The sequence below is a fragment of the Mycolicibacter heraklionensis genome, assembly GCF_019645815.1.
In the GTDB taxonomy this organism is placed as follows: Bacteria; Actinomycetota; Actinomycetes; order Mycobacteriales; family Mycobacteriaceae; genus Mycobacterium; species Mycobacterium heraklionense.
This window is the reverse complement of record NZ_CP080997.1, coordinates 286,715-344,385: the sequence shown is the minus strand read 5'-3', so window position 1 is coordinate 344,385 and position 57,671 is coordinate 286,715. Positions and strand designations below refer to the sequence as shown.

Here is a 57,671-nt window from a genome sequence, read left to right as displayed (position 1 = left end):
GCGGTGCCGTGCAGGATCCGGCGGCCTTCGAAATGCCGATGCCAGGCATGCACCAGAGTCCAGGCGTCCATCGTCAGGGATCCACCGGAGTGGATGCCGATCAGCAACGAGGGTTCGTCGGGAATGCGGTGCCAGCCGTCGATCTCCAGCCGGAAGTAGTGGTCGCACAGGAAGTTGAAGACGGGGTTCTGCACGTAGCGCATGAATCGCTCGTTGGGACCGTCCGACGTGGTCGCAGCGGCAAGGCGCTGCGCGACAAGTTGCTGCAGCCGGCCCCGCGGCTCCGCGCCCTTGCCGGCCTTGGTGCCCTTGCCGGGTGTCGTCGTTGTGGTCTTTGTGGTCGTTGTCATCCTGGTTTCCTCAATCACTCGCTGGCATACGGTTAAGCGTCTGTCGGATCTGCGCGGTGGGCTACGGAGTCACCTCCGATATCGGGCGCTTCGGCTTGGGGGTTACGACGACTGCATTCGTCTAGCTGGAGCGCCCACCAGACCCCGAACAGCACTTCGGCGTCCCGCAGGCTGGACCCGGTCAGTTCCTCGAACCGGGCCAGGCGGTAGCGCACCGTGTTCTGGTGGACGAACAGCCGGGTCGCGGTGCGCTCCACGTGCATGCCACTGGTCAGAAATGCCCGCAACGTCGCGATCAGCTCACGAGCCGAACCCCCGTCGGCGAGCGGGTCGAGGTAGCGCCTCCGCAGCGCGTCACCGACGTCGGCGTCCGCCGCCACCGCAGCGCGCAGGCCGATCGCGTCGATGTCGTAACAGCCGCGGAGGCCGCAGGCCTGGATCGCGGTCAGGGCCCGGGTCGCCAACCGATAGGACGCGGCCAGGCGCCCCACGGGCTTCGGCGGGCCCACACCGACCACGGCAGCGAGATCACGTGGCGGCGGCTCCCGCAAGAAGCCCACCACGCATCCGTCGGCGACGGCACTGAGCCCGGGTCGGTCGGCGCCATGAAAACCCAACAGCCACTCGAGCTTGCGCTGCGGCGACTCCTCACTCAGCAACGCACGGACCGCGACGAACTCCCCGTCCGGATCCAGTCGGTACGCCCGCGCCTGAATGGCGAGTTCGTCAGCGGGGATGGTCCCGGACAACGCACCGCGAACGAACCGGGCGCGTTGTTCCTCTTCGGCGAAACCCAGGGCAAGCTCTGCGCTGCGATGCGCCCCGACGGCGGCGGCCATCGCAACGTCGGACCACCCGAGGGCCGACTGCACGAACTCCAGCACTGCGGCGTCCTCGATGCCCAGTCGCGCACTCACTCCCCGGGAGTACCCCACAATGACCTCGATACCGACGTGCCATGCGCGCAGCATTTCGTCGACGGGGACCCCCTGTTGCGCGCGCGTTTCACCGATGGCGGCCAGCTCGGCGAGTTCGTAGTCACCGCCGACTGCACCATTGCTTCGAGCGGACGCCAAGACCCGTCTCAGGACCCGTTCCAGCTGGAACCCGATCTCTTCCTCAAGCGTCCCGCTGTTCAAAACGCGGTAGGTGGGTATCTGCGCCTCAATCGCCTCCCGGACGCTCCCGGCGATCTCAGACAGCTGGCCGAGCAGCGCGTCGACGAGCAGCTCTCGACCTTCCGCGACGGCCACACCGGGCGGGACGGGAGATCCTGCCGCGACGCGATACATCACGCGGCGCTTTCTGCCCGCACCATCGCGATGGCGGCAACGAACATGTTCTTTCTCATTTCCAGAGTGGTGTTCAATCAATTTCACGAATCGGCTCCGGCCCCCGAATTCGCATCAGCGAATTGCGCCTCGCCCATCTGCCCCAAAAAGTACGCAGCCCAACTCGACTGGACGACGTCGTCAACAGACGAACTTCGACCGGATCGTCGTCTCCCGGGAACAAACCGGCTACCGGTCGGAATCGCTGTGCAAACCTGCGAATCGGCACGCCGGACCCGCGGGAAGCAACTACCGTCGGGCCATGGGGGAAAGGGGCCCCGACCGTGCGGTCGTTGCCAAGACTGCGGCAACGATCGTGAGCCGCCTCTACGACAAGCTCGATCGCATCACCTGCGACATTCAGCAGCTGGTGGTGGCCGAGATGTCCGAGCTCGGCGGCGACGCGCAGCTGCTGCAGCTATTGCGCGACACCGCGGCCAGCAGTGTCGAATCGTTCTTCTCGTCGATCCGTCATGGCATCCCGGTGAAGAACCTCGAGCCGCCGACTCCGGCTCTGGAATATGCTCGGCGCCTGGCGCAACGAGACATCTCGGTGAACGCCTTGACGCGCGCCTACCGGCTGGGACACCGGGCGACACTGCGAATGGTGATCAACGAGATACGCGCCGCCAATCGGGATCCGGAACTGAGCCTGGCCGTCTACGACCTGATGGAAGACGTGTCGTTCGAATACATCGACCAGATCTCACAGCAGGTGGTCATCAGCTATCAGGACGAACGTGACCGGTGGGTGGCCAACCGGAACAACCTGCGCGCCCTGCAGGTTCGCGAGCTGCTCGCCGGCGGCGACGTCGACGTCGACGCCATGACGCACGCCCTGCGCTATCCGCTGCGACGCCACCATCTGGCGGTGGTCGTCTGGTACCCGGAGTCCGTCGAGGGTGTCGATCCGCTGTCCACGGAGCGGTTCGTGCAGAAACTCGCAGAAGCGGTCGGCGCCGCCAACAATCCGTTGTTCGTGCCGGTCGACCGGGTGACCGGCTTCGGCTGGATTCCGCTGTCGGTCAAGAGCACGCCGACTGCGCCGGCACGGCTGCGCGCCGCCGTGGAGAAGACGCGCGACGGGCCGTGTGTCACGGCGGGCAGCCCGCTGCCGGACGTCGAGGGCTTCCGCCGGTCACATCAGCAGGCGTGGGACGCGCGAACCGTGGTGAGCGCCGCCGGTGGGCCATCCCGGAGGGTCACCGTCGCCGGCGACACCGGCCTGGCGGTGGCGGCCCTGGTGGGCGGCAACGTCGACGCCGTGGCCGCCTACGTGCACGAGGCCCTCGGTCCGCTGGCCAGCGCCACCGACGGCGACGAGCGGTTGCGTGAGACGCTGCGGGTGTTCCTGAGCACCGGCTCCAGTTACACCGCCGCCGCGGAGGAACTGCACCTGCACCACAACTCCGTGAAGTATCGCGTGCAGCGCGCGGTCGAACGCCGGGGGCGACCGATCGCCGGCGACCGACTCGAGGTCGAAGTGGCGTTACTGCTGTGCGACTGGTTGGGCGGCGCTGCGCTCAGGTGAACGCAGACGATTTCGCCGGACGCCCGGATGCCAACGGCGTTAGCATTCACAGATGGTTCAGCGAAAATTCCTGGAGTGGCCGGTAATCCGGCAACTGCGCACCGGCGACGTGTTCGGCCGCGGCCCGTCCGTCACCTCCGAACACACCCGCAGTATCGCACCGCGAACCGCTACCGCCGACCGGATGGTCCAGAGCGTCTGCCCGTACTGCGCGGTCGGCTGCGGCCAGCGCGTCTACGTCAAGGACGAGAAGGTCGTGCAGATCGAGGGCGATCCGGATTCGCCGATCTCGCGCGGGCGGCTGTGTCCGAAGGGGTCGGCGAGCGAACAGTTGGTCAACTCGCCCGGCCGGCAGGTCACCGTGCTCTACCGGGCGCCCCGCGCCACGGATTGGCAGCCGCTGGAACTGGACACCGCCATTGACATGGTGGCCGAACGTTTCATCGCCTCGCGGCGCAACGCCTGGCAGGACCACGACGCCGAGGGCCGGCCGTTGCGGCGGACCATGGGCATCGCCTCGCTGGGCGGCGCGACACTGGACAACGAAGAGAACTACGTCATCAAGAAGCTCTTCACCGCCGCGGGCGTCATACAGGTCGATAACCAAGCTCGTATTTGACACTCCGCCACGGTTCCCGGTCTGGGAGCCTCCTTCGGTCGCGGTGGAGCGACGCAAACCCTGCAAGACATGGCGAATGCCGACTGCATCGTCATCCAGGGCTCGAACATGGCCGAATGCCACCCGGTGGGTTTCCAGTGGGTGGAGGAGGCCAAAGCCCGCGGCGCGGTGGTGATCCACGTCGACCCGCGGTTCACCCGCACGTCAGCGGTGTGCGACAAGCACATTCCGATCCGCGCCGGCTCCGACGTGGTGCTGTTGGGTGCGCTGATCAACCACGTGCTCACCCACGACCTGTGGTTCCGTGAATACGTGCTCGCCTACACCAATGCCGCGACGCTGGTCAGTGAGGACTTCCGCGACACCGAGGACTTGGGTGGGTTGTTCTCCGGCTTCGATCCGCAGACCAGGCAGTACGACCCGTCGAGTTGGACATACGAACGCGACGAGGCGGGTGCGCCCAGCACTGACGAGACGCTGCAGCACCCGCGCACGGTTTTCCAGATCCTCAAGCGGCACTATGCGCGCTATACCCCGGAGATGGTCCACGACGTCTGCGGTATCGACCCTGCGATGTTCGACTACCTGGCGCGCGCGGTCACGGCCAACTCGGGGCGCGAGCGCACCACGTGTTTCGCCTATGCGGTGGGCTGGACGCAGCACACCCTGGGGGCGCAGTACATCCGCACCGCGGCCATCCTGCAACTGCTGCTGGGCAACGTGGGCCGGCCGGGCGGCGGGATCATGGCATTGCGCGGGCATGCCAGCATTCAGGGCTCCACGGATATCCCGACGCTCTACGACATGCTGCCCGGCTATCTGCCGATGCCGAAGGCCGGGCGCGACGACACCCTGCGGCAGTACCTGGACCGCGTCGGGTCGAAGAGCCAGAAAGGCTTTTGGGCCAACGCCGATGCGTATCTGGTCAGCCTGCTCAAGGCGTGGTGGGGGGACGCCGCGACGGCCGACAACGATTGGGCTTATCACTACCTGCCCCGGCTGACCGGGCCACACGGCACCTATCAGGCCGTGACGGGAATGCTCAACGACGAAGTGGAGGGCTACTTCCTGCTCGGCCAGAACCCGGCGGTCGGCTCGGCCAACGGCCGTCAGCAACGGTTGGGCATGTCGCACCTGAAGTGGCTGGTGGTGCGGGACCTGAACCTGATCGAGTCGGCCACCTGGTGGAAGGACGGCCCGGAGATCGCCTCCGGGGAGCTGTGCACGCAAGACAACGAGACCGAGGTGTTCTTCCTGCCGGCGGCCAGCCATGTCGAGAAGGCCGGGACGTTCACCCAGACGCAGCGACTGCTGCAATGGCGCCATCAGGCCGTCGCCCCACCGGGCGACTGCATCAGCGAACTCGAGTTCTTCATCAAGCTGGGCAACCGAATTCGGGCTCGCCTCGCCGGTTCCACTGACCCGCGCGACCGGCCGCTGTTGGATCTGGTCTGGGACTACCCGGTCGATGAGCACGGTGACCCCGACCCGGAGTTCGTGCTGGCCGAGATCAACGGGCACCAGTTGGCCGGTCCCGACGCCGATCGGTGCGTCTCGGGCTTCACCGAGCTGCGCGCCGATGGGTCCACGGCCGCCGGTTGCTGGATCTACGCCGGGGTATATGGCGGTGGGATCAACCAGGCCGCCCGCCGGGTGCCTCGCGGCGGGCCGAGCCCCAACCAATCCGAATGGGGCTGGGCCTGGCCGGCCGATCGGCGGATCCTCTACAACCGGGCCTCGGCCGACCCGGACGGTGTGCCGTGGAGCGAACGCAAGCGCTACGTCTGGTGGGACGAGCAGCTGCGCCGATGGGTGGGCAATGACGTGCCCGACTTCGTGATCGACCGCGCGCCGAACGCCCGACCGGATCCGGCGTTGGGCGGGCCGGACGCGTTGGCCGGCGACGACCCGTTCGTCATGCAACCCGACGGCAAGGGCTGGCTGTTCGCACCCAAGGGCGTGGTGGACGGGCCGTTGCCCACCCACTACGAACCGCAGGAGTCGCCGATCGCCAATGCGGTCTATCGCCAACAGCGCAACCCCGCCCGAATCACGTTCCCCCGCAAAGACAATTTGACGGCCCCCAGCGCCGGGGAGCCGGGCGCCGATGTCTACCCCTACGTGTTCACCACCTACCGGCTGACCGAACACCACACCGCCGGCGGCATGAGCCGCTGGCTGCCGTACCTGGCTGAGCTGCAGCCGGAGATGTTCTGCGAAGTCTCCCCGGCGCTGGCCGCCGAGCGGGGGCTGGAGAACTTCGGCTGGGCCACCATCATTTCCCCGCGGGCGGCGATCGAGGCTCGGGTGCTGGTGACCGACCGGATGACGCCACTGATGGTGGGCGGCCACACCGTGCACCAGATCGGGTTGCCGTACCACTGGGGAGTCGGCGGCGACGCGGTGGTCAGCGGGGATGCGGCCAACGATCTGCTCGGGGTGACCCTGGACCCCAACGTGCAGATCCAGGAATCCAAAGCGGGTTCGTGCGATATCCGGCCGGGCCGGCGGCCACACGGCGAGGAGCTGCTGCGCCTGATCGCCGAGTATCAAAGTCGTTCCGGCGCAACGCCGGAGACCGGCAATGCCGACATCGATCTGGAAAGGCGGGACTGATGGGCCAACTGTCCGGGCCGACCGACCCCGCCGCCGACGCCAGGTGGTCGCCACAACACCCCCGCAAGGGGTTCTTCACTGACACGTCGATCTGCATCGGTTGCAAAGCCTGCGAGGTGGCGTGCAAGGAGTGGAACCACAACCCGCAGGACGGCCCGCTGGAGTTACTCGGGTCCTCCTACGACAACACCGGCGCACTGGGCGCCAGCACGTGGCGGCATGTGGCGTTCATCGAGCAGGGCCGTGACCGCATCGAGGAGGCCCGCGAATCCGGCCGACAACTGGTCAGCCTGGGCATGCCGAAGATGCCCGATGACACCGCGGAGGTCGCGCCACCCGACACCGACCAGTTCCGCTGGCTGATGTCCTCGGACGTCTGCAAGCACTGCACGCATGCCGGATGTCTGGACGTATGCCCGACGGGTTCGCTGTTTCGCACCGAGTTCGGCACGGTGGTGGTGCAGGCAGACGTCTGCAACGGCTGCGGAAACTGTGTGCCGGCGTGCCCGTTCGGGGTGATCGAGCGTCGCACCGACGGCACGGCGGCACCCAAGACCGGCCGCGGCCCCGAACCGGTGCCCAACACCGGAGTCGCCCAGAAGTGCACGCTGTGCTACGACCGGCTGGTCGACGGCCAACCGCCGGCGTGCGCGCAGACCTGCCCGACGCAGTCGATCCGGTTCGGTGACCACGACGACCTGGTGCAGCGGGCCCGGCAGCGGGTGGCCCAGCTGCATGCCCAGGGCCGCACCGAGGCGCGGCTCTACGGCGCCAACGAGCATGACGGTGTCGGTGGCACCGGCTCGGTCTTCCTGTTGCTCGACGAGCCGGAGGTGTACGGACTGCCGCCCGACCCGCGGGTGGGCACCGCCGACCTGCCGACGATGTTCAAGCGGTCGGCGCTGGCCGCAGCCGGGATGCTTGCCGCCGCGGCGGTCGCCTTCCTGGGGGGACGCTCATGAGCATGGTGTCCGATGGTCCTCGCCGCGGGGGCGGCAAGCGCCGGCGCCGCGGCGGTGGCGACGGTGGCCGTGAGATGCCGATGGTCCCCGACGTGCAGTTCAGCTCCTACTACGGCCGTCCGGTGGTCAAGCCCGCACCGTGGAAGCACGAGATCGCCGCGTACCTGTTCCTGGGCGGTGTGGCGGGGGGATCCGGCCTGCTGGCCGCCGGTGCCCAGCTGACCGGCCGGAAAGTGTTGCGACGCAACTCCCGGCTGGCGGCGCTGGGGGCAATCGTGTTGAGCGCCGCGGCCCTGATCAGCGACCTCGGCCGCCCGGAACGCTTCGTCAACATGCTGCGCACCATCAAACTGACGTCACCGATGAGCCTGGGCTCGTGGATCCTGTCGGCGTTTGGTGCGGGCACGTCGGTGGCGGCGGCCGCCGAGCTGGATCGGTTGTCGGGCCAGCGGCTACCGCTGGGCCCGCTGCGTGGCGTGCTGCGCGCTGTGGAGGGCCCGGCCGGCTTGGAGGCCGCGGTGTTCGCGGCGCCGCTGGCCGTCTACACCGCGGTGTTGCTGGGCGACACCGCCACCCCGACCTGGCACGGTGCGCACCGCGACTTGCCGTTCGTGTTCGTCAGCTCGGCGAGCCTGGCCTCCGGCGGCTTGGCCATGCTGACCACGCCGGTGCGTGAGGCCGGGCCGGCCCGACGACTGGCCGTGCTCGGGGTGCTCGGCGATGTCGTCGCCACCCGGGCCATGGAGCATCGGATGGACCCGGTCGCCGCCGAACCGCTGCATGAGGGCCGCGCCGGGGCGATGCTGCGGTGGAGTGAACGGCTGGCGATCGCCGGAGGTATCGGGACGCTGCTGGGCGGGCGGCACCGCGGCGTGGCGGCGCTGTCGGGGCTGGCGCTGCTGGGCGCCTCGGCGCTGACCCGCTTCGGGGTGTTCGAGGCCGGGATCGAATCGGCGAAGGATCCGCGCTACACCATTGAGCCGCAGAAGCGCCGGCTGGCGGCCCGGCAGGCGGCGGGCATGACCGGGGATTCCATCACGACGGCCGGGTAGCTCAGAGGGTTATCGCACCGCGATTCCGCTGCCCGCCACCGTGTGCCCGATCACCGGATGCCCGGGCAGTTCGCCGACGACCAGCAGACCCCCGGACGTCTGGGCGTCGGCCAGCAGCAGCAAGTCGTCTTCGCCGACCCCGGGCCCGGGCCGCAGGTGCGGGCGCACCCAGTCCAGGTTGCGGTGCGTGCCGCCGGAGACGTAGCCGTCACGCAGTGCTTCGGGTGCTCCCTCGATGATCGGCACCGCGGACCGGTCGAGCACCGCACCCACCCCCGAGGCGCGGCACATCTTGTACAGATGGCCGAGCAGCCCGAAACCGGTGACGTCGGTGGCCGCCCGCACGCCCAGCGACAACGCGGCTTCGGCGGCGTCGCGGTTGAGCTCGACCATGGTCGCGATCGCCTGCTCGAACACCTCGCCGGTGCGCTTGTGCCGGTTGTTGAGCAGCCCCACCCCCAGCGGTTTGGTCAAGGTCAGCGGTAGGCCGGGTCGCGCGGCGTCGTTGCGCAGCAACCGGTTCGGGTCGGCTGTCCCGGTGACCGCCATGCCGTACTTGGGCTCCGGATCGTCGATGGAATGGCCGCCGATCACCGGGCAGCCTGCCTGCTCGGCCACCGCCAGACCGCCGCGCAGCACCTCAGTCATCAACTCCAGGGGCAGCGTTTCCCGCGGCCAGCCGACCAGGTTGATCGCGACCACCGGGCGCCCGCCCATCGCATAGATGTCCGAGAGCGCGTTGGCGGCCGCGATCCGGCCCCAGTCGTAGGCGTCGTCGACGACGGGGGTGAAAAAGTCCGCGGTGGACAGCACGGCGAGGTCATCGCGCACCAGCACGGCCGCAGCGTCGTCGCCGTCGTCGAGGCCCACCAGGACGTCCTTGCCGGACTGCCCGGTGAGCCCGCGCACCGCGTCTTCCAGCTCGCCGGGGGGAATCTTGCACGCGCAGCCGCCGCCGTGGGCGTAGCCGGTCAATCGCACGCCGGTCATGCGTCGATGGTGAGGTGGTCGCCGGCCGCGCGGGAGATGCAGATCAGCATGTCGCCGTGGGCACGTTCGGTAGCGGTCAGGGTCTGATCTCGGTGGTCTACCTCCCCGTCGAGCACCCGCACCCGGCAGGTGCCGCAGAACCCCTGCTTACACGAGTAAGGGGTGGCGGGGTTGACCTGCAAAATCGCAGCCAACGCCGTCTGATCGGCACCGACGGGGACGGTGGTGCCGCTTTTGGCCAGGGTCACGGAGAACGGCTTGCCGTCCAGAACCGGTGGGGCAGAGAACCGTTCGTAGTGCAGCTCCACATCGGTGCGGCCGATCAGCCCCTCACGGAGCACCTCGAGCATTGCCGGTGGCCCACACGCGTACAGCGCTGTCGGCACCGGCACGTCGCCGATCAGATCGGCGGCCGTCGGCAGCCCGTGCGTGTCGTCGGTACGGACGGCCACCTTGTCGCCGAACTGCTCCACCTCGGCGATGAACGGGATGGTGTCGACCGAGCGGCCGGTGTAGACCATCGACCAGTCCAGGCCCAGGCGCTCGGCGGCGCGCATCATCGGCAGAATGGGGGTGATCCCGATACCGCCGGCGACGAACCGGAGACGCTGCGCCCGCGACCCGAAGCCGGGAACGGCCATCGGCATGCCGTTGCGCGGACCCTTGATCATGACCGTGCTGCCCGGCTGCAACGTGTCGTGCACCTCGATCGACCCACCGCCGCCGTCGGGGATGCGGCGCACCGCGATGCGGTAACTGTCGGAGTCGGCGGGGTCCCCACACAGCGAATATTCGCGCATTCGCCCCGAGGGCAGCAGCAGGTCCAGATGCGCGCCGGGTGTCCAGCGGGTCAGCGGCTTGTCGTCGGTGGCGACCAGGGTCAGCGCCACCACGTCCTTGTCATGCGCGACGATCTCACGCGCGGCCACCCGCAACTCGCGGGTGCGCTCCGGCTCGGCCAGCTTCCAGCGCCGCATCAACACGCTGAACGTCGGGAACGCGATCTTGGCCAGCAGATTCGAGAACCGCAACAGCGGGTCGTGGCGCCACCGCCCGTACAACTGCGGCGGAATCTCGTCCGGAATTTCGCCCAGCGGCCGGAATCGCGATCCCGCCGAATCGTGTCCCGACGTCAACGCCGCGCCCTCCGCGCCGCCGGCGAGGTCGCCAGGTAGGCCACGGCCTGCGCGGTGGAGCCGATGGACGCGGGGTCGAATGACGGTTTGAAGTAGACGACGGTGTATTTGAGCACCTGGCGCAGCTGGGGCAGGATGTTGCGCCGCGACCCGCGCAGGTACTGGCGCCACAGCCAGAAATAGGAATGGCTGATGGTGTCGTCGGAGCGGCACATGAAGCCGATCGCCCGGTGAATCATCAACACCAGATAGACCAGCGCGACCATCATGGCCCGGCAGCGGTTCAGGTAGCCGGGGTGAAAGTAGTTCGCCACATCGTGTGCCACGCAGCGATGTTCGATCTCCTCGGCGCCGTGCCAGCGACAGATGTCGGCCATCGTCGGGTCGACGTCATAGTCGTCCCACGAGCAGTTCAGCACGAAGTCACCCAGGATCGCGGTGTAGTGCTCGACCGCCGCGATCAGCCACAGCCGCTGCACCATGTCGTTGTAACGGGTGCGGGCGAACCGCTGGGTGCGCGGCGCCAGCAGCCGGCGAAACAGGTACTCGAACTGCCGCAGTATGGGCGCGGTGTCGACACCGCGCGCTTCCAGGAACTGGGTTACCGCCTTGTCGTGCGACTCGGCGTGCATGGCCTCTTGGCCGATGAAGCCGCGCATGGCCCGCGCCAGATCCTCGTCTTTGACGTAGGGCAGCGCCTCGTTGAAGACCTCGCAGAACCACCGCTCGCCCTCGGGCAGGATCAGGTGCAGAATGCTCACCACGTCGGAGGCCACCGGCTCGCCCCGGATCCAGTGCAGCGGGGTCTGTGACCAGTCGAACTCGACGTTGCGGGCGTGGATCTCGACGCCGGCCGGTTCGTAGATATGCCCGCCCACGGCCGGCTTGGTTTGGCTCGTCATGGTCGTGGCCTCCTTCGGGGCCATGCTACCCACGATCTCGGCGCGTTTTTCACCGCTGACCGGTCCGTTCTCCCGCCACAATCGACTGAAGGTTTAGGTTGATCAGCGGAGGCGTCTGAGTCCTGGTGGGCTCCCCGGTCTTCAAAACCGGTGAGGCCGAGTAGCTCGGCCTGGCGGGTTCGATTCCCGTCCGCCTCCGCCAGCCGGGTATCGGAGGAGGAGCTGTGACCGACGCCGATCCGCGCCGCGCCATTCCGCGCACCGATGCACTGTTGATGCTGCCTCCGGTCCGCGCGGCCCGAGCACGGCTGGGCGAGCATGTGGTCCGCGGATTGGTGCGTGACGCCCAGGATCGGGCGCGGCGCGGCGACCTGGCACCCGAACAGGTCGAAAGCGCTGTTCTGGAAGGTCTTTCGAGGCATAACGGGACGGCGTTGCGGCCGGTGCTCAACGCCACCGGGGTGGTGGTGCACACCAATCTGGGTCGAGCACCGCTGTCCACGGCGGCGGTCGAGGCGCTGGTGGCGGCCAGCGGCTACGTTGATGTGGAGCTGGACCTGGCCAGCGGCGCCCGCTCCAAACGTGGCGTCGCGGCGCGTGCCGCCCTGCTGGCGGCCTGCCCGGTCGCCGAGGACGCGCTGGTGGTCAACAACGGTGCCGCGGCTCTGGTGCTGGCCACCACCGCGCTGGCCACCGGCCGGGAGGTGGTGGTCAGCCGGGGCGAGCTGATCGAGATCGGGGCCGGTTTTCGCCTACCGGACCTGATCGCCTCCACCGGGGCGAGGCTGCGGGAGGTCGGCACCACCAACCGCACCCACCTGCGCGATTACGCCGACGCCATCGGCCCCCAGACGGGATGCATCCTCAAGGTGCATCCCAGCAATTTCGCCGTCCACGGTTTCACCGCGTCGGTGGGGTTGTCGCAATTGCGGCCACTGGCAACCGAACACGACGTGGCCTTGGTGGCCGATCTGGGCAGCGGACTGTTGGCGCCCGATCCGCTGCTGCCCGACGAGCCGGATGCGGCCACCACGCTGGCCGCCGGCGCCGACATCGTGACGGCCAGCGGCGACAAACTGCTCGGCGGGCCGCAGGCCGGGGTGGTGTTGGGCCGGGCCGGGGTCATCGCGCGGCTGGCTCGGCACCCGTTGGCTCGCGCGGTGCGCGCCGACAAGCTCACCCTCGCCGCCCTGGAGGCCACCGTGTCCGGCGCCGCCGCACCGGTGACCCGAGCGCTGCACGCCGACCCAGACCAGTTGCGTTCCCGCGCCGAGCGGCTGGCTGCCGCGGTCGGTGCCACCGTCGTCGCCCACGACGGCCGCGTCGGCGGCGGCGGCGCTCCGGGAGTCCCGCTGTCGGGCTGGGCGGTTCGGCTGCCCGAGGCGGCCGCCGCCCCACTGCGCACCGGCGATCCCGCCGTGCTGCCCCGGGTACACGACGGCGCCTGCCTGATCGATCTGCGCTGCGTGCCGGAAGCCGACGACTCACGGCTGCTGGCCGCGGTGCGGGCCGCGCTCGACCGGATCGGGTGAGCGTGTTTGTCCATGTTTGTTATAGCCACCGCCGGCCACGTCGACCACGGCAAATCCACCCTGGTGCGGGCACTCACCGGAATGGAACCCGACCGCTGGGCGGAGGAGCGCCGGCGCGGGCTCACCATCGACCTGGGCTTCGCCTGGACCGCGCTGCCGTCGGGCCGGCGGGTGGCCTTCGTCGATGTCCCGGGCCACGAACGGTTCCTGCCCAACACGCTGGCCGGCCTGGGACCGGCCTCGGTGGTGTGCTTCGTAGTCGCCGCCGACGAGGGCTGGCGGGCGCAGTCGGATGATCATCGCGATGCCATTGCGGCCCTGGGTATCTCGCAGGGGCTGGTGGTGCTCACCCGCGTCGACCGGGCCACCGGTCAACGTGTCGCCGACGTGTCGGAACAGGTCCGAACCGAACTGGCCCAGACGGGTCTGCGTGACGCCCCGATCGTGGCCGTGTCGGCGGTGGACGGCACCGGGCTGGACACGCTGCGTACTGCGCTCGACGACCTGCTGGCCGAACTTCCAGCCCCTGCGAACACCGGTCGTGTGCGGCTGTGGGTCGACCGGTCCTTCACCATCACCGGCGCCGGGACGGTGGTGACCGGCACCCTGACCGCGGGCACCCTGACCGCCGGCGATCACCTGCAGTTGCTGGATCGCGGCCAGTCGCGGGCGGTGGTCATCCGGGGGCTGCAGAGCTGCGGCGAGCAGCACACGGCACTGCGCCCCACGGTGCGGGTAGCGGTCAATCTGCGCGGGGTGCCCACCGGCGAGGTGCGCCGTGGCGACGCCCTGGTGAGCTCTGACGAGTGGCTGGCCACCACGGTGGCCGATGTTCGGCACAGCGCCGGTTACCCGCTGGCCGAGGCACCCGAGCGGCTCGTGGTGCACCTGGGCACGGCTGCGGTCCCCGCCCGGTTGCGGCGTCTCGGCGCCGAACACGCCCGAATCACTCTGGAATACCCTCTGCCGCTGACATTTTCGGATCACCTGATCTTGCGCGACCCCGGGGCCCGCCGCGTGCTGGGCGGGGTGGTGGTGCTTGACGCCGATCCGCCTGCCCTCCGCCGGCGCGGTGACGCGGCGCGCCGCGCCGACGAGCTGGCCGCCACCGACCCGACCGACCAGGCCCGCCGGGTCCTCGCCGAGGTGGCTCGCCGCGGCGCGGTGTCGCAGCGCCGGCTGCAGCTACTTGGGTACGAGCTCTCCCCGGTGCCAGCGGAGGTGACGGTGATTCAGGGCTGGTGGGTGCACGCGGCGACGTATCAGGCTTGGCAGGACCGACTGCAGAGCGCGGTGCGTGAGCAACGGGAACGCGATCCGCTGTCCGCCGGGCTGTCCCGGGGCGCGGCCGCGGATCTGCTCGCGCTACCGGATCCGGCGCTGCTCGACGAGCTGGTGCGCGACGCAGGGTTGGAGCAGCGCGACGGGCTGATTCGGCTGCCGGGGGGCCGTGCCGACCTCGGCCCGGCCGAGGGCGCGATCGCCGAGTTGGAATCCCGGCTGACCACGGCTCCGTTTCACGCCCCGGAGGCCGACGATCTGGCCGCCCTGCACCTGGGGGTCCGGGAGCTGGCGGCAGCCGAACGAGTCGGGCGGCTGTTGCGGCTCACCGAGAATCTGGTGCTGCTCCCGACCGCGCCCGCGTTGGCGATGCGCGAATTGGCATTGCTGGAGCAGCCTTTCACCGCCACCGAAGCCAAGCAGGCGCTGAACACCACTCGGCGGGTGGCGATCCCGCTGCTGGAGTATCTCGATGCCCGCGGCTGGACCCGCCGGATCGACACGGTCCACCGGGAAGTCGTGCGTTGATCCGTCATATGCGGTTTGCTGGCAACATGATCGGTACGTCGGGACTGCGAGCCACCGGGTGGGCGATCCTGCAGACCGCGCTGGCCGCGGGCGCGGCCTGGTACCTGGCTCGCGATGTGCTCGACCATGCTGCCCCTTTCTTCGCGCCGATCGCCGCGTCGGTGTGCATGTGGGCGACCAACGTGGTCCGCGCCCAGCTCGCGATCGAGATGGTGATCGGAGTGGGACTGGGTATCGGTTTGGGCAGCTTGGTAAACATGCTGCTGGGTACCGGACCTATCGCGATGGCCGTAGTCGTCTTGGTCTCGCTGTCTACGGCATTGCTGGTCGGGCGGGGTTTCCTGCAGCACCGTCCGATGTTCGTCAACCAGACGGTCATCTCAGCCATCCTCGTGTTGTCCCTGCCGCACAGCGGTATCGGAACGGAGAGGCTGTTCGACGCGCTGGTCGGCGGCGGGATCGCGGCAATCTTCAGCATCCTGATCTTCCCCAGAAACCCGGTAAATGTCCTGCAGGATGCCCGCGTCGAAGTACTGACAGCGGTGCGCGACGTCCTCGCTCAGACACATTGCCACACCGGTGATTCCGACTGGATGCTGTCAGTCGCGGCTGCACTGCACGACCGGCTCGCGCGCCTGACCGAAGCTCGCGGTACCGCTGAACAATTGGCGCGAATATGCCCGCTTCGCTGGTCACTGCGCGCCGCGACCCGTACCGCCGATCGCCAGGCCGCGCAACTGTCCCTGCTGTCCACTTCGGTCGTCCAACTGGCGCGCACCATTACCGGGACCGCCGAACCGCTCAACGAACCGGTCCAGGAAGCAGTCGGTGAGCTCGCCGCGGCAGCCTCCGCCCTCACCCGTGACGAGACTGCCGCCGCAGCGGCGCATGTGACATCGGCCCGCAGTCACACGGTCGTGGCACAGTCCAGCAATGCGCCGTTGCTGACTGCCGCCATCGACACCTGCATCGACGAACTGGGCCGGGTCATCAGCCTCGCGCCGCAATGACATCCTGTTCGATCTGGTCGCCGATTTCGGGGTCGATCTTGCGCCAGTAGTCGAAGACCCGCGACAGCACAGGCTCTTTCACACCGTCGCAGACGTTCAGGACCACGTTGTGGACCAGGCGTTGCCGTTGCTCGTCGTTCATGACGTCACGCAGCAGGCTGCGGGCCTGGACTACATCGTCGTCCGCGGGGTGCAGGGTGTAGCCCTCGCGGACCATCTCCCCGTCGGCGGCCCAGTGGACTTCGGCTGCTCGCCCCGGATCGGCGACCGACCCACCGACGGTGTTGGGTGTGTACACCGGGTCGGACACATTCTGCACCCGCATCCGGCCGTCCTTGGAGTAGCTGCGCACCGGCACCTTCGGCGCGTTCACCGGGATCTGGTGGTGGTTGATCCCGATGCGGGCGCGGTGGGCGTCGGCATAGGCGAAACTGCGGCCCAACAGCAGTCGGTCCGGGCTCAGCCCGGTTCCCGGCACGATGTTGTGCGGACCGAACGCGGCCTGCTCCACCTCGGTGTGGTGATCGGTGACGTTGCGGTCCAACGTCATCCGACCGACCTCGATCAACGGATAATCGGCATGCGGCCACACCTTGGTCACATCAAACGGGTTGAACCGGTAGGTCTTGGCATCCGCGTACGGCATGATCTGCACCTTGAGCGTCCAACTCGGAAACTCACCGCGGGCGATCGAGTCGAACAGGTCCCGCTGATTGCAGTCCGGGTCGGTGCCGGCCAGCCGGTCGGCCTCCTCCTGGGTCAGACACTCCACGCCCTGGTCGGATTTGAAATGATACTTGACCCAAGCGATCTCGCTGTTGGCATTGACCCAGCTGAACGCGTGCAAACCGTAGCCGTTCATATGCCGATACGTCTTCGGGATGCCCCGGTCCCCCATCACCAGGGTCACCAGATGCGCGGACTCGGGCGACTGGGTGAAAAAATCCCACACCATGTTGTGGTCGTGGCAATCGTTGTCCGCGCGACGTTTGTTCGCGCGAATCAGGTTGGGGAACTTGAGCGGATCCCGGATGAAGAAGATCGGCACATTGTTGCCGACGATGTCGTAGTTGCCTTCCGACGTGTAGAACTTCACCGAGAATCCCCGGGTGTCACGCAGTGTGTCAGCGCTGCCGCGTTCGCTGGCGTTACCGGCCAACCGCACGAACACATCGGTGACCGCGCCGGGTTGGAACACCGCCGCCTTGGTGTAGGCGCTGACATCACCGGTGACCTCGAAACGGCCGAACGCTCCGGCCCCCTTGGCGTGCGGCTGACGCTCGGGAACGCGTTCCCGGTTGAACGCCGCCAACTGCTCGATCAAGTAGGTGTCCTGCAACAGAATCGGGCCGTTCAGGCCCAGCGTCAACGACTGATCATTGGTCGGCGCCGGAGCGCCCCCATCGGTCGTCGTGAAGTTGTCCGTCATGTCCCTATCTCCTTACTGTCGAGGATGGAGCCGCTGTGACCGAGATCGATTCGGCGTGAACTAGCTGGGCACGGGTTACTGCGCGTAGGACTTCGCTCCGGTGCCGGCGAACTTGCCTCCTTCGACGATCAGGTATTCCGAGCGAATCGGCTTGCCGGCAAACCAGTCTTCGAGGATCTCCCGGGTGCCGGCCGCGTAGCGGGCCTGCGCGGACAGGCTGGAGCCGGACATGTGCGGTGTCATGGCCTGGTTGGGCATGCTGCGCCACGGGTGGTCGGCGGGCGGTGGCTGCGGGTACCAGACGTCACCGGCGTAGCCGGCAAGCTGGCCGCTCTTCAATGCCGCCACGATCGCCTTCTGGTCGGTCTCCTCGGCCCGGGCGGTGTTGACGATGTAGGAGCCGCGCCGCATCGAGCCCAACAGCTTCTCGTTGAACATGTGGTGGGTCTGGGCGATCAACGGCGAGTGGATGGAGACCACGTCCACCGACCGGGCCAACGACTCGACATCCGGGTGATAGGTGACGTCGAGCTGCTGCTCCAACTCCGGGGAGAGCCGGTGGACGTCGAAGTAGTGCAGCTTCACGCCGAACGGCTTCATCCTCTCCAGCACCGCCCGCCCGATCCGTCCGGCGGCGATCACCCCGACATCCATACCTTCGATGTCGTAGGAGCGCTGTACGCAGTCGGCGATGTTCCACCCGCCGTCGACGACCACCTGGTGGGACGGAACGAAATTGCGGACCAGCGCCAGGATCTGCATCACCGCGTGCTCGGCCACACTGATGCTGTTGCTCCAGGTTTCCTCGGCAACAGTGACGCCGCGCGCCTGCGCTTCGGCCAGGTCCACGTGGTCCGATCCGATGCCCGCGGTCAGCGCCAACTTCAGCTTGGGCGCCTTGGCGAACCGCTCCTTGGTGATGTAGGCCGGCCAAAACGGCTGGGAGATCACGATGTCGGCGTCCGGCAGCTCGCGCTCGAACTCCGAGCCCGGTCCATCCTTATCGGACGTGACCACCAACTCGTGGCCGTTCTCCTCGAAGAACTTCCGCAGCCCCAATGCCCCCGAGACACAGCCCACCAGATCGCCGGGGGTGAAGTCGATTTTCGACGGGGTCGGCAGTGTCGAGCCGTCCGGATAGCTCTCGATCACCGGGATGCTGTCGCGGGCGTACTTCGGCGGGTATCCGGTCACCGGGTCGGGGTAGAGCACCATCACACACTTCGCCATCGTTCTCTCCTTGAAATCTGGGCTGCAAGGAGCAGCATCTTGCGGTTATCGGCCGGAAATCCAGGGGCGTGTGGCCCGGGATCCCTGTGCCCGCTTCGGTGGCGAATACAAACCCGCTTGTCGAATGGAGTCGGTGAATTCGTCGTTTCCTCGGCACCTTTCAGTCTTCTCGGCAGTTTTTGAGCTGTCCAAGACGCGGTCCCGATGGGCCGATAGGCGACGCCTATCGGCCCGGCCGAGACCGACAGGCGAGCATCACTTGAACAGGTCTTTGTGATCAGCCTTGATCAGGTCCGCGCCCTTCTCACCGACCATGTAGACGGTGTTCTGGATGCGGCAGTCCGGGATGATCGGGAAGACGGACGCATCGATGACACGCAGCTTGTCGACCCCGTGGACCTTCAGCTTCGGGTCGACCACGCCCTGGTCGATGTTCTTGGACAGCCGGTTGGTGCCGCACGGGTGATACGACGTCTGCACGCGGTCTTGAATGGACGCCCTCATCAGCTCATCGGAGTGCAGCGGCATCTCCCACGGGTACTCGCCGACGACGATGTCTTTGAAACCGTCACCCTTGGTGAGGATGTCGTAGGCGAACCTGACGCCCTCGCGCAAACCGATGATGTCGAGCTCGTTGGAGAGGTAGTTCAGCTTGATGTTCGGCTGTTCGAGCGGGTCAACGCTGTTGAGCGTCACGTTGCCGCCGTCATAAGTCGGCCGGACGATATCGACCATGACCGTGATGTGGTCGCCTTCGGACGGGGTCGGGTACTGCCACTGGAACGCACTGCCGAAGGCGGGGACGAAATCGAGTTCGAAGTGCGGTTGCCCTTCCGGCGAGAACGGGTCGAGCCCACCGTTGGCGGCCTTGGCCTCGCGATAGATCGGGTCCTTCTCCAGGTACGAGTCGATCCGCGGGAAGCCGATCATCTCCAGGAAACCCGAGCCCAGCGGCCCGGAGTGGTCCTTCTGGTAGGCGGCGATGGCCGCATCCTTTTTGGGCCCGTCACGCAGCAGAATGCTGTCCAAAGCAAAGCCCTCTTTGATGCGCAGCACGAAGGGGACGCCGGGGTGGTCGAGCAGGTGTTGGCCGACGTGGCGAGAGTCGACGAGCACGTCGATGCCGTGCTTGTGCAACTCGCGGCCGGGACCGATACCGCTGAGCATCAGCAGCTTGGGGCTTTCGAAGACGCCCTGGGAGAGGATGACCTCCCGGTCGGCGTAGTAGCTGCGCTCATTGCCGAGGCCGTCGATGATCGTCACGCCCTTGGCCGTGCGAGTGGCGTAGTCGATGATCAGCCGCTTGGAGCGCACCTCCGACAGAATGGTGATGTTGGGCTTGTCCTTGACGAACAGGTAGCTGCCCGAGCGCACGCCTTTGTAGATGCTGTTGACCGCGTGGGTGAGGCCGTTCATCTCGCCGTCGAAGTAGTTCTCGATGAGAGGCAGGCCCCGTGACGTCCAGGCCTGCGTGATGACGTCGCGGAAGGCCTGCAGTTCAGGGATCAGGTTGTGCGAGATGGGCAGCGGGCCGCCACTGCCGATCTTGTGAAGGTCGGACGAGAATGTCCCGGAGTCGTCGTGGTAGGTGGCGCTCTTGCGGAGGTACGGAACAAGGGGCTCCCAAGTCCATTCCTGGCCACCGTATTCCGCCCACCGGTCATAGGTCGGCTTGCAGCCGGGGACCCAGCTGAAGTAGTTGCCGGCCGAGCTGCCGCCAAGGGCCCGGCCCCGTGTGCAGTTCTTGTCGGTGCGCCGCCAGACACCGCGGTCGACGAACGTGGCCATGTAGTCCCAGTCGGACTCGGTGTGGCGGATGTCCATAGCCAACCCCGGCGTACTGACCATGTCGACGTCCCAGGGGTTACCTACACCGGCCTCGACGATCAGGATCTTGACCTTGGGGTTCTCGGAGAGACGGCCCGCGACGACGTTACCCGCCGTACCGCCGCCGACGATGACAAAATCAAAATGGGCTCCGTCGGGTACGTTGGCCATCTCTTCCTCCTGAGGTATGGAACCATCGCTGTCGTCTTGCAGACTGCCTTCGCCCGCCACCAGGTATCTACGGAGCCGACTCCGAGATTCCCCGGTCGGCTTTGGTGGCGACTCCAAAGGCCGCGCTCGGCACGAACGCCTGCCCGGCAACAGCAACCTTGCTGTGAGGTGAATTAGTCTTTACCCCAAAGCTTTTCATTGAATGTTCGCGCGGTGTCCCGCCGGCACCCGCTGTAGAAGTCCGACGTGTTCCGGACACTCAGCCAACACCGACAGCGTGACGACCTCGCCGACTTGCTCGTCGCTGAACCCGGAATCCTCAGCGAGGCCCTGCATTACACCGACTACTCCATGAAGGTTCGGGTACCTGCCGATAATGGTGCACACAGCCCCGGCGGCGGTGACCGCATAGTCGATCACTCTTTCTTCGCCCACGCCCACCTCGTCGTCACCCACGACCGGATCAGTATCGGCGCCGGTCAGACTGATCCCCAACAGACTGGCGAAGATCACCGTCAGGCCCAAGCAATTTCGTGTCTTCAGATGCCGGATATTCGTGCGATCACCTCGCAAAGACGAGTGCACACCGTCCCGCCAAACATGCAGCGCAGTCCAGCGCGGTTCTCCGGGTAGACCTACTCGGCCCTGCGCTTGACTGTTCCTCAACGGCAATTCCGTAGCTACGGAGATCCGTCCGAGATTTCTGTCCTTACTTTGGCGGCTTCTACATGTGCATCGCGGAAAGTTCGAGCGCCCACCACAACTCGATCAGCACTTCGGTATCCCGCAGGCTAGTTCCGGTGAGCTCCTCGAAACGAGCCAGCCGGTAACGCACGGTGTTCTGATGAACGAATAGCCGCGTCGCGGTGCTCTCCACATGCATCCCGCAGGCCAGATAGGCCCGCAACGTGGCGATCAGATCTTCGCCGTTCCCACCGGCCACCAGCGGCTCCAGGTAGCGGCGCCGCAACAGGTCGCCCATATCGACGTCCACCGCCACCGCGGAGCGCAAGCCCAGGGACTCCAAGTCATAGGCCCCCGTCAGCTTGCAGGCTTGCACAGTGACCAGCGCGCGCGCCGCCAGCCGGTAGGAATCGGCCAGCCGTTCCAGCTTCCGGGGCGGCCCATAGCCGATCTGCCCGTTGACGGCGCGGGGCGGCGGCTCGGTGAGCAGCGCCGCCAGATCGCCGTCGACCACCGCGCACACTCCGCAGCGGTGCGGTGCTGCTCCGTCTATGCCCAGCGCCAGCTCCAGGCCGTGTTGAGAAACGCCGTCACCCAATCGCGCCCGGGCCGCAACAAATTCAGCCGCCGGGTCTAAACCGTACATCTCAGCGCGTACCCGCAGTTCAGTGCTCGGGACGAGGCCCAGCAGGACAGCCCGGACGAACCGGCTACGTTCGGCGTCCAGTGCCTCGACTGCGTCGCGGTCCGCCCGCCGATATCCGGTGACCGTCTCTGACAGTGCGACCGCCGAGGACGCCAGCATCGACTCGGTGAACCGCCAGAGCTCACCATCTTCGGTCTCCCACCGTCCGGAGAGTTGACGCAGGCCGGAGACAAGGGACTCGACGCCCACCTGCCAGGCGCGGATCATGTCGTCGAAAGGAATACCGTTGCGCTGCTGGCGTTCTCCGAATGCAGAAAACGCTGCGAGGTCATCGTCGGACAACGTCGTGGAGCCAGACCCAGCCGAACGCAGTACCCACTCCACCTGAAGCCGAACTCCGGCGTCGAGATCGTCTCGCGCCATCCTGCGGTATATCGGCAGGCGGCTCAGGACGGCACCGCTGATTCGGGCAACCATGTCAGCGTTCTCGTTCAGCAATGAATCGAGAATCTCCATGATCACCCCCTCACGACACCCACCGGCGGTGGACTGGTTTTGAGTCTCAGGGAGTGAGTGGTGAGCTGTCCAAGACGTGATTCCGACCGTGCGATAAGCGCCACCGATCAGGGTGCAGGTGTGGCTCCGAAATCGACTCGCTGCGCAACTTCCAGCAGAGCGCGGGCCACTACCGAGCCGGGCTCGGCCGCACTGGTGACAAGTGCCACCTGAGCACTCAGGTCCGGATCGAGCAGACGCAGTGTCACCGTGCCGGGCAGCGTCACGGCCCGCACCCAGGTCTGCGGAACGATGGTGGCCCATCGACCGGTGGTCACATGGGCAAGCAACGCGACGAAAGAATCGGTCTCCAGCCTGGGGACCAGCGCCAGGTCCCGGCTCGCCAGCGCGTCGTCGATCAACCGCCGGCCGCGCATTCCTTCGGCGAGTAGGCACATCGGTAACTCGGTCACGTCCGACCAGCTGATGGTGTCGGTCTGACCGGTGAGCAGCTCGCTGCCGGCGATCAGTACCTGCTGCTCCTCATACAGCGGGGTGACCGTGAGATCTGCGGTGTCGTCGCGGTCGGGGTAGATGATGCCGGCGTCCAGCTCGAACCGACGCACCCGTTCGGCGATCTCCGCGGTGCGCAGACTGGTCTCCAACTGCACTCGTACCAACGGGTGTGCCGCGGAGAACGGGTCCGACAGCAGTGCGACCGTGCTCGCGGCGGCCGGGATGACCCCGATCCGCAGCTCCCCGGTGAGGCCGGTCTGGAGCGCGGTCACCTCCTGCTTGAGCGCGTCGCGGTCAGCCAGGATGCGCCGCGCCCACAGCACCAGGCGCTCACCCTCGGGGGTAAGGCCTTCGAACTTCTGTCCGCGCCGGACCAACGGAACCTTCAGCTCGTGTTCGAGCTTGCGGATGGCCTCCGACAGGGCGGGTTGAGATACGTAGCAGGCGGCCGCGGCACGCGCGAAATGCCGCTCCCGGGCCAGAGCAACGAAGTACTCGAGCTGACGAAACAGCATGGGCCTATTCGACCACGATCCGTTGCTGTTCGGTGGCGACCCAGCTGGCCAATAGTTTCAGCGCCTGTTCGGCGGGCGAGTGCGGTGCGGCGGTGTAACCGAACAGGGACAACCCGTCGGCGCCGGGCAATTCGAAGGCGTTGTACGTCAGCGTCAGTTCTCCGACCGCGGGATGCCGGAATCGTTTGGCGCCGTGGTGGTGAGCCTTGACATTGTGGGCGGCCCAGCGGGTGCGGAACGGTTCGCTGCGAGTGGCCAGCTCACCGATCAGCGCGACTATCGCCGGGGAGTCCGGTGCGCGGGCGGCTTCGGCTCGCAGCAGGGCCACCACGTCGTCGGCGGCGGCGGACCAGTCCGGGAAGGTCGCGTCGGCCGACGGATCCAAGAAGACGGACCGGGCCAGGTTCGGCGTTGTGCCGGTGCGGCCGAACACCGGCGCGTACAGGGCACGCCCCAGCGCGTTGGCGGCGACCACGTCGAGATGCCCGTTGAGCACCACAGCCGGGGCGCCGACCATGCTGTCCAGCAACTGCTGCACCCCGTCGGGCAAGGCCACGCCGGCCCGGCGCGTCGTCCGCCGCCGCCCAGGCTTGACCGCGCCGGCTCGGGCCAGATCGAACAGATGAGCCGTCTCGGCTTCGGTCAGCTGCAAGGCTCCGGCGACGGCGTCCAGAACCTCATCGGAGACGCCGGCCACGTGTCCCCGTTCGATCTGGGTGTAGTACTCGATGCTGACCCCGGCGAGCTGGGCCACCTCCTCGCGCCGCAACCCGGGGACCCGACGCCGCCGCCCGGGCGGTAACCCGACCTGTTCAGGGGTTATCCGGGCACGCCGGGTCATCAAGAAGCCCTTGATGTCCTGGCCGATGTCCATACCGCAACGGTAGGCAATCGGCGCAGATGTCAGGCAGGAACTGGCAGTACCCCTATAACCAGCACCTGTCGGGCCGGTGCGCAGGCTCGTAGCGTCGAGCTCAGCAATCGTTTCCCATGCGAGGAGGTCAGCGAAGATGCCCAGTCACGATGAGGCCCAGGCCGCGTTCGACGGTTTTGTCGACATGTGGACGAGCGGTAGGACGGGCGGGTTGCGCGCACCCATCCTGCATCACCCGGGTGAGGTCGACCTGAAGTACGAGGACGTGTCATTTCCGTCGTCGGACGGTGTTCGCCTGGAGGGCTGGTTCATCCCCGCCGACTCGAACCGGTTGATCATCCACAACCATTTCCTGCCTGGAAACCGCTCTGGTTACCCGGGACACCTCCCCCAGTTCGGCGGGCTGGGCGGGTTCGAGGTGAACTTCCTGCCGGAGTACAAAGCGCTGCACGACGCCGGCTACAACATCTTGTGCTACGACATGAGCAACCACGGGCTGAGCGGGTCACGCGAGCGCGGTACCGGAATCGGCCTGGTGGAGTACCAGGACGTGATCGGTTCGGTGCGCTACGCCAAGTCCCGCCCGGACACCGCTTCGATGGAGACGTTCCTGCTCAGCGTCTGCCTGGGGGCCGACTCCACCTGCGTGGCGCTGGCCAAGTACCCGGAGGAGTTCGAGCACATCAAGTCACTGATCCTGTTGCAGCCGGTGTCGGCCGACCCGATCGTCGAGAATTTCGTGCAGGGCAACGACATTCCCGACGGTTACCAGCGGTTCGACCAAACGGTGTTCGAGCGGACCGGTTTTCATCTCGCCGAGCAGTCACCGATCGAGTACGCCAAGTCGATTGAGATTCCCACCCTGGTGGTCCAGGTGCACGACGACGTGATGACCCGGCCGCAGGACGTGCAGGCGATCTACGACGCGATACCCGCAGCCGACAAAAAGCTGCACTGGATCGAGGGCACCACCCGGCGCTTCGACGGTTACAACTACTTCGGCGAGCACCCCGAGGTGGCCATCGATTGGTTCGACAATCACCGCAGGTAATTTGCGGGACGACTTCGCCGATACCGCGCCGGGTCTAGGTGTTGGCCGGGACCCGCCGGTCGGCTGCGGTCTTGGGCGTGACGTGCTCTTCGTCGCCGGTGAATTCCTTGGTCCAGCAAGCGAATTCCAGCGTGATTCCGTCGGGGTCCTGGAAGTAGAACGAGCGGACATACACCCCCGGGTGCAATGTCGGGCTCGCCTGCCACTCGGACTCGTCGTGGTTGAGGACCGGGCCGACCCGCACGCCCTTCTCTTTCAGTCGCTGGCGGTAGGCGTCGAACTTGTCCGCCGGGACGTGGAAGGCCAGGTGGTTGAGCGTGCTCACCGCACTGGTGATCTCGCCGATGCCGGGGATGGCGGCCGGTGAGGAGATCCCGGGCACCCGATCCGGGGCGTCGCGGAACCAGAAGAAGGCCACGCAGTCCCCGTTACCGGCATCGAAGAAAAAATGCTGACCGATACCCGCGGGCAGGTCGAGCGACTTGATCAGGGGCATGCCCAAGGTATTGCTGTAGAAGTCGACGGTGCGTTCCATGTCGGAGCACACCATCGCTACGTGGTTGATCCCGCTGATTTCGAATTCGGTGTTGACACCGTGCGGCTTGATCATTGCGGACACTCCTCTGGTCAAGATCCGAATCTGAATCTAACATCAGATTCAGATTTGATCCAGCCCGACCGAGACAGGATGTGTGTTCCGGTGTCGACCAGCCCCGAGCAGCCCGGCCACCGCGACCCGTTGCCCACCCACCGGGGTCGACGCACCCAGGCCGCGATCGACGCAGCCGCCCGCGCGGTGATCGCCCGCAAGGGAGTTCTGGCGACCACCATCGCCGACATTGCGGCCGAGGCCGGCCGATCGGCCGCGTCGTTCTACAACTACTACGACTCCAAAGAGGCCATGGTCGCCGAATGGGCGCTGCGATTCCGCGATGAGGCCGGCGAGCGAGCATCCGCCGTGGTGCGGCACGGGATGACCAACCGCGAACGGATCGAGCAGGCCACTGCCGCACATTGGCACACCTACCGCAACCGGCTGGCCGAGATGGTCGGTGTCTCCCAACTGGCGATGGTCAACGACGACTTCGCCCGGTACTGGGCGGAGATCTGCGCGGTTCCGGTCGGCCACATCACTGAAACGGTGAAGCGCGCCCAAGCCGAGGGCTACTGCACCAACGACGACCCGGCGTTGCTGGCGGTGGCGATCGTCTCGATGCTCAACCAGTTCTGCTATGTCCAGCTCGCCACGCCCCGCGACGACGACGGACCCGACGACGCAGCGTGTATTCGCACGCTGGCCAACGTGTTCTACCGGGCCATCTACACCGAGGAGAATTCCTGAGCATGGCGTTGAGAGTCCTGGCGCACTTCATTCCCGGACCGAAGGTCGAGGAATTCGTTGCACCCGAGTCGGATTGGCTCGACATCCGCTGGTGCGCCGCCGACGACGACGCCACCTTCCACCGCGAACTGGCCGACGCCGAGGTGCTGTGGCACGTGCTGCGACCGCTCTCGGGTGACGATCTGCGGAGCGGGCCTGCACTGCGGCTGGTGCACAAGTTCGGCGTCGGCATCAACACCATCGACGTCGACGTCGCGACACAGCGCGGCATCGCGGTGGCCAATATGCCCGGTGCCAATGCCGCCTCGGTCGCCGAGGGCACCGTGCTGCTGATGCTCGCCGTGCTGCGCCGGCTGCTGCCGCTGGACCGCGCGACCCGTGAGGTACGCGGTTGGCCGACCGATCCCGATCTTGGCGAGCGCTGCCGCGACATCGGCGGCTGTACCGTCGGCCTGGTCGGCTTCGGCAGCATCGCTCAACGGGTGGCCGGGATCGTGGCGGCCATGGGCGCGCAGGTGCTGCATACCAGCACCCGCGACGACGGCACGCCCGGTTGGCGGCCCCTGCCCGAACTGCTCGCCGCAGCCGACATCGTCTCGCTACACGTTCCGCTGACCGACGCGACCGAGGGATTGATCGACCGGGCCGCCCTGGAGCGCATGAAACCCGATGCGGTGTTGGTCAACACCGCACGCGGACCGATCGTCGACGAAGCCGCGCTGGCCGAGGCGCTGAGCGGCGGGCGGCTGGCCGGGGCCGGCCTCGACGTGTTCGCCGTCGAACCGGTGACCGCGGACAACCCGCTGCTCGGGTTGGAGAACGTGGTGCTGACCCCGCACGTCAGCTGGTACACCGCCGACACCATGCGGCGCTATCTGGCTGCGGCTGTCGACAACTGCCGCCGACTGCGCGACGGGCAGCCCCTGACCCACGTAGTCAACCAACCGACTAGTTGTTAGATTCACTTCACGTACACACCGAAAGGCGTATCAATGCCGATAGCAATCACTTCTGAGCATCAGGACCTCGCCGACTCCGTGCGGTCCTTCGTGTCACGGGCCGTGCCGTCCGAGCTGCTGCACGCGGCGATGGACTCCCCGATCGAGAACCCGCCGCCGTATTGGCGGGCCGCCGCCGAGCAGGGCTTGGCGGGTGTGCATCTGGCCGAGGAAGTCGGCGGGCAGGGTTTCGGAATCCTGGAATTGGCGGTGGTGCTGGCCGAGTTCGGCTACGGCGCGGTGCCCGGACCATTCGTGCCGTCGGCGATCGCCAGCGCCCTGATCGCGGCGAACAATCCGGCCGCCGCCGAGCTCAGCGGGCTGGCCAGCGGAGCGGTGATCGCCAGCTACACGCTCAACCCGGGGCTGACCGCCACCGCCCAGGGGACGGGATTGGTGATCCACGGCGAGGCGCGTGCGGTCGCGGCCGCCGCTCAGGCGTCGTTGCTGGTGCTGCCCGTGGCGGTCGACAGCGACGAGGTCTGGGTGGTGCTGCGCGCCGACCAGCTCGAGATCGAGCCGGTGGCCAGCGTCGACCCGCTGCGCCCCATCGCCCATGTGCGCGCCGCCGGCGTCGAGGTCGACGACATCGCGGTCCTGCGTAACCTCTCGTCGGCGCGCGCGCACGCGCTGATCTCGACGCTGCTGTCCGCAGAGGCGGTCGGGGTGGCCCGCTGGGCCACCGACACCGCGGCGGACTACGCCAAGATCCGCGAGCAGTTCGGCCGACCGATCGGCCAGTTCCAGGCCATCAAGCACAAGTGCGCGGAGATGATCGCCGATACCGAGCGGGCCACCGCTGCGGTGTGGGATGCCGCCCGCGCTGTCGATGAGGCGAATGAAAACGGCTGGGACGCTGCGGGTTCGACGGTGGAGTTCGCGACTGCCGTGGCGGCCACCCTGGCGCCGAGCGCCGCGCAGCACTGCACCCAGGACTGCATCCAGGTGCACGGTGGAATCGGCTTCACCTGGGAGCACGACGCGGGTGTGTACTACCGGCGGGCGCTGATATTGGCCGCCTCCTTCGGCTCCCGCTCCGCGTACCCCCAGCAGGTCGTCGACACCGCCACCGCCGGTGGGATGCGCAAGATCGACATCGACCTGGACCCCGACACCGAGAAGCTGCGGGCCGAGATCAGGGCCGAGGTCGCCGCACTCAAGGCCATGCCGCACGACGAGCGCACGATCGCGATCGCCGAGGGCGGCTGGGTGCTGCCCTACCTGCCGAAGCCGTGGGGGCGGGCCGCCGAGCCGATCGAGCAGATCATCATCGAGCAGGAGTTTTCCACCGGCCGGGTGCGTCGCCAGGCGATGGGTATCGCCGCGTGGCTCATCCCGTCGATCGTGGCGTTTGGCACCGAGGAGCAGAAGCAGCGTTTCCTCCCCGCCACGTTCCGCGGCGAATTGATCTGGTGCCAACTGTTTTCCGAGCCGGGCGCCGGTTCAGACCTGGCCAGCCTGACCACCAAGGCGACCAAGGTCGACGGCGGCTGGCGGATCAGCGGACAGAAGATCTGGACGTCGGCCGCGCAGTTCTCCTCGTGGGGAGCCCTGCTGGCGCGCACGGACAGCTCCGCGCCCAAACATGATGGCATCACTTACTTCCTGCTGGACATGAAGAGCGAAGGCGTGACGGTCAGCCCGTTGCGTGAACTCACCGGCGGGGCGATGTTCAACACCGTGTTCATCGACGACGTGTTCATCCCGGACGAGTTGGTGCTCGGCGAGGTGAACCGGGGCTGGGAGGTCAGCCGCAACACACTGACCGCCGAGCGGGTGTCGATCGGCGGTTCCGAGATGCCGTTCCTGGCCAGCCTCGACGGGTTCGTCGAGTTCATCCGGGACGGCCAGTTCGACGGAGGCGAACAGCGCCGGGCCGGTCAGCTGATCGCTGAAGGACACGCCGCCAAGCTGCTCAACCTGCGCTCGACGCTGCTGACACTGGCGGGCCTCGACCCGATGCCGGCGGCGGCAGTGTCCAAGCTGCTGTCGATGCGCACCGGACAGGGCTACGCCGAGTTCGCGGTGGGCACGTTCGCCGGTGATGCCGCGATCGGCGACCGTGAGCAGCTGCCCGGCAAGTGGGCCGAATACCTGTTGATGAGCCGCGCCACCACCATCTACGGCGGCACCTCGGAGGTCCAGCTCAACATCATCGCCGAGCGTCTGCTCGGCCTGCCCCGCGACCCGTAGCCCGTAATTGCGCGAGCTCGGGGTACCTCCCGCTTGCGCGAGCGTGCGTGTCCCCGGCCCGACACGCCGGGTGCGTCCCGGAGTCACGCACGCTCGCAGGGGGAAGAACCCCTGCTAGCGTCGCCGCCATGGCCGAAGCTCCGCCACCTCCCGGTCGCCGCGGAATGGCAACCGCCGGAGAACGCGAGACCCTGGAGGCGTTCCTCGACGACTACCGGGACATCGTGGTGCGCAAGGTATCCGGACTCTCGGATGCCGACGCCGGCCGGCATCTCGTTTCCTCGGCAACGACAGTGGGCGGGCTGGTCAAGCACCTGCGTTGGGTGGAGTACGGCTGGTTCGACCAGCTACTGCAAGAACGCCGCGACGACAACCGGCGCCCGCACGACCGCGAGCGGGAGTTCGAACTGTCCGACGACGACTCACTGCCCGTGCTGGTCGCAGAGTATCGCCGACAGTGCGAGGAGTCCCGGCGGATCGCCGCGCAGTTTCCGCTGGATCACACGGTCTCACATCGCCGCATCGGCCAGGTTTCCCTGCGCTGGATCTACGTGCACCTGATCGAGGAGACCGCCCGACACTGCGGGCAGATCGATATTTTGCGCGAACAGCTTGACAGCGCAACGGGTTTCGACTGAAAACCCGCTCGCGAGCGTGCGTAATCCCGGTCGCGGTACGGAGTGTCGCGCAGGGGACACGCTCCCCCGCAAGCGGGAGGTACCCCCAGCTCGCGCTAAAGGCCGCGCCCTACAGGTCGCGGAGTTCGCGCTTGAGGATCTTGCCGGTGGGGTTACGCGGCAGCTCGTCGAGAAAGACCACTTCGCGCGGCACCTTGTAGCGGGCCAGGTGCTCCTTCACGTAGACCTTGATGGTCTCCTCGTCGACGCTGGAGCCTTCCTTGCGCACTACGAAGGCCCGCAGCCGGGCGCCCCACTCCTTGTCCTCGACACCCAACGCGGTCGCCTCGATCACCTCGGGGTGCCCGCTGATCAGGTCCTCGACCTCAGCCGGGAAGACGTTCTCGCCGCCGGAGACGATCATCTCGTCGTCGCGACCGGACACGTAGAGCAGCCCGCGCTCGTCGAAGTAGCCGACGTCGCCCGAGGACAGCAGGCCGTCGATGATCTGCTTGCCGCCGCCACCGGTGTAGCCCTCGAACGGGAAGAAGTTGCCGACGAAGATCCGCCCGACCTCGCCCTGCGGCACTTCGTTGCCGTTGTCGTCGAGGATCTTGACCTTGACGCCCTTGACCACCGGTCCCACCGTCGCAGCGTTGTGCTGCAGGTCGGCGGGGCCGGCGATGGTGGCAAAGGCGACCTCGGTGGAGCCGTACATGTTGTAGATGACCGGCCCCAGGTCCTTCAGTGCCCGCGTCGCCAGTTCGGCGCCGAGCTGCGACCCGGAGACGAAAACGATCCGCAGGTTCGACAGGTCCGGCTTGGGGCTGGTCTTCTCCAGCTGGTCGAGGATCCGGGACAGCATGACCGGGACGACGACCATACCGGTCACCTTGTGCTTTTCCAGGTCATCCAGCACGGTGGCCGGCTTGAAGCGGCGCCGCAGCACCAGCGTCGAGCCGAAGAACATGGCCAGGGTGCCGTGCAGATAGCCCAGCGCGTGGAACATCGGCGACGGCAATGACGTCACTTCGCCGGCCCGGAACGGGACGTGCGACAGGATGCCGCCGATCGGCGCCAACGTGGGCGGCGTGCTGCGGTTGGCGCCCTTGGGGGTACCGGTGGTGCCGGACGTCAGGATGATGATCGAGGCGTGCTTGGTGATCTTGGGTGCCGGCGCCTTGCTGCTGCGCGCAATCAGCTGCGCCAAGGTCTCGTCGGTGCTTCCCGACGGTTCGTCGGTGTCCGGGTTGACGCCCAGGGCCCGCAACTTGCCCAGCGTCGGTTCGGCCTGCGCCACGGCGGCGGTGTACTCGTCGTCGTAGATGATCAGCTTGGCGCCTTCGCGTTCGGAGACGTCCTTGATCTGCGGACCGGAGAATTCGCTGTTCAGCAGGATCAGCCGGGCGCCGACTCGGGCGCAGCCGTAGTTGGCGATCAGGAACCAGCGATGGTTGCGAGCCAGGATCGCCACCCCGTCACCGCCACGCACACCCATCGCGAGCAGACCGTTGGCCACCGCGTTGACGGCGTCGTCCAGTTCTTTGAACGTGATGCTGCCTTCGTCGTCGATCACGGCGATGCCGTTCGGGTTACGACGGGCATTGAGCGCCGGAATCATCCCCAGCTCGCCCCAGCGCGCTCCGTCAGCAAGTGCACTGGCGATGACCCGAGGGGACTCCAGCTTCAGCGCACCGGACTCCAGGATCTTGCGCAGATAATGCAACTCGGCGCCACCACGTTCGAGATAGCGACCGAGCTTGTTTACAGCCTGGCTGGGCAGGTCAGTGAGCTTAGCCATGGGACAACCTTATGTGACGCAGATCGCCGTCGGGCGGCGGATGGCGGCCTCTCATTAACATGACCTCATGGCCGGCGGGATGTCGCTGGAGGTTGCGGGACACCGGGTGGTGGTCACCCACCCGAACAAGGTGGTGTTCCCAGGTGGACCAGGCTCCACCCCCCGGACCAAGATCGAGCTGATTCGCTACTACCTGTCGGTGGCCGACGGCGCGCTGCGCGGGGTGGCCGGCCGGCCGATGATCCTCAAACGCTTCGTCGACGGCATCGGCGCCGAGGCCATCTTCCAGAAGCGGGCACCAGCCAACCGCCCGGATTGGGTCTCGGTCGCCGAGCTGCGCTACGCGTCGGGCCGGTCGGCGCACGAGGTCGTCGTCGACGACGCGGCCGGGCTGGCCTGGGTGATCAACCTGGGCTGTGTGGACCTCAACCCGCACCCGGTGCTCGCCGGCGACCTTGAGCATCCCGACGAGCTGCGGGTCGACCTCGATCCGATGCCGGGAGTCGGCTGGCCGGAGATCGTCGAGGTGACACTGCTGGCCCGCGACGTACTGGCCGATCACGGGCTGACCGCCTGGCCGAAGACGTCCGGCTCGCGCGGCATGCACATCTACGCACGGATCGCACCGCGGTGGGAGTTCGGTCAGGTGCGGCTGGCGGCACAGGCGGTGGCCCGCGAGATCGAGCGGCGCGCACCGCAGTTGGCCACCAGCCGGTGGTGGAAAGAGGAGCGGCACGGCGTCTTCGTGGACTTCAACCAGAACGCCAAGGACCGCACGGTCGCCTCGGCGTACTCGGTGCGGGCCACCGCTGACGCCCGGGTGTCGACGCCGTTGCATTGGGACGAGGTTATCGACGCCGACCCGGCGTCGTTCACGCTGGACACCGTGCCGGACCGCTTCGCGCAGATCGGCGACCCCTGGGCAGGCATGAACGACACCGCCGGCGGGTTGGAGTCGCTGCTGGAACTGGCCGAAGCGCAGGGCCCGGCGGAGAAGGCGCCGCGCGGCGCGCGTAAAAGCGTCGACGGTCGTCGCACGTCACCGCTGCCACTGATCGAGATCGCCCGCACCAAGACGCGCGACGAGGCGATGGCTGCCTTGGATGTCTGGCGACAGCGGCACGCTACAGCGGCGAAACAGCTGGCGCCGGAGGACGTTCTGCTCGACGGCATGCGCGGTCCGAGTTCGATCTGGTACCGGGTCCGGATCAACCTGCAGCACGTCGAAGAGGCGCAGCGCCCACCCCAGGAGGAGTTGATCTCCGACTACAGCCCCTGGAACAACCGTCCGAGCTAGTGTCTCGATCCGCTACGGCGCGGCCGGGTGCGAACGCAGGATCGCGGCGTTGAGCGTCCGCTTCATCCAGTCCCGGAAATCGGCGAGTGAGTAGCCCCGGCGGTTCACCAGAAGGTCGTAGCTTTCGGGGCTCGCGATTGCCCAGGCGGTGTCGGCGGCGGTCTTGTGCGTGAGGCCCTCGGCGAGCGCGTCGACCGGAATGTCGCTGATCACCCGCATGAACCGCCGGTGGCGTAGGAGTTGAAGTTCGCTCCAGTCCTCGGCAATCTCGGTGTCGACGGCGGCGGCGTCGCGGTAGAGCCGCCACCCGACAGCGGCACGGTCGGCGATCTCCGCGACGAGGTCCGCCAGTTCGGCCAGACGTTCATGCGGCGCCATCCCCTCGAACCGATCCGCGTCCTCGGGTGAGTCGGCCGGCCCGGCGAGGAGGCGTTCCATGTACCCCCGTAGCAGTTCGCGTTTGCTTCCCCAGGCGAGGTAGAGGGTCTGGACGGACACCCCCGCCGCGGCGGCGAGCTTGGTGACGGTAGTGCCGCAGTAGCCGTGGGCGGGGAATTCAGCCTCCGCAGCTTGCAGGAGCCTGTTGCGGGTGTCGCGTCGCAGGGCCTCGCCGACCTTCTTCTGGCGACTCTGGAAACTCGCCTGAGTTTTCTCCGCAGTCATGGACAGCAGCCTATCGCACGTTCTAGAGTGGCGATCAACTTCATTAGAATGCGATTCTAATTCATCGAGGGAGGGGTGTCCGTGGCCAACAGCACGCTGGACAAACCCTGGAAACGCCCGGGGCGGGCCGCGTACGCCCGCCGTCGGTTGGCGGGAGCGCTCCGTCCGCCGGTGACCGTGTATCCGATGCCGCCGAATGTCACGAAGCAGGCAGACGTGCCGGTGCGGATGCGCGACGGGGTCACGCTGCGCTTGAACCTGTTTCTGCCTGCCGACGTCGAAGGCCCGTTCCCGGTGATCATGTCGGCGCACCCGTACGGCAAAGATGGGGTCGCGAAGCGCAAGCGAGGGCGATGGTCGCTGAACCCGCAGTTCCGAGTCATGAATCAGACAGCGCCACTACGGATCTCAGATCAGACCAGCTGGGAGGCGCCCGATCCCGCCTGGTGGGCACAGCGCGGTTATGCGGTCATCAACCTGGACACCCGCGGCGGCGGCCGCTCAGGAGGACGCGGCAACCTCTTCTCCGATCAGGAAGCCGACGACATCGCCCAGGTCATCGCATGGGCGGCCGCGCAGCCGTGGTCCACGGGACGGATCGGAATGCTCGGCGTGTCTTACCTCGCACTGTCGCAATACAAGGTCGCCGCCCTCAACCCGCCTGCTTTGAAAGCGATTTGCCCTTGGGAGGGGTTCACCGACGCCTACCGCGACTTCTTCACGCCCGGGGGCGTCGTGGAGAACGGCTTCGCCCGCATCTGGCTGGCGCTCTCCGGCCGGGTAGCCCGTCTGGAGAGCAATCTCGCGGCCGAACGCCGCAAGCACCCGCTACGGGATGCCTGGTGGGAAGCGATCACCCCCAACCTGTCGAAGATCACCGTCCCGATACTCGAATGCACCAGCTTCTCCGACGCCAACCTGCACAGCGTGGGGTCAATGCGTGCCTTCCAGCGTGTCAGTTCGCCAGACCGGCACGCCTACACACACCGTGGGCCCAAATGGGCCACCTTCTATTCGGAGGACGCCCTGCGCCATCAGCTGGCCTTCTTCGATCGGCATCTACGCGAGCGCGACGTCCCCCGACTACCCCGCATTCGACTCGAGATCCGCGATCGGCTCGACCACGTCACCGAGGTACGAGACGAACAGGAATGGCCCCTGGCGCGCACCCACTGGCGCCAACTCCATCTCTCCGGCGGCGGTCTGCTGACCGAGGTCGGCGCAGCCGAGGGCAGCGTCACATTCGACCTGAAACGCAATGCCGCCGTGTTCGACTATCGCTTTGAGCGGGATACCGAGCTGAGCGGTCCGATGACGCTTGCGCTGCACATCGCAACGACCGGCGCGAAAGATCCACGGATCTTCGTCGGGATCGAGAAGTGGTCACGCGGTGCACCCACTCCGTTCGAGGGGTCCTACGGTTACGGCCGCGACCGCGTCGCACAGGGCCGGTTGCGCCTCGCTCTGCGCGAACTCGAACCCGTGCTGAGCAAACCGCACCAGCCCGAGCACACCTTCGCAACGCTGCAGCCGGTCCACGACGACGAGGTGATGGAAGTGCTGATTCCCCTGAGCTCTTCCGCCACGCTCTTCCACGCCGGCGACACGCTGCGCCTCATGATCGCCGGCCGCTACCTAGAGCCCCGAAGCCCCTTCTTCGGCCACTTCCCCACCCACTACGAACCCAGCGGATCAGGAAAGGCAACCATCAGCTGGGCACCGGGCCGACCTTCCGTCCTCGAAATCCCCGCCATACCAGCGCTGTGAGTCCTTCAGGGAACCACGACATTGGCGGCCAGGTTCGCGGCGACTTCGGCCTCCCAGTGACCGAACGCGTGGGTGGTGTCGATCTCCACTTCGAACCGGTCGGTCATGTCCGGGGTGACGGCCGCGGCGTCGACGTAGAACTGCTCGTACCACCGGCGCAGCTGGTACACCGGGCCGTCCTCTTCGGTGAGCAGCGGGTTCTCCACGGGCGCCTTGTGCCGCCAGATCTCGACGTCCTCCAGGAATCCCGCCCCGAACGAGCGGCTCATCGCCGCGGCGAGTTTGGTGGCCTTCTCCGCCGGTAGGTTCGGCATCTGCTGGACGGCGACACCCCACTGCAGCATGAAGGAGTCCTGCGTGACCGGGTAGTGGCAGTTGATCAGCGCGATCTCGGCGGTGAAGTCCGGCGCGAGGTCGTTGTGCAGCCAGTTGATCATGTAAGCCGGCCCGAAGTAGGTCGCCTCGGAGCGCAGGTAGGTGCCCTCCCACAGTTTGTCGGCCCCCGGAGAGTCCGGCCGGACCTTGCTCTCCATGTACTGGCTGGCGTGAGGACCCTCGATCACGTTTTTGAAGTAGGTCGGATATGAGTGGTGGATGTAGAAGAAGTGCGCCATGTCGACGACGTTGTCGATGATCTCTCGGCAGTTGGCGCCGTCGATCAGGACCGAATCCCATTGCCACGGTGACCACCTGCCGGCATCCATGCCTTCGATCTGCGGCGGGGTCAGCTCCGGCGGCGGCGTCGAACCCTCCGGGTCGTGCCACATCAGCAGTTGGCCGTTGACCTCGCAGGTGGGCCAGCGTCGGGTGCGCGCTATCCGTGGCGGCCGCTTGGCGTAGGGCACCTGCGCGCACCGACCGGTTGAGCCCTGCCACCGCCAGTCGTGGAACGGACACGCCAGGGTGTCGCCCTTGATGGTGCCTCGGGACAGGTCGGCGCCCATGTGCCGGCAGTAGGCGTCCAGCACATGCACGTCGCCGCTGGAGTCGGCGAATGCCACGAGCCGGGTGCCAAAGGCGTTGATGCCGTGCGGCTTACCGTCCCGGAAGGTTTCGGCCAGCCCCAGGCAGTGCCAACCCCGGGCATACCGGGTCTTCGGCGTGCCGTGGTCCAACTCGCGGATCGCGCAGTCGCTCATCGTCTCTACCCTTCACCTCGCAGGTAGCTTTGCCGGCCGTAGGACGTGAACTCGGCGTCCAGTGCACGCTTGTCGTCGTCGGTCATGCGGGTGTACTCGGGGGTACCCCGTCCGACCCAGCGGTATACCGGTTCGCACGTGTGCCAGCGCTGCGCCTGCAGTTCCCGTTTGAGCACTTTGTTCGAGCCGGTGACCGGCAGGCCGGCCGAGACCCGCAGAAATCGTGGGAAGCCCTTGCGGCCCAGGTCGGGCTGGGCGGCCAGATACTCGGCGAAGGCCGCCGCGTCGAAGCTGTCGGGGTCGGCGACCTCGACAGCGCCCATCACCTGGTCGCCGGAGCGGGGGTCGGGCACCGCGTAGACGCCGGCGCTGATGATCAGCGGATGCCGGCGCAGTACCTGCTCGATGGTCAGCGCGGAGGTGTTCTCCCCGTCGACCCGGATCCAGTCGCCGCGGCGGCCGGCGAAGTACAGGAAGCCGGCCTCGTCGCGGTAGCCCAGGTCGCCGGTCCAGTACCAGCCGTCGCGGATCTTCTCCGAATCCGCGGCGTCGTTCTTGTAGTAGCCCTCGAAGTCGCGGGCCCCGGTCCGGTCGACGATCTCGCCGACCGCGTCGTCGGCGTTCGACACCCGGCCGTGTTCGTCGAGGATGGCCGTGGCGCACTCGGCACGGGTCTGCGGGTCGACGATGGCGATGCCCGCGTGCGCCGGACGGCCCAGCGCGCCGGGCGGTGCCGCCGGGTCGGGTATCGCCGCGTTGCCGCCCTCGCTGGAGCCGTAGCCCTCGTGCAGCACCGCGCCGAACCGACGGAGGAACTCCGCCTGGTCCTGCGGCGACGCCTCGGTCCCGAAGCCGCGGACCAGAGCGTTGTCGGCGTCGTCGGGCTGTTCGGTGGTGGCCAACAGGTAGCCCAGCGCCTTGCCCACGTAGGTGAAGAACGTCGCACCGAAGTAGCGCACGTCGGGCAGGAACTGCGATGCGGAGAACTTCGGCGTCAGGCAGATCGTCGCCCCGTTGGCCAGCGCAGGCGCCCACAGCGCCATGATCGCGTTGCCGTGAAACAGCGGCATGCAGCAGTAGTCGACGTCGGAACGCACGTGGCCGAATTTGGTGGTGGCCATCTCGGCGATCCGGACCAGCCGGCCCTGACTGCACTTGACCGCCTTGGAGGCGCCGGTGGTGCCGGAGGTGAACAGCAGCAGCAGCAGCGATCCCGGCCCCACTCCCGGGGCGGCGGCCGGCTCCACCCGGTGTTCCTCGACCAGGGCGGCGTAGCCGGGCTGGTCGATCACCAGGAAGCGCTCGGGGTCCAGGCCGTGGTCCAGGCCGCGCAGCCGGTCCATTCCGGCGGTGTCGGTGACGATCAGCTGGCAGTCCGCGTGGCGGATCTCCGCAGCCATCTCGGCATCACCGCGGGTGGGGTTGATCCCGACGATGACCCCGCCGGCCAGCGCGCCGGCGCCGAGCCAGAACACGAAATCTGGGACGTTATCCAGCAGCACGCCGATGTGAAACGGTCCGTCCCGGCGCAACGACGACGCCAACGCGGCACGCGCAGCGGACTCGCGCACCACGTCATCCCAAGTCCAATCCCGTTGCCGGGTGCGCAGCCCCAGATGCTGGTCGCCGAGGCGGTCGAGCAGCATCCCCGCGATGTCAGTGGGCATTCGCCGCTGGCGCGTGAACGAGATCGATGTACTGCTGCGGAAGGTCTTCGCGGGCCACCGGGGTCACGCTGCGCACGCCGGCGAAGTAGGAGTCCTCGCCGACGATCTTGCCGCTGGCATCGAGCGGCCACAGCAGCACCTGCCGGTACACCACCAGGTAGTCGGCGTCGGGATCGTCGACTTCCACCCCGAGAATGGCGGTCGCCAGGGCGCCCGGGTACAGCTGCTTCATGTCTCCCTCGGTCACCACGCAGTCGTCGTCGACGACCAGCCGGTCGATGGCGAACTCCAGCACGTTGGTGCGGGTCGCCATGAAGTTCGTGTAGTAGGTGCGCACCCCGTCGGTGGTCTTCGGACCGACGTCCTGACCGGCCATCCAGAAGTGGTAGTCCGGCTCGGCGCTCAGCGTCCCCATCACCTGGTCGAGATCCGGCGAAGCCTCCCCCTTCATGTGCTCGATCACCACTTCGAGCGCGGCCCGGTGCCGCGCATTGGTGGTTTCGGCCAACCGCTTCTCCAGGGGGGCCCAGGTCCGGCTGGGATCGATGACGGCCACGGTTCTCACTCCTTCGTGTCAGGTGGTGATCATCATCACCGCAACCGCCGACGTTGGTCAGCCGCCATACGTCTGCTTAATCACCGAATCTTCCCGACGTTTGTCGGTTCGGTGGCGGAAAGCTCGGCCGACGAGAGCGCGATACGACGCACGAAGAGCACCAGGGTCGCCGTGAACCGATCGATCGGGTCGGCCAGATCCCAGCCCATCGCCGACTCGACGTGGGCGATGCGCGCCGCCACCGTGCTGTGGTGCAGGTGCAACTGGGCGGCGGTGCGGCGCAGCGACCCCAGCACGCAGAACGCCTCGGTGGTGTCGATGTCGTGCGCGCCGGACGGTTTGGCCGCAATCGCGTTGATGCGCGCCACATCGTGGTGTCGCAGCACCTGCTCCAGCGGCAGCTCGGCGAGCAGCTCCAGCACGCTGAGGCGTTCGTAGGCGACCGCCCGACGGCCGTAATGCGTGGACGAAGCGAACCGCAGTCCCCGTTGCGCCTGCCGCCAGGATGCCGCCGCATCGAACACGGAGGTCTTGGCGCCGATCCCGACCCACGGCCCGCGGCACGCCTGCGCGGGCGGGGGTGGCGGAAAGGCCGCGACGATGGCCGCATCCAGCCGGTCCGACAGTGTCCGGGCGTCCTCGGAGCTGTAACACAGCAGCGCCGTGTCGGCGCCGATCGTGACCGAGCGGACCGGTTGGTCGCCCAGTTCGCGCACGACGACGCGCAACGCCTCGGCAGGAGAGCCCGCCGAGACTGCCAGCACCCGAACCTCACGGGACTCATCGAGACCCAACAGCCGGATCGCGCGGGCTCGCTCCGCCGGTAATTCGTTGTCGGACAACACCAGTTCTAACAGCGCCGGGTCGCCCAGCCGGACAGCGGCTCCCGCCCGCGATGCCGCCATGCGCAGCGCGTGACGCACCCGGTCCAGGAAGACCTCATCGAGCGGATGCCCTGCGCTGCCCGCGCGTTCCAGCCGGACCTCCGGCTCGGTCGCCGAGATCCATCGCACGGACACCGGGCACTGCGCGACCGACTCGGCCGACCGGATCACCGTCTCGGCGTCGGCGCTCGACTCGACCAGTGCGTCGAAATACGCGACGACCCGCAGCACCGCATCGGCACCGGAATCCAGCTGGGACAGCCGGATCGGCTCGGGATCCATCAGCCGAGGCTATCGCGGATCCGTGTGGCCGTAGCCTCGCCACGGCAACCTCGGGTGGCTTTAGTTGATCGTGAAGCCGCCGTCGACCGCGATGGTCTGGCCGGTGACGTAGCCACCGGCATCCGAGGCGAGCCACAGGACCGAGGCTGCGAGATCTTCCGGGTCGCCCATCCGGCCCAACACGATTCGATGAGCGACGCTGTCCAGGTAGCCCGGGCGGTACTGATCGGTCATCTCGGACTGGAAGAAGCCGGGCGCGATCGCGTTGACCCGGATACCTTTTCGGCTCCCCCACTGCTGAGCCAAGTCGCGGGTCAGACCGATCAGTCCTGCCTTGCTGGCGGCGTACGCCGCCTGCGGCAACCCGGCCGTGGTCAGGCCCAGGACGCTGGAGATGTTGACGATCGACGAACCCGGCTCCATCACCCGTCCGCAAGCCTGTGCCGCCCAGTAGGCCCCGTTGAGGTTGATGTCGATGACCTCCCGGAACTGCTCGGGGGTTTCCCGGGTGGCCGGGTGCGCGGTACCGATGCCGGCGTTGTTGACCAACACATCGACCCGACCGAATCGCTCGATGGCGGCCTCGACCATTCTGGTCGACGCCGCCGGGTCGGCGACATCGGTCGCCACCGGCAGGGCTGCGCGTCCGGCAGCCGTCACGAGATCGGCCGCCTCCGCGAGCTTCTCCACCCGCCGCGCCGCCAGCACGACGTCCGCACCGGCCTCGGCGAAGGCCCGGGCGAAATACACGCCGAGGCCTGAGGACGCCCCGGTCACCACGACGACCTTGCCGTCCATGCGGAACTTGTCCAGTACGCTCACCCGAGTCACCTTTCTCGACTTTTCACTGTCACTTCAACGCATTTCGCGCCGCGGCGATGAACTCCGGCGCCGCCTGCGCCGCTTCGCCGGCATTCTGCACGTCTTTGGCGCCGTGCTGAGCTCGGTGGGTGATTCCTTCGGCGATCACCCCGATCTTGAAGTTCGCCAGCGCCAGGTAGAAGTTCCAGTCGCTCAGATCCCGGCCGGACAGCCGGGCGTATTCCTCGGCCAGGGCGTCGGCCGACGGCAGACGTGAACTGGTCCACGCGGCGGGGTGGCCGAACACCAGGTCGAATGCCGGTGACCGGTAGACACACATCAGCGCGATATCGGTAAGCGGGTCGCCGAGGGTGGACAGCTCCCAGTCCACCACGGCCCGGATGACGTCCGCCCGCTCTGGATCGCAGATGGTGTTGTCGATGCGGAAGTCGCCGTGCACCACCGAGGGCTGCGATGTCTGCGGGATGGCGTCGGCCAGTGCCGCGGCCAGCTTCGTGACATCGTCAGACAGCGCGTCGTCGTTCCCCGGCGTCTTGACCAGTTCCCACTGGCGGGCCCACAGGCGCACCTGGCGTTCCAGGAATCCGTCTGGCCTGCCGAAGGATTCGAGCCCGACAGCACGGTAGTCGACGGCGTGCAGATCCACCAGAACCCGCACCAGCGCCGCGGCGTTGGCCGCCAGTTCCGCATCCGACAGGGTGTCCAGATCGTCCTTGTGGCGATAGACCCGGCCGGTCACGAACTCCGTCACGGTCAAGGGCGCACCGCAGACCGTGCCGTCGGCGTCGAGCGCCACGGGTCGCGCGATCGGAACACCGGTGCCGTAGAGCTTGTCTGTGACCACGAATTCGCGGCCCACATCGTGAGCCGACGGGGTAAGGCCGCCGAGCGGAGGGCGGCGCACCACCCAGGCCGACGACTCGTCGCTGACTTTGAAGGTGAGATTCGACCGGCCACCGGCGATCAGTTCGACGGTGAGTTCACCCTGAACCGGAACGTCGTGGGCGATGAGATATTGCCGCAGGGCAACCGGATCCAGAGCTTCGACCGTCACTGCGCGGCGTCCTTGAGCGCTCGCCGCGCCGCCCCGACTCGCCGCTTGGCGATGGCCCAGCGGTGCACCTCCGAGGGCCCGTCGTAAACCCGGAACGGACGCACCTCGCGGGAGAGCCGCGCCGGGGGCAGGTCTTCGGTGACGCCCAGCGCACCGCACATCTGCACGCTGCGGTCGACGATCCGGAAGATCGCCTCGGCGGCGAAGGTCTTGGCGATCGACGTCGCGTCGCCGGCATTGCCGCCCTGATCCAGTTCCCAGCATGCGCGCACCAGCAGCGCCCGGGTAGCCGCGATGTCGATTTCGTTGTCGGCCACCATATTTTGGATCATGCCCAGATCGGCCAGCGCCGATCCGAATGCCTGGCGCTGCACGACGTGCGACAGCGCGGTGTCGTGTCCACGACGCGCGGCGCCGAGCCAGCGCATGACGTGCGTCATGCGCGCGGGCCCGAGACGCACCTGGGCGTATTCGAAGCCGCGGTCCACCTCGCCGAGCACCGCTTCGTCGGGAACCCGAACCTCGTCGAAGAACACCTCACAGTGGCCGCCCACCATGGACCGGTCCAGGGTCGAGATGTGTCGGCCGACGGTCAGACCCGCGGTGTCGGCGGGGACCAGGAACATGGTGGCGCCGCCGCGCTGACCTGCTTCCCCGGAGGTGCGGGCCATGACGATGAAGAATCCGGCGCCGTCGGCACCGGTGATGTACCACTTGTGGCCGGAGATGTACCAATCCCCCGACCGGCGTTCGGCCTTGGTCGTCAGCGCGGACGGATCCGAGCCCGCACCCGGCCCGGGCTCGGTCATCGCGAACGCGGATCGCACGTCGCCGGCTGCCAGCGGCGCGAGGTAGCGAGCCTTCTGCTCGGGGCTGGCCACCTCCGCCAGCAGATGCACGTTGCCCTCATCGGGGGCGGCGATGTTCACCGCGGCCGGTCCGAACAGTGAATAGCCGGCGGCCTCGAACACCGGCGCCCGGTCGGACATGTTCAAGCCCAGTCCGCCGTATTCGACGGGCGCGTGCGGCGCGAACACGCCTGCCTCTCGCGCCGCCGCCTGCAGTTCCTTCACCGCAGCGTCCCCGCCCGCGGCGGCGATGTCCCCACCGAAGCGGTCCTCCACCGGCAGAACCACGTCATCGATGAAAGCTCGCGTCTTGTCGACGAGCGCCGACACTTCCGGCGAGTAGCTCAACTCGATCGCCATGTCACCCCATCACCACACTCGGCATTGACCGACCGATCACTCGGCCCGAACACTACGGACTGTGACACAACAGACCATTTGCCGTCAAAATCGACGGTGTACCGCCGACTTTCCCTCCGGTATTGTTCAGGATTACTGAACAAAAGTGGAGGTGACCGTGACGGATTCACCGCAGTGCGGCACCGCTATCCGCGCCGCCCGTCGGGCCCGGGGGCTGACAGTCCGAGAGCTTGCGCGATCCCTGCGGGTAAGCCCGGCCACCGTGAGCGCGATCGAAAACGGCAAGACCGGGATCTCGGTGTCACGTCTCCACGAGTGTGCCGCGGCGCTGGGCGTCACGCCGGCCCAGATCTTGGCGGGCACCGTCAGTCCACCGGCACCCATCCCGGAGGACGCGCCGGCCGACGTTGCCGACTCCGGTCACCGCGACTGGCGACGGTTTCCACCCCTGGCCCTAGACAGCGTCTTGGCGGCAGCCATCGACGCCTTCGTCGAAACCGGCTACCACGGCAGCACCATGCGAGATATCTCGGCGCGCGCAGGCATGAGCGTGCCCGGGATCTACCACCACTACCCGGATAAGCAGACGCTGTTGGTCGCGATACTGGACCTGACCATGACCGAACTGCACTGGCGGGTCAACGCGGCCCGTGCCGAAGCGGCGACCGGCCTGCACGAGGTGCGGCTGGTCGTCGAAGCCTTGGCCCTGTTCCACACGCACCGCCAGAAGCTGGCCTTCATCGGTGCCAGCGAGATGCGCAGCCTTACCGCGACGAACCGGCAACGTATCGCCGACTCGCGAAATCAACTGCAGCACACCCTCGACGCCGGCATCGACCGCGCCGCGCGGGAACGCGATGTCGACGTCGCCGATGTGCTGGACCGCCGGATCGCGGGACGCGCCATCACCACGATGTGCACCTCGCTGCCGCAGTGGTTCAACGCCGACGGCCCCGCCACGCCCGAGGAAACCGCACGCACCTACGCCGATTTCGCGGTCTCGCTACTCAGCAAGCCCCGCGGTCCCGGACTGGGTTCACCGCCACCGGCACCCGACGGCAGAATGTGACCCGTGTCGGCTACCTGGCAGTTCTGGATCGACCGCGGCGGCACGTTCACCGACATCGTGGCGCGCCACCCCGACGGGCGCCTGCTCACTCACAAGCTCCTCTCGGAGAACCCGGAGCAGTACCGCGATGCGGCCGTGGCCGGAATCCGCGCCCTGCTGCAGATCGAGGGCGACGCGCCGATTCCAGCTGGGCTGATCGATGCGGTGCGGATGGGCACGACGGTGGCCACCAACGCGCTGCTGGAGCGCGCCGGTGAACGCACCCTGCTGGTCATCACGCGGGGTTTCCGAGACGCGCTGCGCATCGCCTATCAGAATCGGCCGCGCATCTTCGACCGGCATATCGTGCTGCCTGAGCAACTCTACGAACGCACCATCGAGGTCGATGAACGCGTCGCCGCCGATGGGACTGTGCTGCGCGCGCCGGATCTGGAGGCCTTGGCCGAACAGCTGCGTGCCGCCCACGCCGACGGCATCGGCGCGTGCGCGGTGGTATGTCTGCACAGCTACCGAAATCCGTTGCATGAAAGGCTGATCGGCGAGCTGGCCCGCGAGATCGGCTTCACCCAGATCTCGTTGTCAGGTGAGGTCAGTCCGCTGCCGAAGCTGATCCCGCGTGGCGACACCGCCGTGGTCGACGCCTATCTGTCGCCGGTATTGCGCCGGTATGTGGCCCAAGTGGCCGACCAGCTCACCGGCGTGCGGCTGATGTTCATGCAGTCCAATGGCGGGCTGGCGGCGGCAGATCATTTCCGCGGCAAGGACGCGATCCTGTCCGGTCCGGCCGGTGGAATCGTCGGGATGGTTCGGATGTCGGCGTTGGCGGGCTTCGACTCGGTGATCGGTTTCGACATGGGTGGAACCTCCACCGACGTCTCGCATTACAGCGCTGGATCCGGCGGGTACGAGCGGGTGTTCACCACCGAGGTCGCCGGCGTGCGGCTGCGCGCACCGATGCTGCACATTCATACCGTCGCGGCCGGCGGCGGCTCGATCCTGCACTTCGACGGCAGCAGGTATCGGGTGGGGCCGGAGTCCGCAGGAGCCGACCCGGGACCGGCCTGCTACCGGCGCAGCGGACCCTTGACCGTCACCGACGCCAACGTCATGCTCGGACGCATCCAGCCGGCCCATTTTCCGGCGGTGTTCGGGCCGGCCGGCGACCAGCCGCTGGATGCCGCGACGGTCAAGCAGTCCTTCGCCGACCTGGCCGATGAGATCCTCATCGCCACCGGTGATGACCGCAGCCCCGAGCAGGTTGCCGAAGGGTTCCTGCGCATCGCCGTGGCGAACATGGCCAACGCGGTCAAGAAGATCTCAGTGGCCAAGGGCTACGACATCACCCGCTACGCCCTGACCACCTTCGGCGGCGCCGGCGGACAGCACGCGTGCGCGGTCGCCGACGAGCTGGGCATCCGCACCGTGTTGGTACCGCCCATGGCGGGCGTGCTCTCCGCACTCGGCATCGGGTTGGCCGACACCACCGTGATCCGCGAGCGCGCGATCGAAACCCGTTTGGGCGCGGCAACCCTCGCCGACCTGCGCGAGGTCGCGAACAGCTTGGAGCATCAGGCCCGCGCCGAGCTTGTCGCCCAACACATTCCCCCCGACCGAACCCAGGTGACCCACCGAGTTCACCTCCGTTACCAGGGCACCGACACCTCGATTCCGGTCGAACTCGGCAGCGTGGCCGCGATGACGTCAGCGTTCGAAGACACGCACCGCGGCATGTATTCCTTCCTGATGGAGCGTCCGCTGATCGCCGAAGCGGTCTCGGTCGAGGCGACCGGCCTCACCGAGCAACCCGAGCTGTTCCAGCGAAGCGATACCGGCCCTTCCGGTCAGACCAGCGAAGTCGTCCGCCTCTACGCCGGTGGCGCCTGGCATGACGCGCCGCTGCACCGGCGCGAGTCGATCACCGACGTGGTGACCGGACCGGCCGTCATCGCCGAGGACAACGCCACCACCGTCGTCGACGACGGTTGGCAGGCCCAGCTGACCGCCGACGGTCAACTGGTGCTGCGGCGGCTGGCCACGGCTGCGCCGGCTGCTGCCGGGACTGCGGCCGATCCGGTTCTTCTGGAGATCTTCAACAACCTGTTCATGGCCATTGCCGAGCAGATGGGAACCCGGCTGGAGGCCACCGCCCAGTCGGTGAACATCCGTGAGCGGCTGGACTTCTCCTGCGCGGTGTTCGACGCCGACGGCAATCTGGTGGCCAATGCACCCCATATCCCGGTGCACCTGGGATCGATGGGCGCGACGGTCAAGGAAGTGATCGCCCGCCGGGCTTCGACGATGCGGCCCGGCCAGGTCTATGCGGTCAACGACCCGTACCACGGCGGCACCCACCTGCCCGACATCACCGTCGTCACGCCGGTGTACGCCGACTCCGCGAGCGCGGGCGACCCCGTGCTGTTCTTTGTGGCCTCACGCGGTCACCATGCCGAAATCGGCGGGACCACACCGGGTTCCATGCCCGCTGACAGCCGATCCGTCGTCGAGGAGGGCGTGCTGTTCGACAACTGGCTGCTGGTCGACGCCGGCCGGTTCCGCGAACGGCAGACCCGCGACCTTCTCACCGGCGCGACATTCGCCTCGCGCAGCCCGGACACCAACCTCGCCGATCTGCGGGCGCAAGTCGCCGCCAACCAGAAGGGCATCGACGAGATCCGGTCCATGATCTCCCATTTCGGTCTGGACGTGGTGCAGGCCTACATGCGCCACGTCCAGGACAACGCCGAGGAGGCGGTCCGCCGGGTCATCGATTCCCTCGACGACGGCGAGTACCGCTATCAGATGGACTCCGGCGCGACGATCGCGGTGCGGGTCACCGTCGACCGCGCGTCCCGCGGCGCGACCATCGACTTCGGCGGGACATCGCCGCAGTTGGCGACAAACTTCAACGCGCCGTCCTCGGTGGCCACCGCCGCGGTGCTCTACGTGTTCCGCACTCTGGTGGCCGACGACATCCCGATCAACGACGGGTGCCTGCGCCCGCTGCAGATCACCATCCCGGACGGCACCCTGTTGTCGCCGGCCTACCCGGCCGCGGTGGTCGCCGGAAACGTCGAGACCTCGCAGGCCATCACCGGCGCGCTGCTGGCTGCACTGCGGGTGCAGGCCGAAGGATCCGGGACCATGAACAATGTCACGTTCGGCAATGCCGGCCATCAGTACTACGAGACGCTCGGGTCGGGGTCGGGCGCCGGCGAAGGTTTCGACGGCGCATCGGTGGTGCAGACCCACATGACCAACTCGCGGCTCACCGACCCCGAGGTGCTGGAGATGCGTTTCCCGGTGTTATTGCGCGAGTACGCGATCCGGCATGGCAGCGGCGGGTCCGGACGCTGGCACGGCGGCGACGGTGGGGTGCGCAGGATGGAGTTCCGTGAGCCGATGACCGTCAGTGTGCTGACGGGACACCGGCGCGTAGCGCCCTACGGCATGGCCGGCGGGCAAACCGGGGCGCTGGGACGTAACCGGGTGGAACGCGCGGACGGCTCCGCGACCGAGTTGGCCGGCTGCGATTCCACCGACGTCGGCCCCGGCGACGTGCTGGTGATCGAGACTCCGGGCGGCGGCGGGTATGGCAAGCCCCACTGATCGCGGGCTAATCTCACGCCATGCGGGACCAGTGGAGCCGGCGCGGTTTCTTCGGCCTCTGTGGCGCGGCCGGTGCTGCCGCGCTTCTGGCGTCCTGCTCGTCGGAAGAACACGGCGACGACGGCACACCCGGACCGGTCACCGTCACCCACATCTTCGGTGAGACCACCGTCGCCGAGCCGCCCAGCCGGGTGGTCTGTGCCGGCTACACCGGACAGGACGACCTGCTGGCGCTCGGCGTCGTTCCGATCGCGGTGACGAACTGGTTCGGCGACCAGCCGTTTGCGGTGTGGCCCTGGGCGCAGCGACAGCTCGGGGACGCCAAACCGGTGGTACTGAACTTGGACAACGGGATTGCGGTCAACCAGATCGCCGACCTCAAGCCGGATCTGATCATCGCGACGAACGCCGGAGTGGACGCCGACACCTATCAGAAGCTGTCGGCGATCGCGCCAACGGTGCCGCAGTCGGGTGGTGACGCATTCTTCGAACCCTGGAAGGTTCAGGCCGCCGCCATCGGCACAGCGGTGCATCGCGGTCAGCAGATGCAGTCGCTGATCGACGGGGTCGACACCGCGTTCACCGACGTCGCCGCTGCGCGCCCCGGCTTCAAAGGCAAGAAGGTGCTGCTGCTGGCCGGTCGACTGGACCGGGGAAATGTCAGCGCCGCCACCGGTTGGCGAACCGCGTTTCTCACCCAGATGGGGCTGACCGTCGCCGATGCCCCGACGGTGATCGAGCATGACCGGATCGGATCCACGCTCGGCGCCGCGGACGTGCTGATCTGGACCACCGAGAGCGACGACGAGCGCACAGCGCTGTTGGCCGAGCCGGACATCGCCGCGTGCGAGTCGCGCAGCGTCTTCACCACCAAGGATCAGGCCGGCGCGATCGCCTTCGCCTCCCCGCTGAGCTACCCGCTGGTGGCCGGGCAACTCCCGGCCCTGATCGCCAAGATCACCGGCTAGGGGCCAACTCTGCACGTTCAGTAAGACCCCTCTGGCATACCCCGCAGAATTGTGTCCTGCATCACTATTTGGCGGCATTCCGGGCTACGGTCGTGGCATGAGCGTGGCATTGGATTTCACTGATCTCACCAAGACCGACAGCATCCACGACTACGGCGACAGCGCGCTGCTGCTCGAGTTCGACTCCACCACCGACGTGCTGGCATGGACCGCGGCACTGCATTCCGCCGCGCTGCCCGGTGTTGTCGACATCGTCCCGGCGTCGCACACGGTGCTGGTGAAAGTGGCCGCACCCAGGTACCAGGCGGGTATCCGGCGCCGCCTGGCGAGCCTGGACGTCGACAACGACGCGGTCCAGACCAGCGCGCCGGACGGCCCCGCGGACGTGGTGATCGACGTCGTCTACGACGGGCCGGATCTGACCGAGGTGGCGGAACGGACCGGCCTGAGCGTCGCCCAGGTCATCAACGCCCACACCGCGAGGCCCTGGTTGGTGGGATTCGGTGGGTCCACACCGGGTTTCGCCTACCTACTCGGCGGCGACCCCCGGCTGCAGGTGCCCCGTCGCGCCGAGTTGCGTGCCGCGGTTCCGGCCGGCTCGGTGGCGCTGGCCGGCCGGTTCAGCGGCATCTACCCGCGTCAGTGGCCGGGCGGCTGGCAGGTGATCGGCCACACCGACGCCGTGTTGTGGGACCTGGACCGTCCCGACCCGGCGCTGTTGACGCCGGGCCGGTCGGTGCAATTCCGGGCAGCGTGAAGCGGAGGACGACGATGACTACGTTGGAGATTCTGCACACCGGCCCGCTGGCCCTGGTCGAGGATCTGGGCCGGGCCGGGTTAGGACACCTGGGCGTCAGCCGATCCGGTGCCGCCGACCGTCGCTCGCACAAGCTGGCCAACCGCTTGCTGGCCAATCCCGACGACCGAGCCACCATCGAAGTGGCATTCGGTGGATTTTCGGCGCGGGTTTGCGGCGGCGACGTCGACATCGCGGTCACCGGCGCCGACGCCGGCCCCGACGTCGACGGAGTCACTTTCGGCACCAACAGCATTCAGCGGGTCCGCAACGGTCAGGTGGTTTCGCTGGGCACGCCGCGCTCAGGTCTGCGCAGCTACCTGGCGGTGCGGGGCGGCATCGATGTCACCCCGGTGCTGGGCTCCCGCAGTTACGACGTGATGGGCGAGATCGGCCCCGCCCCGTTGCGCGACGGCGACGTCCTGCAGATCGGCGAACGGACCGGCCACTACCCCGAGATCGATCAGGCGCCGGTGGCGACCATCCCCGACGATGTGGTCGAGTTGCGGGTGGCGCCGGGGCCGCGCGACGACTGGTTCGTCGACCCGGACATCATGGTGCGCACCAACTGGCTGGTGAGTAACCGCAGCGACCGCGTCGGCATGCGCTTGGTGGGAATGCCGCTGGAATACCGTTGGCCAGAAAGACAATTGCCGGCAGAGGGTGCCGTCCGGGGCGCAATCCAGATCCTGCCGAACGGCTTTCCGATAATCCTGGGCCCCGACCATCCGGTGACCGGCGCCTACCCGGTGGTGGGCGTGGTGGTCGACGAGGACATCGACACATTGGCCCAGGTCCGGCCCGGGCAGACCGTGCGCATGCACTGGTCGCGACCCCGCCAACATCCCGCCTCGCGCTCGGCCTGGTAGGCAGGTCGGGTGCCCGGCCAGGTTCATACCGCCCGCCTGATCCACACCAGCGATCTGGACGAGGAGACCCGCCGCGGCGCCCATCGGCTGGTCACCGAGGCCTCCGGGGGCACACTCTCCGACGCCGACTGGCAGCACGCGCTTGGCGGCATGCACGCCTTGATCTGGCACCACGGCGTCCTGATCGCCCACGGTTCGGTGATCCGGCGTCAACTGCTCTATCGCGGCAGATCCCTACGCTGCGGCTATATCGAAGCCGTCACCGTCCAGGCCGATCACCGGGGGCAGGGCCTGGGCACTGCGGTGCTTCAGGCGTGTGAACAGGTGATTCGGGGCGCTTTCGAGCTCGGCGCTCTCAGTTCGCCCAGTATCAGCCGTCGGCTCTACACCGCGCGAGGATGGTTGCTGTGGCGCGGTCCCACGGCTGTCCTTGCTCCGACCGGGCTGGTCCGCACCCCCGAGGCGGACGGAACCGTGTTCGTCATGCCGGTGGGGATCGACCTGGACGCCACCGACCCCACCGCCGAGCTGGCGTGTGACTGGCGCGACGGTCACGTCTGGTAGCCGGACGGTTAACGACCGGTAGACACCCGGTGTATATCCGGTAGCCGAGCGGCTCGCGGCCCAAACCGCGCGCGATCCCTGGAGTGTTCATAAGAATCAGCCGTGTGATTGAAGCGTCGGCCGGATTGATTGTTAACTTAATATTGCGTCAAGCTCACGGCCAAACCGGCGCGCCGACGCCCACATCGGGGCCGTTCGCCCCCGACCGGGAATAGACCAGGGCCCTGACCTGGGCATACCGATCGCGCTGACCGCAGCGAGGCCCCGCGCCCCCCGTGCGGGCGCCTCGGACGCAAGGCCGGATTTCGTGGCTCCCTGCCACTCTGCTGCCAATCGTCGCGGGGGGCTGACTTCAAGGCGACGTCCAGCGAAACGGGCCTTATGGTGTGACCGTCACGGCTTCCCCCGGCCCTGCACGGCCCCCCTCTGGAAAGACACACCCTCATGCTGTACGAGTTCTGGCACAACTTCATCCACAACTTGTTCAAGCCACTGTTGCTTTTCTTCTACATGGGGTTCCTCATCCCACTGCTGAAGATCAAGTTCGAGTTCCCCTACGTGCTGTATCAGGGGTTGACGTTGTATTTGCTGCTGGCCATCGGTTGGCATGGCGGCGAGGAACTCGCAACCATCGACGCATCCAGCATCGGTGGCGTCCTGGGCTTCATCGTGCTGGGCTTCGCAACCAACTTGATCATCGGATTCGTCGCCTACTGGTTGCTGACCCGGATGACCAAGATGAGGCGTATCGACCGTGCCACCGTCGCCGGCTACTACGGGTCGGATTCCGCCGGCACCTTCGCCACCTGCCTTGGCGTGCTGGCCACGTTGGATATCGCGTTCGACGCCTACATGCCCGTGATGCTGGCCGTCATGGAGATTCCGGGCTGCATCGTGGCACTGGCCCTGGTGGGACGATTGCGTGCACGCGGGATGGACGCGCAGGGCAACATGGCCGACGAGCCCGGCTACAACCAGAAGGTCAGCCGGCAACTCGTCGCCGCTGTCCAGGTCAGCGGGGCACAATCCACCACGCGCCACGACCAGGGCATCCAGGACGAAATCGACCTCGCGCTGGAACGGCAGGAGCACGTCCAGCCGGGCGCAGTAACGGTGACTACGCCCGCGCCACCGCCCAGTGGAGCGCTGCTGCGGGAGGTGCTGCTCAACCCGGGGCTCTACCTGCTGTTCGGTGGGATCCTCATCGGCTTCGTCGGCCGACTGCAGGGGGCATCGGTCATCGAAGACGGTGACCACGTCTTCGTCACCGCGTTTCAGGGGATGCTGTGCCTCTTCCTGCTCGAAATGGGGATGACGGCCTCGCGCAAGCTCAAGGACCTGCGGTCCGCAGGGCGCGGTTTGATCGCCTTTGGGTTGTTGGCCCCCAATCTCTTTGCGATAGCAGGAATTTTCATCATCCACACCTACTCGCAATTGACCGGCACCCATTTCGAGGCCGGCAGCTATGTACTGTTCGCGGTGCTGTGCGGCGCAGCTTCCTACATCGCCGTGCCGGCGGTGCAGCGAATGGCGATCCCCGAGGCCAGTCCGACCGTTCCGCTGGCCGCATCGCTGGGCCTGACGTTCTCCTACAACGTGACCATCGGGATTCCGCTGTATCTCCAGATCGCCAAGGCGGTCAACGTCTGGCTTCCAGTCAGCTGACAGAAGGTTCCAACGGAACACAACGCTTTGCCACTTGGCGGGGTAACCAGGCGAAATGTCCTGCGCGCGCAGCTGATACGTGACATGCGCCACTAATAGGCCCTGGGCGCACCGCTTTTTCAGGTTCTGCTCTGCGACTTGCCAGTTCGGGTCGGTAGGTTCGCACACCGTCCATCGTGATGCGAGATTCACCGCGTGACGGTGGCCCAGAGCCCGAGGAGACCGCATGACGAACGGCCACATCAGCAATTTTGATCCGGAGGACTGTGCAGCCTGGGAGGCCGGCAACGCCGCCATCGCGCGGCGCAACCTGATCTGGTCCACGGTCAGCACGCATGTCGCGTTCTCCATCTGGTCGCTGTGGTCGGTGGTGGTGCTGTTCATGCCGGAGTCGGTCTACGGCATCAAGGCCGGCGACAAGCTGCTGCTGGCCGCGGTCGCCACGCTCGTCGGTGGCTGCGCCCGGGTGCCGTATGTGCGGGCCACCGCGAAGTTCGGCGGCCGGGACTGGGCGGTGTTCTCCTCCCTGATCCTGCTGGTCCCGACCGTGGGGACACTGCTGTTGCTGGTCAACCCCGGCCAGCCGCTGTGGATGTACATGGTGTGCGCAGCGCTGACCGGCCTGGGCGGCGGCAACTATGCCGCGTCGTTGGCCAACGTCGACGCCTTCTACCCCCAGCGCCTCAAGGGCGTCGCCCTCGGGCTGTGCGGCGGCATCGGCAACCTCGGGGTGGCCGCCATCCAGCTGGTCGGCCTGCTGGTGCTGGCCACCGTCGGCAACACCAAACCGGAACTGGTCTGCGCTGTCTATCTGATCCTGCTCGCCGTGGTCGGCACCTGTGCCGCGCTGTGGATGGACAACCTCGACCACGGCATGGAAGAGGTCGGCAGCATCCGATCGATCCTGTCGGTCCCGGACAGCTGGATCGTTTCGGCGTTGTACTGCGCAGCTTTCGGTTCGTTCATCGGCTTCGCATTCGCGTTCGCCCAAGTGCTGCACGTCACTTTCGAGAAGGCCGGCCACAGCCCCGCCGAGGCTGCGCTCTACGCCGCGCGAATCGCGTTCCTGGGCCCGCTGTTGGGCGCCTTGTCCCGCATCTACGGCGGCCGGGTGGCCGACCGCCGCGGCGGGGGCCGTGTCACGTTGGTGGTGTTCCTCGGCATGATCCTGGCCTCGGCGGTGCTGGTGGTGGCCAGCACCATCGACGACCACACCACTCGCGCAACCACATCGACGATCGTGCTCTACATCGCCGCATTCATGGTGCTGTTCATCCTCGCCGGGATGGGCAACGGGTCGGTGTTGAAGATGATTCCGTCGATCTTCGAGGCCCGCAGCCGCTCGCTGGACGCCCCCGAAGCCGCGCGGCGGCATTGGGCACGTTCGCATTCCGGCGCACTGATCGGGTTCTCCACCGCGGTCGGTGCGCTCGGCGGGGTTGCCATCAACCTGATCCTGCGTCAGGCCTACGCCAGCTCCGGTAGCGAGACGCCGGCATTCTGGGTCTTTCTGGCCTCGTACTGCGCCGCTGCGGGGTTGACCTGGGTGATGTACGTCCGCCGACCGCCGCGGATGCGCGGCGCGGGCAGCGCCCGGGTTTCGCGGGGCGTCGAGAAGATCTCGGTGTGACGGGGAGCACTAAGCCGATCGGGCAACGGTTCCGAAATCGGTCGGTAACACAGATGACATTGGCTGGGGCTAAACCTTGTACATGGGGAGTACCGCCGTTCATGCCGCCGGTCACCGAATCGAAATCGAGGAGAGCCGGGTGATCGTGGATGGGATGGTCAAGCCGGTCTCTCCAGCCGGTCTGGCCGCCCTCCGCGTCCTGGCCCACCGCCCGGGCAATGTCGTTGCCCGGGAAACGCTGCTGCGCGCGCTACCGGGGCGCGGCAACAACATGCACGCCGTCGAGTCCGCCATGCTCCGGCTACGAACAGCGCTGGGCGACAGCCAGATCGTCGCGACGGTGATCAAGCGCGGGTACCGGCTGGCAGTCGACAGCGAAGAGGGCGCAGCATGATCCCCATCCTGGTCGCACATGGCACCCGCGCGCCTGAGGGAACTGTCATGATCGGCGAACTCGCCGAACGGGTCGGTGGCTTGTTGGCGCAACCAGTGCGCGTGGCATTCGTGGACGTGTTGGGACCTAACCCGGCCGAAATCCTTGCCGCTGAAGCCGACAGCGGTCGTCCGGCGATCCTCGTACCCGCTTTTCTGGCCCGCGGGTACCACGTCGGTGTCGACGTACCGACCCAGGTCGCGGCCAGCGGACACCCCGATGTCACGATCACTCCGGCGCTGGGACCCGACCCGCGCGTCGCCGCGGTGGTCGCGGCTCGGCTGGCCGAATCAGGCTGGCGCCCCGGGGACTCGGTGATCCTCGCCGCTGCCGGTTCATCAGACCCGGTCGCGCACACCGACCTGATGCAGGCGGCGGAGATGCTGTCCGGCTTGCTCGGTTCACGCGTCAACGTGGCGTTCGCCGCGACCGGCGGCCCCAGCGTCCCGGAAGCTGTCGCCGCCCTGCGTAGCCAGGGCGCCGCACGCGTGGTGATCGCGTCGTACCTGTTGGCCGACGGCCTCTTCCAGCGTCGCCTGCGCACTACCGGCGCGGATCTGGTGACCGAGCCGCTGGGCACGCATCCCGAGATCGCCCGGGTCGTCGCCGACCGGTTCATCACCGCCCTCAGCCGGATTCCGGTGCGCTGAAACTCCTTCAGCCACAGTCTGGGGCGACACGCAGTCCACGACGGCACTGCGCGTAGTGAATTCCTTTCTAGCTGCGCCATGTTGATCGTCAACCAGCGCTTCGTCAACATTTCCGGAGCGGCTTCGAACCTCACACGCGGCCCACCGCACGGTGAGGAGAAGTTCACGGCCGGGTCACCTCGTGCAGCATGGCGGTAACGAAAGATTTCTACCGTGACCACATGGCTCGTACACACCAAATCACCCAGTGGGATCCCGAAGACACGGTTGCCTGGACAGCCGGTAACGACAAGATCGCACGACGCAACCTGATCTGGTCGACAGTGGCTGAACACGCCGGCTTTTCGATCTGGTCGATCTGGTCGGTGATGGTGCTGTTCATGCCCGAGTCGGTGTACGGCTTCAGCGCCGGCGACAAGTTCCTGCTGGCGGCCACGGCTACGCTCGCCGGCGGCGTGCTGCGCATACCGTACTCGCTGGCCACCGCGGCGTTCGGCGGCCGCAACTGGACGATCTTCTCCGCGCTGGTGCTGTTGATCCCGACCATCGGGATGATGGGCCTGCTGGCCCATCCGGGTCTGCCGCTGTGGCCGTACCTGGCGTGCGCGGCGCTAACAGGTTTGGGCGGCGGCAACTTTGCCGCCTCAATGACCAACGTGAATGCCTTCTACCCCCATCGGCTCAAGGGCTGGGCGCTGGCGGTCAATGCCGGCGGCGGCAACCTGGGCGTTCCGGTGATCCAGCTGGTCGGCTTGGGAGTGCTGGCCACCGTGGGCAATCGCCAGCCGTACTGGGTGTGTGCGATCTATCTGGTCGTCCTCGCGGTTGCCGCAATCGGTGCGGCGCTGTTCATGGACAACCTCGACGGTCAACGGGCCGACCTGACCGCGATGCGTTCGATCCTTCCCGAGGTCGACACCTGGATCGTCGCGCTGCTCTACATCGGCACGTTCGGCTCCTTCATCGGATTCTCGTTCGCATTCGGCCAGGTCCTGCAGATCAGCTTCGTCGGCAGCGGCCAAAGCGCCGCTCAGGCATCGTTGCACGCTGCTCAAATCGCCTTCTTGGGACCGCTTTTGGGGTCATTGTCCCGGATCTTCGGCGGCCGCCTGGCCGATCGACTCGGCGGTAGCCGAGTCACACTGGCGGCCTTCGGCGGTCTGTTCGCAGCCTCAGGGTTGCTCGTTGGCGTGAGCACCCTGGACGGCACTCGCACCGGTCCCACGACCGGCGCCACCATGGTCGGCTACGTCATCGGCTTCGTGGCGTTGTTCATCGTGTCCGGAATCGGCAACGGCTCGGTGTACAAGATGATTCCGTCGGTCTTCGAGGCCCGCAGTCACCGAATGGGCATGCACGAGAGCGAACGCCGGCACTGGGCGCGCGCCATGTCGGGGGCGCTGATCGGGTTTGCCGGTGCAATCGGCGCATTGGGCGGCGTGGGAATCAATCTGGCGCTGCGCCAGTCGTATATCACCAGCGGCTCGGCGACTACCGCGTTCTGGATCTTCCTGGTGGGATATGTCGGAGCTGCGGCGCTGACCTGGCTGAGGTATGTACGCCGGCCGGTCTTCGCCACGCAGCCGGCCCGGGCCGCACTGGCGCCGGCGTAAGGTGTCCACGTCGCTGAGCGGCTACCGGGTCGCGGTGACGTCAGCGCGCCGCGCTGACGAGCTCTGCACGCTGCTGCGGCGCCACGGCGCGTCGGTCTGCGCAGCCCCGGCCATCACCATGATCGACTTGACCGACGACGTTGTATTGCGCGGGCGCACCCAATCATTGATCGAGACACCGCCCGACGTCCTGGTGGTGACGACCGCCATGGGCTTCCGCGGCTGGATCGCCGCCGCTGA

Annotated in this window: 47 protein-coding genes, 1 tRNA gene and 1 pseudogene (2 of these 49 running past the window's edge); 27 read left to right on the top strand and 22 right to left on the bottom strand. The window is 67.3% G+C overall.

Annotated elements, in window-relative coordinates; genetic code table 11:
* Together K3U94_RS01600 and K3U94_RS24000 are read right to left on the bottom strand one after the other, a co-directional pair.
* Positions 1–350, bottom strand: partial view of a lysophospholipid acyltransferase family protein gene (locus tag K3U94_RS01600; RefSeq protein WP_220695364.1) — the beginning only. It extends 568 nt beyond the left edge of the window; only the first 350 of its 918 coding nucleotides appear in the window; it begins with the start codon at positions 348–350; its stop codon lies beyond the left edge, outside the window.
* Between the two features lie 32 nt (positions 351–382).
* Positions 383–1,603 (bottom strand): PucR family transcriptional regulator, encoded by a 1,221-nt coding sequence (locus K3U94_RS24000; RefSeq protein ID WP_275564539.1) that lies wholly within the window; start codon positions 1,601–1,603, stop codon positions 383–385.
* A 340-nt stretch (positions 1,604–1,943) separates the two neighbouring features.
* Between K3U94_RS24000 and K3U94_RS01590 the strand changes: the two genes are divergently transcribed.
* From K3U94_RS01590 to nrfD, 4 genes are read left to right on the top strand one after another with little or no spacing between them, the layout of a single operon-like run.
* The gene (locus tag K3U94_RS01590; protein ID WP_220695362.1) at positions 1,944–3,212 is read left to right on the top strand and encodes a PucR family transcriptional regulator; all 1,269 of its coding nucleotides are present in this window, start codon (positions 1,944–1,946) and stop codon (positions 3,210–3,212) included.
* A gap of 52 nt (positions 3,213–3,264) precedes the next feature.
* Positions 3,265–6,447: a formate dehydrogenase-N subunit alpha gene (gene fdnG, locus K3U94_RS01585; protein WP_220695361.1), complete on the top strand. Its 3,183-nt coding sequence runs from the start codon at positions 3,265–3,267 to the stop codon at positions 6,445–6,447.
* Positions 6,447–7,409, top strand: coding sequence for a 4Fe-4S dicluster domain-containing protein (locus K3U94_RS01580; RefSeq protein ID WP_047320426.1), 963 nt, complete (start codon positions 6,447–6,449; stop codon positions 7,407–7,409). The genes fdnG and K3U94_RS01580 overlap by 1 nt, the downstream gene beginning before the upstream one ends.
* Positions 7,406–8,461 (top strand): NrfD/PsrC family molybdoenzyme membrane anchor subunit, encoded by a 1,056-nt coding sequence (nrfD, locus tag K3U94_RS01575; RefSeq protein WP_220695360.1) that lies wholly within the window; start codon positions 7,406–7,408, stop codon positions 8,459–8,461. Before K3U94_RS01580 ends, nrfD begins: the two co-directional genes overlap by 4 nt.
* A gap of 9 nt (positions 8,462–8,470) precedes the next feature.
* Here the strand turns inward: nrfD and selD are convergent, their stop codons facing one another.
* Genes selD through K3U94_RS01560 form a run of 3 tightly spaced genes read right to left on the bottom strand, consistent with a single transcriptional unit; the run spans position 8,471 to position 11,489 of the window.
* Positions 8,471–9,451, bottom strand: a complete 981-nt coding sequence (gene selD, locus K3U94_RS01570; protein WP_220695359.1) for a selenide, water dikinase SelD — start codon at positions 9,449–9,451, stop codon at positions 8,471–8,473.
* Positions 9,448–10,545, bottom strand: coding sequence for a PDR/VanB family oxidoreductase (locus K3U94_RS01565; protein ID WP_220696621.1), 1,098 nt, complete (start codon positions 10,543–10,545; stop codon positions 9,448–9,450). The genes selD and K3U94_RS01565 overlap by 4 nt, the downstream gene beginning before the upstream one ends.
* Positions 10,546–10,583: 38 nt before the next feature.
* Entirely contained in the window at positions 10,584–11,489 is a 906-nt protein-coding gene (locus K3U94_RS01560; protein ID WP_220695358.1) for a metal-dependent hydrolase, read from the bottom strand.
* A 107-nt stretch (positions 11,490–11,596) separates the two neighbouring features.
* On the opposite strand from K3U94_RS01560, the gene K3U94_RS01555 reads away from it, so the two are divergent.
* The 4 genes from K3U94_RS01555 (at position 11,597) to K3U94_RS01540 (ending at position 15,840) form a co-directional block, all read left to right on the top strand.
* A tRNA-Sec gene (locus K3U94_RS01555) sits at positions 11,597–11,691 on the top strand.
* Between the two features lie 22 nt (positions 11,692–11,713).
* A complete protein-coding gene (gene selA, locus K3U94_RS01550) occupies positions 11,714–13,021 on the top strand; it encodes an L-seryl-tRNA(Sec) selenium transferase (protein WP_220695357.1) in 1,308 nt (435 codons plus the stop codon).
* 12 nt (positions 13,022–13,033) lie between these two features.
* The gene (gene selB, locus K3U94_RS01545; RefSeq protein ID WP_220695356.1) at positions 13,034–14,830 is read left to right on the top strand and encodes a selenocysteine-specific translation elongation factor; all 1,797 of its coding nucleotides are present in this window, start codon (positions 13,034–13,036) and stop codon (positions 14,828–14,830) included.
* Between the two features lie 26 nt (positions 14,831–14,856).
* Positions 14,857–15,840 carry an FUSC family protein gene (locus K3U94_RS01540; RefSeq protein ID WP_220695355.1) on the top strand — a complete coding sequence of 328 codons (984 nt, stop codon included), beginning with the start codon at positions 14,857–14,859 and terminating at the stop codon, positions 15,838–15,840.
* On the opposite strand, the gene K3U94_RS01535 is transcribed toward K3U94_RS01540, so the two are convergent.
* From K3U94_RS01535 to K3U94_RS01505, 7 genes are all read right to left on the bottom strand, one after another.
* A complete protein-coding gene (locus tag K3U94_RS01535; RefSeq protein WP_220695354.1) occupies positions 15,821–17,269 on the bottom strand; it encodes a catalase in 1,449 nt (482 codons plus the stop codon). The two genes, K3U94_RS01540 and K3U94_RS01535, sit on opposite strands and share 20 nt — an antisense overlap.
* 75 nt (positions 17,270–17,344) lie before the next feature.
* Positions 17,345–18,499 carry an NAD-dependent formate dehydrogenase gene (locus K3U94_RS01530; RefSeq protein ID WP_220695353.1) on the bottom strand — a complete coding sequence of 385 codons (1,155 nt, stop codon included), beginning with the start codon at positions 18,497–18,499 and terminating at the stop codon, positions 17,345–17,347.
* Positions 18,500–18,754: 255 nt separating this feature from the next.
* Complete coding sequence (locus K3U94_RS01525) at positions 18,755–20,497, bottom strand: GMC family oxidoreductase (protein ID WP_220695352.1); 1,743 nt, start codon at positions 20,495–20,497, stop codon at positions 18,755–18,757.
* 195 nt (positions 20,498–20,692) lie between these two features.
* Complete coding sequence (locus K3U94_RS01520) at positions 20,693–21,022, bottom strand: hypothetical protein (protein ID WP_220695351.1); 330 nt, start codon at positions 21,020–21,022, stop codon at positions 20,693–20,695.
* A 199-nt stretch (positions 21,023–21,221) separates the two neighbouring features.
* Complete coding sequence (locus K3U94_RS24260) at positions 21,222–22,343, bottom strand: PucR family transcriptional regulator (protein WP_220695350.1); 1,122 nt, start codon at positions 22,341–22,343, stop codon at positions 21,222–21,224.
* 107 nt (positions 22,344–22,450) lie between these two features.
* Positions 22,451–23,353: a LysR family transcriptional regulator gene (locus tag K3U94_RS01510; protein WP_047320435.1), complete on the bottom strand. Its 903-nt coding sequence runs from the start codon at positions 23,351–23,353 to the stop codon at positions 22,451–22,453.
* Between the two features lie 4 nt (positions 23,354–23,357).
* Positions 23,358–24,227 (bottom strand): helix-turn-helix domain-containing protein, encoded by an 870-nt coding sequence (locus K3U94_RS01505; RefSeq protein ID WP_220695349.1) that lies wholly within the window; start codon positions 24,225–24,227, stop codon positions 23,358–23,360.
* Positions 24,228–24,363: 136 nt separating this feature from the next.
* Between K3U94_RS01505 and K3U94_RS01500 the strand changes: the two genes are divergently transcribed.
* Positions 24,364–25,278: an alpha/beta hydrolase family protein gene (locus K3U94_RS01500; protein WP_220695348.1), complete on the top strand. Its 915-nt coding sequence runs from the start codon at positions 24,364–24,366 to the stop codon at positions 25,276–25,278.
* Positions 25,279–25,312: 34 nt separating this feature from the next.
* Here K3U94_RS01500 and K3U94_RS01495 read toward each other — a convergent pair whose 3' ends face one another.
* Positions 25,313–25,888: a VOC family protein gene (locus K3U94_RS01495; RefSeq protein ID WP_047320437.1), complete on the bottom strand. Its 576-nt coding sequence runs from the start codon at positions 25,886–25,888 to the stop codon at positions 25,313–25,315.
* 78 nt (positions 25,889–25,966) lie between these two features.
* Here K3U94_RS01495 and K3U94_RS01490 point away from each other — a divergent pair, with 78 nt between their 5' ends.
* The 4 genes from K3U94_RS01490 (at position 25,967) to K3U94_RS01475 (ending at position 30,449) form a co-directional block, all read left to right on the top strand.
* A complete protein-coding gene (locus K3U94_RS01490; protein WP_220695347.1) occupies positions 25,967–26,620 on the top strand; it encodes a TetR/AcrR family transcriptional regulator in 654 nt (217 codons plus the stop codon).
* A gap of 2 nt (positions 26,621–26,622) precedes the next feature.
* Complete coding sequence (locus tag K3U94_RS01485; protein WP_220695346.1) at positions 26,623–27,579, top strand: 2-hydroxyacid dehydrogenase; 957 nt, start codon at positions 26,623–26,625, stop codon at positions 27,577–27,579.
* 33 nt (positions 27,580–27,612) lie between these two features.
* On the top strand, positions 27,613–29,811 hold the full coding sequence (locus tag K3U94_RS01480) for an acyl-CoA dehydrogenase family protein (RefSeq protein ID WP_220695345.1): 2,199 nt from the start codon (positions 27,613–27,615) through the stop codon (positions 29,809–29,811).
* 128 nt (positions 29,812–29,939) lie between these two features.
* Complete coding sequence (locus tag K3U94_RS01475; RefSeq protein WP_220695344.1) at positions 29,940–30,449, top strand: DinB family protein; 510 nt, start codon at positions 29,940–29,942, stop codon at positions 30,447–30,449.
* Between the two features lie 109 nt (positions 30,450–30,558).
* Here K3U94_RS01475 and fadD2 read toward each other — a convergent pair whose 3' ends face one another.
* Complete coding sequence (gene fadD2, locus K3U94_RS01470) at positions 30,559–32,229, bottom strand: long-chain-fatty-acid--CoA ligase FadD2 (protein ID WP_220695343.1); 1,671 nt, start codon at positions 32,227–32,229, stop codon at positions 30,559–30,561.
* 67 nt (positions 32,230–32,296) lie between these two features.
* On the opposite strand from fadD2, the gene K3U94_RS01465 reads away from it, so the two are divergent.
* Entirely contained in the window at positions 32,297–33,526 is a 1,230-nt protein-coding gene (locus tag K3U94_RS01465) for a DNA polymerase domain-containing protein (RefSeq protein ID WP_220695342.1), read from the top strand.
* A gap of 12 nt (positions 33,527–33,538) precedes the next feature.
* Here K3U94_RS01465 and K3U94_RS01460 read toward each other — a convergent pair whose 3' ends face one another.
* A complete protein-coding gene (locus K3U94_RS01460; RefSeq protein ID WP_220695341.1) occupies positions 33,539–34,189 on the bottom strand; it encodes a TetR/AcrR family transcriptional regulator in 651 nt (216 codons plus the stop codon).
* A 75-nt stretch (positions 34,190–34,264) separates the two neighbouring features.
* On the opposite strand from K3U94_RS01460, the gene K3U94_RS01455 reads away from it, so the two are divergent.
* On the top strand, positions 34,265–35,956 hold the full coding sequence (locus K3U94_RS01455; protein ID WP_434084896.1) for a CocE/NonD family hydrolase: 1,692 nt from the start codon (positions 34,265–34,267) through the stop codon (positions 35,954–35,956).
* A 5-nt stretch (positions 35,957–35,961) separates the two neighbouring features.
* Here the strand turns inward: K3U94_RS01455 and K3U94_RS01450 are convergent, their stop codons facing one another.
* The 7 genes from K3U94_RS01450 to K3U94_RS01420 form a co-directional block, all read right to left on the bottom strand.
* Complete coding sequence (locus K3U94_RS01450) at positions 35,962–37,095, bottom strand: 3-ketosteroid-9-alpha-monooxygenase, oxygenase component (protein WP_220695340.1); 1,134 nt, start codon at positions 37,093–37,095, stop codon at positions 35,962–35,964.
* A gap of 5 nt (positions 37,096–37,100) precedes the next feature.
* Positions 37,101–38,762 (bottom strand): steroid-22-oyl-CoA synthetase, encoded by a 1,662-nt coding sequence (gene casI / locus K3U94_RS01445; RefSeq protein ID WP_220695339.1) that lies wholly within the window; start codon positions 38,760–38,762, stop codon positions 37,101–37,103.
* Positions 38,752–39,318 carry a nuclear transport factor 2 family protein gene (locus K3U94_RS01440; protein WP_220695338.1) on the bottom strand — a complete coding sequence of 189 codons (567 nt, stop codon included), beginning with the start codon at positions 39,316–39,318 and terminating at the stop codon, positions 38,752–38,754. The genes casI and K3U94_RS01440 overlap by 11 nt, the downstream gene beginning before the upstream one ends.
* An 80-nt stretch (positions 39,319–39,398) precedes the next feature.
* The gene (locus K3U94_RS01435) at positions 39,399–40,484 is read right to left on the bottom strand and encodes a PucR family transcriptional regulator (RefSeq protein WP_220695337.1); all 1,086 of its coding nucleotides are present in this window, start codon (positions 40,482–40,484) and stop codon (positions 39,399–39,401) included.
* Between the two features lie 60 nt (positions 40,485–40,544).
* A complete protein-coding gene (locus K3U94_RS01430) occupies positions 40,545–41,306 on the bottom strand; it encodes an SDR family NAD(P)-dependent oxidoreductase (RefSeq protein WP_220695336.1) in 762 nt (253 codons plus the stop codon).
* A gap of 28 nt (positions 41,307–41,334) precedes the next feature.
* Positions 41,335–42,360 (bottom strand): phosphotransferase family protein, encoded by a 1,026-nt coding sequence (locus K3U94_RS01425; RefSeq protein ID WP_220695335.1) that lies wholly within the window; start codon positions 42,358–42,360, stop codon positions 41,335–41,337.
* Positions 42,357–43,568 carry an acyl-CoA dehydrogenase family protein gene (locus K3U94_RS01420; RefSeq protein ID WP_220695334.1) on the bottom strand — a complete coding sequence of 404 codons (1,212 nt, stop codon included), beginning with the start codon at positions 43,566–43,568 and terminating at the stop codon, positions 42,357–42,359. The genes K3U94_RS01425 and K3U94_RS01420 overlap by 4 nt, the downstream gene beginning before the upstream one ends.
* 145 nt (positions 43,569–43,713) lie before the next feature.
* On the opposite strand from K3U94_RS01420, the gene relB reads away from it, so the two are divergent.
* The 12 genes and pseudogenes from relB to K3U94_RS01360 all read left to right on the top strand — a co-directional run.
* Complete coding sequence (gene relB, locus K3U94_RS01415) at positions 43,714–44,637, top strand: type II toxin-antitoxin system RelB family anti-toxin (RefSeq protein ID WP_350355350.1); 924 nt, start codon at positions 43,714–43,716, stop codon at positions 44,635–44,637.
* Positions 44,638–44,640: 3 nt separating this feature from the next.
* Positions 44,641–48,243 carry a hydantoinase B/oxoprolinase family protein gene (locus tag K3U94_RS01410; RefSeq protein ID WP_220695332.1) on the top strand — a complete coding sequence of 1,201 codons (3,603 nt, stop codon included), beginning with the start codon at positions 44,641–44,643 and terminating at the stop codon, positions 48,241–48,243.
* 20 nt (positions 48,244–48,263) lie between these two features.
* The gene (locus K3U94_RS01405) at positions 48,264–49,211 is read left to right on the top strand and encodes an ABC transporter substrate-binding protein (RefSeq protein ID WP_220695331.1); all 948 of its coding nucleotides are present in this window, start codon (positions 48,264–48,266) and stop codon (positions 49,209–49,211) included.
* A gap of 97 nt (positions 49,212–49,308) precedes the next feature.
* On the top strand, positions 49,309–49,968 hold the full coding sequence (locus K3U94_RS01400) for a 5-oxoprolinase subunit B family protein (protein ID WP_220695330.1): 660 nt from the start codon (positions 49,309–49,311) through the stop codon (positions 49,966–49,968).
* 14 nt (positions 49,969–49,982) lie between these two features.
* The gene (locus K3U94_RS01395) at positions 49,983–50,876 is read left to right on the top strand and encodes a 5-oxoprolinase/urea amidolyase family protein (RefSeq protein ID WP_220695329.1); all 894 of its coding nucleotides are present in this window, start codon (positions 49,983–49,985) and stop codon (positions 50,874–50,876) included.
* A 9-nt stretch (positions 50,877–50,885) separates the two neighbouring features.
* Entirely contained in the window at positions 50,886–51,440 is a 555-nt protein-coding gene (locus K3U94_RS01390) for a GNAT family N-acetyltransferase (protein WP_047320454.1), read from the top strand.
* Between the two features lie 444 nt (positions 51,441–51,884).
* Positions 51,885–53,105: a sodium-dependent bicarbonate transport family permease gene (locus tag K3U94_RS01385; RefSeq protein ID WP_220695328.1), complete on the top strand. Its 1,221-nt coding sequence runs from the start codon at positions 51,885–51,887 to the stop codon at positions 53,103–53,105.
* Between the two features lie 226 nt (positions 53,106–53,331).
* Positions 53,332–54,735, top strand: coding sequence for an MFS transporter (locus K3U94_RS01380; RefSeq protein WP_047320456.1), 1,404 nt, complete (start codon positions 53,332–53,334; stop codon positions 54,733–54,735).
* Between the two features lie 82 nt (positions 54,736–54,817).
* A pseudogene (locus tag K3U94_RS01375) lies at positions 54,818–55,129 on the top strand (winged helix-turn-helix domain-containing protein); the annotation flags it as partial.
* On the top strand, positions 55,126–55,818 hold the full coding sequence (locus tag K3U94_RS01370) for a sirohydrochlorin chelatase (protein ID WP_220695326.1): 693 nt from the start codon (positions 55,126–55,128) through the stop codon (positions 55,816–55,818). The pseudogene K3U94_RS01375 and the gene K3U94_RS01370, both read left to right, overlap by 4 nt.
* Before the next feature lie 221 nt (positions 55,819–56,039).
* Positions 56,040–57,431 (top strand): nitrate/nitrite transporter, encoded by a 1,392-nt coding sequence (locus K3U94_RS01365; RefSeq protein WP_220695325.1) that lies wholly within the window; start codon positions 56,040–56,042, stop codon positions 57,429–57,431.
* 1 nt (position 57,432) lies between these two features.
* Positions 57,433–57,671: the 5' end (the start) of a uroporphyrinogen-III synthase gene (locus K3U94_RS01360; RefSeq protein ID WP_230987346.1), read on the top strand. 895 nt of this gene lie beyond the right edge of the window; only the first 239 of its 1,134 coding nucleotides appear in the window; the start codon lies at positions 57,433–57,435; its stop codon lies off the right edge, out of view.

Coding starts and splice junctions, on each gene's coding strand:
- K3U94_RS01590 (WP_220695362.1), top strand. CDS start 1,944: ATGGGGGAAAGGGGCCCCGACCGTGCGGTCGTTGCCAAGACTGCGGCA.
- K3U94_RS01580 (WP_047320426.1), top strand. CDS start 6,447: ATGGGCCAACTGTCCGGGCCGACCGACCCCGCCGCCGACGCCAGGTGG.
- nrfD (WP_220695360.1), top strand. CDS start 7,406: ATGAGCATGGTGTCCGATGGTCCTCGCCGCGGGGGCGGCAAGCGCCGG.
- selD (WP_220695359.1), bottom strand. CDS start 9,451: ATGACCGGCGTGCGATTGACCGGCTACGCCCACGGCGGCGGCTGCGCG.
- K3U94_RS01560 (WP_220695358.1), bottom strand. CDS start 11,489: ATGACGAGCCAAACCAAGCCGGCCGTGGGCGGGCATATCTACGAACCG.
- selB (WP_220695356.1), top strand. CDS start 13,034: ATGTTTGTTATAGCCACCGCCGGCCACGTCGACCACGGCAAATCCACC.
- K3U94_RS01540 (WP_220695355.1), top strand. CDS start 14,857: ATGATCGGTACGTCGGGACTGCGAGCCACCGGGTGGGCGATCCTGCAG.
- K3U94_RS01535 (WP_220695354.1), bottom strand. CDS start 17,269: ATGACGGACAACTTCACGACGACCGATGGGGGCGCTCCGGCGCCGACC.
- K3U94_RS01530 (WP_220695353.1), bottom strand. CDS start 18,499: ATGGCGAAGTGTGTGATGGTGCTCTACCCCGACCCGGTGACCGGATAC.
- K3U94_RS01525 (WP_220695352.1), bottom strand. CDS start 20,497: ATGGCCAACGTACCCGACGGAGCCCATTTTGATTTTGTCATCGTCGGC.
- K3U94_RS24260 (WP_220695350.1), bottom strand. CDS start 22,343: ATGGAGATTCTCGATTCATTGCTGAACGAGAACGCTGACATGGTTGCC.
- K3U94_RS01510 (WP_047320435.1), bottom strand. CDS start 23,353: ATGCTGTTTCGTCAGCTCGAGTACTTCGTTGCTCTGGCCCGGGAGCGG.
- K3U94_RS01505 (WP_220695349.1), bottom strand. CDS start 24,227: ATGGACATCGGCCAGGACATCAAGGGCTTCTTGATGACCCGGCGTGCC.
- K3U94_RS01500 (WP_220695348.1), top strand. CDS start 24,364: ATGCCCAGTCACGATGAGGCCCAGGCCGCGTTCGACGGTTTTGTCGAC.
- K3U94_RS01495 (WP_047320437.1), bottom strand. CDS start 25,888: ATGATCAAGCCGCACGGTGTCAACACCGAATTCGAAATCAGCGGGATC.
- K3U94_RS01490 (WP_220695347.1), top strand. CDS start 25,967: ATGTGTGTTCCGGTGTCGACCAGCCCCGAGCAGCCCGGCCACCGCGAC.
- K3U94_RS01485 (WP_220695346.1), top strand. CDS start 26,623: ATGGCGTTGAGAGTCCTGGCGCACTTCATTCCCGGACCGAAGGTCGAG.
- K3U94_RS01480 (WP_220695345.1), top strand. CDS start 27,613: ATGCCGATAGCAATCACTTCTGAGCATCAGGACCTCGCCGACTCCGTG.
- K3U94_RS01475 (WP_220695344.1), top strand. CDS start 29,940: ATGGCCGAAGCTCCGCCACCTCCCGGTCGCCGCGGAATGGCAACCGCC.
- fadD2 (WP_220695343.1), bottom strand. CDS start 32,229: ATGGCTAAGCTCACTGACCTGCCCAGCCAGGCTGTAAACAAGCTCGGT.
- K3U94_RS01465 (WP_220695342.1), top strand. CDS start 32,297: ATGGCCGGCGGGATGTCGCTGGAGGTTGCGGGACACCGGGTGGTGGTC.
- K3U94_RS01460 (WP_220695341.1), bottom strand. CDS start 34,189: ATGACTGCGGAGAAAACTCAGGCGAGTTTCCAGAGTCGCCAGAAGAAG.
- K3U94_RS01450 (WP_220695340.1), bottom strand. CDS start 37,095: ATGAGCGACTGCGCGATCCGCGAGTTGGACCACGGCACGCCGAAGACC.
- casI (WP_220695339.1), bottom strand. CDS start 38,762: ATGCCCACTGACATCGCGGGGATGCTGCTCGACCGCCTCGGCGACCAG.
- K3U94_RS01435 (WP_220695337.1), bottom strand. CDS start 40,484: ATGGATCCCGAGCCGATCCGGCTGTCCCAGCTGGATTCCGGTGCCGAT.
- K3U94_RS01420 (WP_220695334.1), bottom strand. CDS start 43,568: ATGGCGATCGAGTTGAGCTACTCGCCGGAAGTGTCGGCGCTCGTCGAC.
- K3U94_RS01405 (WP_220695331.1), top strand. CDS start 48,264: ATGCGGGACCAGTGGAGCCGGCGCGGTTTCTTCGGCCTCTGTGGCGCG.
- K3U94_RS01400 (WP_220695330.1), top strand. CDS start 49,309: ATGAGCGTGGCATTGGATTTCACTGATCTCACCAAGACCGACAGCATC.
- K3U94_RS01395 (WP_220695329.1), top strand. CDS start 49,983: ATGACTACGTTGGAGATTCTGCACACCGGCCCGCTGGCCCTGGTCGAG.
- K3U94_RS01385 (WP_220695328.1), top strand. CDS start 51,885: ATGCTGTACGAGTTCTGGCACAACTTCATCCACAACTTGTTCAAGCCA.
- K3U94_RS01380 (WP_047320456.1), top strand. CDS start 53,332: ATGACGAACGGCCACATCAGCAATTTTGATCCGGAGGACTGTGCAGCC.
- K3U94_RS01370 (WP_220695326.1), top strand. CDS start 55,126: ATGATCCCCATCCTGGTCGCACATGGCACCCGCGCGCCTGAGGGAACT.
- K3U94_RS01365 (WP_220695325.1), top strand. CDS start 56,040: ATGGCTCGTACACACCAAATCACCCAGTGGGATCCCGAAGACACGGTT.